Raw genomic sequence first — 56,522 nt, 5'->3', positions numbered from 1 at the left:
GTCCGAAGACATGCTAGCCGTGCTCAAGGAGCGCATACCGCAAGTGCATACGGTATGTGCCTCCGGAGAAGCGACCGGGATGCCGGAGAATAGTGCGGATTTGATCACCTATGCCCAAGCCTGGCACTGGGTTGATCCGCCTCTTGCTAGCGCCGAAGCCGCCAGGTTGTTGCGCAACGATGGTTCGCTTGTTTTGCTTTGGAACCAACTGGACGTAGAAGTGCCTTGGGTTCATCGACTGGCTCGCATCATGCATGCCGGGGACGTGCACCGTCCGGAAATTGCGCCACCGCTAGGCAAAGAATTCGACACCCCGGAATCGGGGATCTGGCATTGGCCGATGGAACTGGACCTTCAAGGCATCTTGGAACTGACTCGTTCGCGCAGCTACTACCGGCGCTCCAAGGAAGAAACCAGAGCCAAAGTTGAGCAGAATCTGATCTGGTATTGGTGCGAGCATCTGGGCTTTGAAGCGGCACAAATCGTCGAGGTGCCCTATCTCACCCATGCTTGGAGGGCGCGCCGACGGGTCCGTCGGTGATATGATTGTCGATGGTTCTCGCTGCAGTCCGCGGTTGCGAGACGCCGTCGTGAGTGTCTGACGCTCACACCGAATGAAACGCGGTCCAACTCCAGGAGTTTGTTATGGCATTAGATGCCGCAGTAAAGAACGAAATCATCAAGGCTTACGCCACCCACGAGGGTGACACCGGTTCGCCTGAGGTTCAGATTGCCGTTATGTCCCGTCGTATCAAGGACCTGACCGAGCACCTGAAGATGCACAAGCACGATCACCACACCCGCCGCGGCCTGATGGCTCTGGTTGGTCGCCGTCGTCGTATGCTCGGCTACCTCAAGAACACCAACATCGAGCGCTACCGTGCGCTGATCGAGCGTTTGGGCCTGCGCAAGTAGTCTCACGCTTCGGTGTGAACATCCCCGCTTCCCTTCATGGGGGGGCGGGGATTTTCCTTTTGGCGCCTTTGAAGCTGAGATGTGGTGTTCCAAAACCGATTCCCTGTTTAGCGGCTGTGGATATTTGGTGAAGTCCTATGGATTCCACACCGACTCACATTGCCGATGGAACAATTGAATGGTCAAGTAAATTGTCGTCGAAGGACGGCGTGATCAATCGAGAGTTGCAATGACAGAGCAGACAGATTCAGTCCAGTCCGTCGAGAAGAAATCCAAAAAGATACGGCGAGTATGGATTATTGCTTTGGCAGCAGTAGCCATTATTGCGGGCGTCTTTATTGGCAGTCGTATCTATGCCTCCACCGTCTCGGCTCAGGCCGAAGACGTGCCAACACTTTCCCAGACCCCTGCGGCTGAACAGTCCAACGGTGCGCCGGAAACTGGCAGTGATTCGAGTGCCGGGGACACCTCTGGAACTTGGTCCGTCGGTTCGGGTTCCTTCGCCGGATACCGTCTCGATGAAGTTCTCAACGGTGCCGACGTGACAGTCACTGGGCGTACCGAAGACATTACCGGGTCTCTCACAGTTCAAGAAGATCAGCTCATCGCAGCGGATCTCACCCTGCAAGTGGATACCATCTCAACTGACTCCGACCGACGCGACCAGTACTTCCGGACTACTGCCATCGATACCGAGCAGTTCCCTGAAGCAACCTTCAGCCTTGTCGAACCAGTTGACGTGTCTGCGTCACATGTCGGCGGCGCTCAATCTTTCAACATGACTGGTGAACTGACTCTCAATGGACAGACCGTTGCGGTGACCACTGACGTGGAGGCCGTCTTTAATGACGGACAGGCCCAGCTGGTCGGCCAGATACCTGTGAACTGGGCCGACTTCGGTGTTGAAGCCCCGGACTTGGGATTCGTTGCAGTAGAAGATGACGGATTCATCGAGTTCTCATTAAACGTCATGCAGCACTGAGCTGCGAAAGCTCAATAAACTCGTATTGTGCAGAGGGCTTAGCGGCGGCACACACCTCTTGCAGGTTCCTGCCGCTGCCTTGCCTTTGGTATTAACCGAACCGTTGCTACTGGCACAAGAAATTACCGACCGGTACGGAAAATATGTGGCGGTTATGCCGACAACCTTTTCAAGAAGCAATGCTCCATTTAGGTTCTAGCAGTTCTGCTCATTGCTGTCGCCGAGCACTGAGGAATCGGCTGAGAATTGGTGGCGCGAGTAGATCATTGAAAGCAAAAGATCGCCCAGCTCCTGCGGGAGCCGGACAATCTTAGCGAACAGTTGGTTGGATCCTCCGAGCGGAAAACCCGCGAGGCGTCCTAGACTGCCAGCCTGCGGCGGATAAACCCTGAGGCCTGGTCCACCACGATAATAAGCAACAGAACGATGATGATGTGGGTGAGCATGGTGTCGAACTGGAAAGACTTGATCGCCTGATTGATGAGCAAGCCAATACCTCCGGCACCCACCAACCCCAACACGAGTGACGAGCGAACGTTCACGTCGAAGCGGTACAGCAACAAGCCAATAAACTGAGGGACAACCAGAGGCAGGGAACCATGCGCTATCTGTTGCAACCTTGATGCACCGGTCGTGGAGAGGGCCTCTTGCGGACCATGGTCAGTTTCTTCCATTGACTCCGCCCACAACTTTCCCATCACGCCAGTATTGTGGCAGATCAGTGCCAGCACCCCGGCAAATGGGCCAAGCCCAACCGCGGTGACGAAGATCAGCGCAAAGACGATATCTGGTACCGCCCGGAAGAACGACAAAATCGCACGGGAAATTTGGTAGGCCAGCGGATGTGGGGAAGTGCTACGCGCCGCCAAAACTGCCAAGAGCAATGCAGTAGGAATGGATAACGTGGTACCCAACAGGCCAATCCATAGCGTGACGAGGGTGGCCTCCAACCCTGGCTTCACGACGGTTTCCCAGTTCAGATCCGGCGGGAAGGCATCACCGAGAAAACGTGCCATGCCCCGCCAACCCTCAACGAGTACTGCCGGGTCAAAATCCGTGCCACGTATAGCCAAGAGATGCAGTATCACGATGAGGACAGTGGCCGCGCCCCAGAGCAGGCGTCTGCGTACTCGGTTCCGGTCGTGTGGCACGCTGAGCGTTGCCGGCCGGGAAGCTATGACTGAGCTGGACTCGTCCATGGGGTGACTTTCGATTCGAGGTTCAATCTGCAGGCTCATGCTGCGCTCCGTTCAGGGGAGTAGAGCGTATCCAGGACCGGTTCGTTCAACGAGCTAGCCGGACCGTCAAAAATAATGCGACCGTGCATCAGGCCAATAGCGCGATCCGCGTGGCGCAGTGCCAAATCTGGTTGATGCAATACCGCTGCGACAGCTAGGTTCTCCTGATGGGCGAGTTCGGACAGCAGCTCCATGATGTTCTCCGCAGCATGTGGGTCTAGGGCGGATACCGGTTCATCGGCTAACAACACTGAGGCCCGCTGGCAGAGTGCTCGGGCCACGGCTACACGTTGCTGCTGCCCTCCCGAAAGGCGTCCGACTTTATCCAAGGCACGGTCTGCCATCCCCACCCGATCAAGACAAGCCATGGCTTCTTCACGTAATTGACGAGAGAAGAAAACCGGAGTGATCGAAGCTAATCCGGAGACGCGTGCCAAACCTCCAGCGCAAACATTTTCCAGCGCCGTGCGGCGTGGCACCAGATGAATTTTCTGGAAAACCATGGCGGCCCTACTGCGCGACTCGATCAGGGCCCGGCCATGGAGCGTTGCCAGATCGGTTCCCTCAAGCTCAACGATTCCGGAATCCGGTGCGGATAATCCGGCAACACATTTAAGCGTGGTCGACTTACCAGATCCGTTGGCCCCGAGGAAGGCAACCAGCTCTCCGCGGTTCACATGGAAGTTCACTTGGTCTAGCACTTTGCGGTCATTGAATGACTTTGCCAGACCGGTAACTGTTAGCGCTCGAGCGGGAGTTGAGGGTGGGGCAGGAACTGAATCGCGCACTTAGAGGTCCTTCTCGGTTAGGCCCATTTCGGCGGCAAGATCAAATAATGGCTGATAGGTATCCTTGGTGACTTCGAGCAGCGGACCTGGAGGAGTGACATCAAGGAATGCACCTACCTGGGCGATGTCCGCCTCGGGCAATTCAAGCAATGCGGTCTTGACTGCTTCCTTCAGCGCCGGATCGGCATCGGCACGAATGGTGATGGGGTCATTGGGGATTGGTTCAGAGGTCCAGATCTCGCGGTAGTCCGCAGGGTCGAAGGTTCCCTCAGCCTTTGCCACGGCCAGGGTCTGCGAGTTAATCTGGGCGGCGTCAACAGTGCCGTTGGTCAGCGCGAGCAATGACTCGGGGTGGCCTCCGGCATAGTTCAGATTCAGCTCGGATTCGGCAACGCCCGCGGTCTTGAGCGCATAGCGGGGTAGCACATCCCCGGAGGTGGAACCCACACCGCCCAAGGCCAGATCAGCATCGCGAAGCTGCTCGATGGAGGTAATATCCGAGTCCTTGGGAACCCAGATGCCGGCCGTGTAGGTACTCAACTCGCCCTCAGCGGTGCCGAAGGATACCAGTGGCTCGGCACCTGCCTGCTCGCTTGCGAAGACATAGCCCACGGGACCGAACTGACCTAGATCCAGCTTGCCATTGCGCATGGCGAGCACTTCGGCCGAATAATCTTCGACTACCTGCATCTCAACTTTGCAACCCAACTCACGCTCAAGTGCATTTGCCAGGACCCCATAAGCGGGCTCGAGTTTCGCTGGGGCTTCGAACGGTTCTATGCCAAACATCAGCGGACCATCGGCGCAAAATGCCGGGACGTCAGTTACCGCCTCCGATTGGGTCTGCGGGCTACCGCAGGCCGACAACGCTACGAGCCCTATGGCAGATGCCGCCACTGCGACGGTGCGTGAAAGTTTCATGATTACTCCTGAAGAAAGAAATGGGTAACTTTGTGTCACTTCGATGGGGCGCTCAGCGAGGGCTCCTGAATGAGCGAGCGAACGTTGCGGTCGGCCAAGCCGAAGGACAGCGTCATACCGACACCGGCGGTGACGGACACTACGGTGATGGCCTCGGCGACGTTGTGAATCAAGAGCGGTCCAACGTCGCTGGAGGCATAGACTCCCTGCCAGCGTTCGAGAATGCTCAGCGGTTCGCGGTGAAGAACGGATTCGATGGAGCTCAGCAGGGTGTTTGAAATGTCTTCCTGGATAAAAGGCGGATGGGTCAATTCGTAGTCGTGAGAGTCGCCTAAGAGCAGCGTTCCATCCGGCCGCTGGGTAAACATCACATTTGCTTGAATATCCAATAGGTTTTGATGCTTGGAGCGCACCTCGGCGCGTAATTTCTGAGCCGAGGGGACCTCGGTGAACGCTTCATAGCGCAGCATTGACGTTGCGGTGAGCACCGCTGGTTCTAGTTTGAGATCTGCAGGGCTTTCGGAACTTGCCATCTGCAGTGCGCAGCGCTTGATACGGTGTTCTTCGGCCAGAGCGGGGAACAAATAATCAACGTCGTGGCCCACACAAACAAATATCTGATCCGCTTCGATAGGCCCCCGGCTGGTCTCGACTCGAGCGCGGCGCTGCTCTCCGATGCCGAAGCCGAGCGCCGAAGTGTTCCAACGTACCGAAGCCTGTGGCAGCGAATCGATCCACCCTGCCAATTTCGCAACTGTGGTTCGGGGATCCACACGAAGGTCATCACGCAACATGGCACCACCGAGGAGCCCCTGGGTTTCGGAACGCCCCAGTTCGTGAGCGACTTGGGAAGCCGTGAGCAAAGTGATCTGACCAGGGGCACGCCGATCTGACAGCTCGCGCAGGATCTGAAGCTCGGTCGGGGTGGTAGCCACCACGAGTGCTCCGGACTCGGCGGCCCAGAAACCTGCGCGATCTGCGTAGTCCAACCACAAGGGCCGTCCGGCTTGAGCTAGCTCGTAAAGTTCACCGCTTTGGGCAGTAATGCAGCAGTGGCCGAAATTGCGGACGGACGCGCCGACTGCTTGGTGGTCACGATCGATGACGAGGACAGAGAGCCCGGCATCGACCGAGCGGGCGGCGTGGGCCAAGCCTACGATCCCGGCGCCAATGACCACTACATCGGCATGCATGGCGTTGGGAGTTTCGTTGTGGAAGGTGTTTTCGTTGATCACAAAATTGATCATGCACTTCTTCGGAGAGCCTATTCAAGCTAAAACAGCACTTGTCTATACAAGTTTGATTAGTGTTCAACTTGCGGGCCATCCGTTTACCTAGGATTCGTTTCGATGTCCATGAAAACCGCGAATTTTCAGTAGTCGCACTTGTATGATCAAGTTGTGAGCCCGAACAAGAACTATCCAAAGCATCAGCAATTAGCCGCCGACCTGAGGCAGCGTATTGCGTCAGGACAATGGCGAGAAGGAGACAAGCTTCCAAGTGAATCTGAACTGTGTGCCTTAGTCGAGGCTTCACGAGGTACCGTTCGCCATGCCCTCGCCACCCTGCGCTCCGAGGGACTCATTGCCGGTGGGCAAGGGAAGCCGCCTACGGTGGCGCACACCGTGCCGTCCCAGTCCTTCAGCACTTTCATGTCCTTTACCGAATGGGCTCAATCGATTGGACGCTCTCCGGGACAGCGCACGGTGGAACTCGCCCGACGCGTTGCCGACTCGATCGTGGCAGAGCAGATGGGACTCAGGGCGGACGAGAAAGTGATTCAAGTGCTGCGACTGCGACTGCTGGACGAAACTCCGGCAATGGTTGAACGCTCCAATTTTGCGCTGGAAGCCGGGCGACTATTGTTCGATTTTGACAGCGACTCAGGATCCATTTTTGGGTACTTGCGTGAGCAGGGAGTCGATCTCTCGCGCGGACGGCACACAATTGACGCAGTCGCCGCGGATGAGACGGATGCCGAACTTCTAGGTGTTCAAGTGGGCACACCGCTACTGCGCGAACGACGGATCACCTCGTCGCGTGCGGGAGAAATACTTGAATATTCCGATGACAGGTACCTACCGCAGCTTGCAAACTTCAGCATCGAAAATACCAGCGAGCATCGTGCCGCACTAACTCGCGTCCCGAGCTCAGTTACCTAACAACACCTTGGAGTAAGAACATGATCGAACTGATCGCCTGCGACATGGCAGGAACAACCATCGATGAACATGCGGATGTATACAGGGCGCTGGAGAATGCAGTGCGCGAAACCGGAGTGGACGTATCGCCTGAAAACCTGCAGACCTGGATGGGGGCGGAGAAGCGTGAAGCCATTACCGCGCTCATCCGTTTGGGTGGTGGAAAAGCGGAAGAACAATTAGTAGCGGAAACTTTTAATCGCTTCCGCGAATTACTGTTTTCCTACTATGCTCAGAACCCTCCGGTCGCCCTTCCTGGTGTAGTAGAGGCTTTCGAGATTTTGGCGAAACAAGGCGTGAAAATCGCTTTGACGACGGGATTCTCAAGAGATGTGGCCACCGATTTGCTCAACGGCCTGGGCTGGCGAGTTGGAGAGGGCGGGTTGCTTGATGCCGTAGTCACCGCCGATGAGGTGGCAGCTGGCCGTCCTGCGCCGTACATGATCCACCGGGTGATGGAACAGACCGGAGTACTAGACGTGGCGAAGGTGATTGCTGTCGGCGATACGGTCAACGATCTGCAGGCGGCGACGAACGCTGGAGCCATTGCGGTGGGAGTGCTCACCGGGAAGCTTGGACGCGCAGACCTCGAACTGCACCCTCACGATGCGATCTTGGAAGGTGTGCGAGAGCTGCCCGATTTTATGGCGCAACTGGGCGCTGCCCGCGTACAGGCGTAGGTGATTCAGACTCGTTGACTCGGAGGAAGGACCAGCCCAGAGTGGTCCTTCCGCTGTTTCGTGCAGGGTAGCGGGAGTCGGCGCGAGTATCGTCATTGAGGTTCGAGCGCAACGGTGTCGATAGCGCAATGCAATTCGACATCCGACATACGAAATTTAGTTTTCGCTATCAAGCGTTTTTGGTTCTAAGGTGAAGGTAACGCACGCCCACCTTGAATGAAAGTGAGTAGTCATGAGCACGACTGTTCTGCAACGTCATTTGTTCGGCCCAGGTCCCTGCAACCCATATCCAGAAGCAACCGCCGCGCTGGGGCTTCCCTTGCTCGGTCACCTGGATCCAGCATTCATTGCCCGCATGGACCGTGTAGGCGATGGACTGCGCACCCTATGGGGGACCAAGAACACTCGTACCTTGCCGCTGAGTGCTACCGGCTCCGCTGGCATGGAAGCCGCTTTCGTGAATACCATCAATCCAGGGGATGTGGCAGTCATTGCCATCAACGGGCTGTTTGGTGAGCGCATGTGCGAGGTTGCCTCGCGCGTGGGCGCCGAAGTCGTACGTGTGGACCACGAGTACGGAACACCTATCGACGCCGAGCGAGTCGCCGCGGCACACCCGAATCCCACCGTAATTGCTGGCGTGCATGCTGAGACGAGCACCGGAGTAGTTTCCGATATTGCCGCACTCGGCGCCATCAAAGGTGATGCCTTGTTGATTGTGGATGCGGTGACTTCCATTGGCGGAATGCCGGTCTTGGCAGACGAGTGGGGAATCGACATCGGCTACGCTGGAACCCAGAAATGCATTGGTGTTGCGCCCGGTCTGGCACCCTTCACCATCTCTGACCGCGCGTTTGAACGCCGCGTTCAGAAGCCCCAGTCCTGGTACCTGGATCTCGGTCTGCTCGGTGGATATGCCACCGGCGCAAGCGGCGGTGGGCGCACCTACCACCACACGGCACCAGTTGCCATGGTCACTTCGTTGGAAGCCGGCATCGACCGGATCCTCGCCGAAGGCCTGGACGCAGTGACCACGCGCCATCAGGAAGCTGGCAAGCTGTTGCAAGATGGTCTCGAGGCCATGGGCTTGGAATTATTTGCAACCGAAGGCTACCGACTTCCGCAATTGACTACGGTCAAGGTTCCAGAAGGGACGGACTCGGCCAAGGTCCGCGGCTACCTGCTGGAGCGTTTCAACATTGAAATCGGTGGCGGCGTCGGACAGTACGCGAACACCGTGTGGCGTATCGGTCTGATGGGGCCGAACGCTAACCCAACCTCGGTAGCGCTGATTCTTGCTGCGCTGAAGGAAGCAATCGACAAGGCTTAACAGAACCATACTGCGGGTTTCTAGAGATGTGGCGCAGCCTAGTCAGTGGCTGCGATAGCTACCTTGCAGATGTTTGGTAAGTGACTCTGAACCTTGTTCTGGGTGGCGGATTCAGCCTCATGCGGGCGTTCCCGATGGGCAACCCGTTCTTGGCTAAGCATGCAAAAGGTTCGCCGCGGTCCCGGTTCCAAGGCCTATTGCTTGGAACCGGGACGAACCGCGTCTTGAGAACCTGTATTCGCTCGCGTGCCGGACCTTTTGCTAAACGTAGTCGTTGATTCGACTACGCAGCGCGAAGACCGACTCGTCTATTGATTCCACGCTGGTTTTTCCGACGAAACCCATGGCGCCTTTGAACTCGTCGTGCAGAATCTTGAAGGCCTTGCTCACCGCTGGCTCACCACCGGTCGCCAAGGCGTAGGCAAATGGGCGTCCCGCCATTACAGCGGTGGCACCCAGCCCGATTGCCTTGACGATGTCATGTCCGCGACGTATCCCGCCGTCAAGGTAGATCTCGGCCTTTCCATCCACAGCTGCGACGATCGAAGGCAAAACGTCGATGGTGGCTGGTTGCGCGTCGAACTGTCGACCTCCATGATTTGAGATGAAGACGCCATCGGCACCTTCGGCTACCGCTCGCGCGGCGTCTTCGGCATCCATGATGCCCTTGATCACCAGCTTCCCGTCCCACTGCTGGCGCAGCTTAGCGAAATCCGCCCAATCAGCACTCGAATTCTTGTTGCTGGCCATCCACTGATTCATTTGATCCATGCGGAGCGCTTTGCCATCGATGGAGTAGTTTCCATAGGTCATCTTGCGCCCGGTCAGCCACCGGTAAATCCATCGTGGTCGCATTGCGGTCGTGAAGTAGTCGAAGACTGGTGGTTTAGGCGGCATGGAAAGACCGTGGCGCATATCGCGTTCGCGCTTGCTCGACGATCCGACGTCACCGGCGACAACCAAGGTTTTGACCCCGGCATTCCGCGCTCGTTGGATGTAGTTTTCGGTTTCGGCTGGATCCTTCCAGAAAGCGACCTGGGCCCAGAGCTTGTCCCCGGCTATGGGAGCGACTTCCTCGAGGGCGCACCCCGCCCAGGCGCTGTGAATGAAAATGGAGCCCGCGATGACCGCGGCACGGGCTACCGCCAGGTCTGAGCCAGGATGGAAGATGGTCAGCATGCCCATGGGGGCCACCAGCAACGGAAAGTCCACGGGTTGCTCCAGGACCGTTGCTTCGGTGGATAATTCGCTCAAGTCCACCATTGAGCGTTGCCTGAGCATCAGGGCATCGAGGCTCTCGCGATTGGCGCGAGTGGTGATCTCATCCAACGCCCCACCGTCTAAATAGTCGGTGATCATTTTTGGAAGGTGCCAGCGCGAAGCTTTTCGGTAGTCATCGATGCTGACGATCCATTTGTTACGCATGGTGTGAATACTCCAATTTGGGGCTGGCGCTAGAGGACTTTTGAGAGAAACTGTTGTGTGCGTTCGTGCTGCGGATTGCTGAGAACTTCGCGAGGGTGACCCTGCTCGACCACGTAACCGCCGTCCATAAATACGAGATTGTCACCGACCTCTCGGGCGAAACCAATTTCGTGTGTCACCACGATCATGGTCATGCCGGCTTTGGCGAGGTCGCGCATGACATCAAGGACTTCGCCAACGAGCTCAGGGTCCAACGCCGAGGTCGGTTCGTCGAAAAGCATGAGTTGGGGTTCCATGGCTAGGGCGCGGGCGATTGCAACACGTTGTTGTTGTCCACCAGAGAGCGCAACCGGGTAAACGTTGGCTTTTTCTGACAAGCCGACTCGTGCCAAGAGTTCGTTGGCCCGGGCAGTCACTGCCTTGCGACTCTCTTTTCTGACGCGGAGCGGCGCTTCACAGATATTTTCGAGAACGGTCATGTGCGGGAAGAGATTGAAACTCTGAAAAACCATGCCGATGTGTTCGCGTGACGTGGCAATTTCGGTTTCGTTTTGCTTGTGCAAGCTGCCGTTCTTGATTTTCACCCCGATGGGCCGACCATTAACTTTGATGTATCCTCCAGTCAGGGTCTCCAGCTGATTGATGCAACGTAAAAAGGTCGATTTGCCCGATCCTGAGGGGCCAAGGATGCATGTCACTTCACCACGATTCACGGTGAGATTGATCCCCTTGAGGACCTCTAGCTGTCCGAAATGTTTCTGGACTTCATAGGCCTCGGCAATAACGTCATTCATGGCTGAACTTTCTGGACTATTGGTTGCGATCGTTTCAGCGGATTGAACCGGGCAGATAATTTCTGTGGTGCCCGATTGCCCGAGCCGCGGTTGAAATGCCGCTCAATATAGAACTGACCCAGACTAAGGATGCTGGTCACCGCTAAGTACCAGAGACTGGCCGCAATGAGCAGCGGGATAGTTTTGAAATTCGAGCTGTAGACCATTTGCGCAGAATATAGTAGTTCGGGGAAAGCTAAAACGCTGACCAGAGAGGTTGTTTTGAGCATGGAGATTGTCTGGTTTCCCGTGGGCGGAATGATGATTTTCATGGCTTGAGGCAATACAACACGCCATAGAATAAGGCCGCGCTTCATGCCTAGTGCCTTGGCTGCCTCTGTCTGGCCCTTATGCACACTGAGCAATCCAGCACGAACGATTTCGGACATGTAGGCGCCCTCGTTGAGGCCTAGCCCGAGAATTGCCGCGAGGAAAGGCGTGATCAAGGTGTTGGCATCAATTGAGAAGAACTCGGGGCCGAAGGGAATTCCCATCTCGATCCGGGGATAGATCGCTGCGATGAATCCCCAAAACAATAGCTGGACGAACACCGGAACGCCGCGGAAGAACCAAATCATGAATGCAGCGACCGAGGCTACAACATAATTCGGCGCCAATCGCGCGAGTGCCAACAATACGCCGGCCACGATTCCGACGACCATGGAGATGACCGTCAGGATCAGTGTGTTGACTAGACCCGAAAACAATCGTTCGGAGAGGAACCAGCTGAAGACCACGTCCCACTCATAACGTGGGTTAGTGATGAGGGAGTAGGCCACGAGTGCTACCGCGCCAAGTACGACCGCAGCGGTTAACCACATCATTCTGTGGCTTTCGCGCGGTCTGGTCATCAGCAGCTCGTGGTGTTTAGCATCCACTGGTTGCCCTGTGGACTCGGGAGTTTTAGATACGCTGGTCATGAAAACCTACTGCGCCTTATTGAACGCAAAGTCACTTATTGCACCGTTGCCTACGCCCCAACCGTCCAGGATTTGCTGGTATCGACCGCTTTTCTCCAACGATTCAAGACCTAGCTGTACCGCTTCTTCAAGGCCGGCATCCTTGGCAAATGCGATGCTGACAGGTGATACGTTCTTTTCGCCCAGGAGCTCTACCTCGCCGCCCTGTTTGATGGCGTAACCAAGTGTTGGCCCGTCTACGTAGACGGCATCGATTCGTCCGGAAGTTAGCGCGAGAATTGGTGCCTGCATGTCTGGGTAGGTCATCACGTCGATGGCCGGTTGGGAATCCGCGACGCATTTTGCGGACGCTTCAGGTACACGCTTGAGATCTTGGAAGGATCCCTTGAGCACCCCTACCTTGACGCCGCACAGTTCATCAACATTGAGTTTCTTTGGATTTCCTGGAGTTACCCCGATGCCACTACCGGACTGGTAATAATCCACGAAATCCAACACCTTCATGCGTTCCTCTGAAGGAGACATTTGTGAAACCACGAGATCAAATTTTCCGGCAGATACCCCGGGAATGATTGCATCAAAGGTGCCGCTTTCAATGGTCAGATCAATTCCCATGGCGTCACCGAGCGATTGCGCCAGGTCGGCATCGACGCCGACTATCGTGCTTCCATCATCCGCGATGAAGTGCAACGGCGGTGAACTCTCGCTCATCGTCACGGTGAGTTTGCCACTGTCCTTGAACTTCGCGGGAAGTGCATCATGCGCAGCTTGGTCTACCTCGACTTGGATCGCTTCGTTGGCGGCGGGCGATTCGGCTGACTGTCCAGAAGGTACTTCTGGATTTGAACAGCTTGCCAATGAGAGCGCGAGCAGGCCAGTGAGGGCCAATGAAGGGAGCTTGAATTGCGAGCGCATGTTCGTGCCTTATCTGTCGTGAAGTGATGGACGGGTGGGAACTGGGCCAAGCGGATCGTGAAAAACACCTGCGAAACACGCTAGTGATGCATGTCACCCCGATTCCCGATATCATGTACCGTACATCGTGCACGATTCTGAAGCAATAGCAGATCCTCAGCGGTCTCGATGATGAATTGGCAATAAAGGATGAAGAGAAAACATACGTTGGATAGGATTTCGTCATGAACGCATTGCCGTCGGAAGATACGACCCCGCTAATCGCCGCGCGTCCGATGCTGGCAGACCAGGTCTTTGACGCGATTTTGGTTCTCCTTCTGGACGATAAACTGCCCACCGGTTCGCAGCTGAGCATTGACGGATTGGCCAAAAAATTCCAAGTTTCCTCCACGCCGGTACGTGAAGCGCTTGCGCGTCTGGAAACCACTGGCATGGTTCGACGGGAAGCATTGCGCGGATATCGAGTGGCGCCGGAACCGACGGTCGATGATGTACAAAAAATAAATGCGGCCCGTGCAATGCTAGAGCCGGGTATGGCACGGCTCGCCTGCGAGAACCAAAGCGAGACGCTGGTGAGCGAACTCCTAGCTTGCAATAGCGAGTTGAATGAAGCGCGGGGCGGTGAAGCCTTCGCGGACTACCGTGCCTATTGGAAAGCCGATGAAAAGTTCCACCGAAGTCTCGCCGAGGCCGCAGGTAACGAGTTCCTTTTCAGGGCCTATTCCGCCATCGAGGGGCATATCCAGAGGTTCAGGCTGGTTGTGCAAAATTCGATGAGTGGTGAACACACCATCGAAGAGCATGAACGGATTATCGAAGCTCTCATTACAAAGGACTCCTCGGCTGTGCACGCGGCGATGGAAGCGCATATTTCAGGTATTGCGCAGCGAGCCACGCAAAGCTATTCCTAGTGCACAGTGGGTGCACTATCCAAGGCGGGCTGGATGCCGCCGGCGATTGTCGCCGAGCTGGTCAAGCACTGCGATCTAGCCGTGTCGACTTCGAAGGCGTCAAGTTGAAGCGGGAAAACAACATGCACTCCGTGACTCGAATCCGCGACTGCGTGACCGGCCTCAAGCTCATTCGAAAGTACAAAGGCAAACTCATCCCCACCAAACTGGGCAGTTCATTGGCTCAGGACCCGCAGGCCATGGCGGAATACATGATCGAAACTCTCCGTGCGGTAGCCAATATGGATGTTTACGTTGATTCGGGGTTCTCCGAATGGGCAATTCGTGCAGGAGGCTATCGACCCGACAAGTTTGGCTACGGTGGTGAGCCGGTGAAGAACTATGTGGACGTGAGCGAGACTCTCGCGAACTTTGGTACTACGATCCCGATGCGCAGGGCCCGGTTTCGCAAGCCACCTATATCCCATGTGTCGAGCCGTGGTTCAATATTGGTTGCCTCATCGATTTCCGGTATCCACGGCGTGAAGAAGGCGAAGAAAGCGATCTCAAACTACAGCAGATCTCGCGATTCATTCTCGAGGCGTAGGCAACAAGACTAATCTTCAGATCGACTTGAATGGTGGATCGTAAAACGCCGTCTTGAGCAGCTCGTCTAAAACTGCACGTCTAGTAGAAACTATTGGACGCCGCTGAAACTCAAGATGAACATTGTCGATGACTTTCTGTTTATCCAACCCAGTAGAAAATAGTTTGTCATGCGTCAGGGCAATCCCTTTGGTTTGCGGTAGCCTCTTACAAGTCAGTTGAGTCCATGAAAGAAAGTTGGCTGCACAGTGAAAGCATTATTTGATTTCGGGTTCCGTAAATTTGTCACGCCGTCAATTATCAAGATCGTATACATCTTGATCATGATCATGCTGGTCGTGTCCTACCTCGGGTTCACCATCGCCGCCTTCAACGAAGACGCCATCTTTGGCCTCCTGGTGCTGTTAGTTCTCGGCCCGCTCTTCGTTTTGATCTACCTCGTGTTTGCTCGCGCATGCTTGGAATCGCTGATCGCGCAGATTCGTACCGCTGAAAATACGTCTGAACTTGTGCGCCTGGCCGGTGGAACGCCACCAAACGAACTATCGACGGGAATAGTTCCACCAAATCCTGCCGGACCATCGACTACTAACATCCGCCCGGCAAATCAAGCCGACCCGACTCGTCCGGTCAACCGACAGGACCCTGAAGACGGATCAACCCCTCCAACCAATCCATACAAGTCCTAACTGCTTGTAGGCCATGCCGGGCACGGAAGTATACGTGCCCGGCTCTGCTATTCGCACGGGGCCAGTTCGGCGTCCAGAGAGTAGCCAGAAAAGCCGGAGCCGGGTGCGCAAAGACAATTGTCTTTGCGCACCCGGCTTCAACGTTCTAGATCCTCTACCAGGCGTTGCCAGCCTTTACCGAGAGGACCGGGCACCCGGACTGCATCAGGATGCGTTGCGCGGTGCTACCCATAATAAACTTGCCCACTGTGCTGCGCTTGCGCAGCCCGATGACTATGAGCTGTGCTCGTTGCGCTTGTGCAACTCGCAAAATCTCGTCCGCTGCATCACGTCCCTGGGTGGAGCGTTCGATCCAGAAGTCGAGGCCCGCTGAGGTGAGCTGCACTTCCAGTAAATGAAACTCCCTAGCGTCGATTAGACGATCATCTACTAATGCATCTCCCTTTGACGAATTGACCACTACAAGTCGTGCTTGCGCACGTTGTGCCTCGATGATTGCCTGATCTAGAGCTGCCTCGCCCTGTGGCGAGGGGAGATAGCCCACAACAATTGTCATGATTTGTCCTTTCCGTCCTGCTCGTCATCGGCCGAATGACGTGCTCCGGTTGGCAGACGAAGTTCTGTCTTTTCCAACTCGTCTTCGCTGATGGCTCCGCCGGCGGCTAGACCTGCGGTGAGCTCGGAGGCGCCGCCTCGTGCCTTGCCAATCATCTTGAGGACCGTTGGGATGAGTAGCAAGATGGCAATGATGATGTAGATCGTCACCGCTACCGGCTCACTCCAAAGCCCGGAGATTTCACCGGCGCTGAGCTGGAATGACTTACGCAGTTGCTCTTCGGCCATGGGGCCAATGATCACGCCGAGGACTAACGGGAGGATTGGCAGCCCAAAGCGACGCAAGGCAAAGCCCAGCAGGCCGAGCAGCAGCAGAAGCCACAAGTCCGCGGTTTGCATGTTCACCGAGAACGCGCCCAAAGTGGCGAAAAACAGAATGCCTGCGTATAAGAACGGACGCGGGATCTTCAGCAGCTTCGCCCACAACGGGGCAAGCGGAAGGTTGAGCAACAGCAAAAGGGTATTGCCAATGAACAGGCTGGCAATCAGCGCCCAAACCAAGGCCGGCTCATTTTCAAAGAGCAAGGGGCCTGGTTGAATACCCTTCATGGTCAGGAAAGCGAGCATGACGGCTGCGGTCGCGTTAGTGGGCAAGCCCAAGGCGAGCATCGGCGTCAGCGTGCCAGCGGCCGAAGCGTTGTTCGCTGCCTCCGGGCCGGCGACACCTTCGATTGCACCGTGCCCGAATTCCTCCGGGTGCTTTGAAAGCTTCTTTTCCGTGACGTAGGAGAGGAAGGTGGGCACTTCGGCGCCTCCTGCGGGCAGTGCGCCGAACGGGAACCCGAAAGCGGTGCCGCGAAGCCATGGCTTCCATGAGCGTTTCCAATCTTCCTTGCCCATCCAAGGACGTCCAACAGGTATCGTGCGTGCAGGATTGCGCCGGAGGTGAGCTGCGATCCATAGCGCCTCGCCAATGGCGAAGATCGCCACAGCAACCACTACGATATCCATGCCATCGATCAACGGGGCAAAGCCAAAGGTCAAACGGCTCTGTCCGGATACCGGGTCCATGCCGACCAAGCCAATGGCGAGGCCAAGGCCAAGGGCCGCGAAACCTCGGATCTTTGAGGAACCGAGAACCGCGGTAACCGTAACCAGGGCGAGGACCATGATGGCGAAATAACTCGGAGCGCCAAGGCTTACCGCAAACTTCACCACAAACGGTGCCACGGTCACCAGCAAGGCGGTGCCGATGGTGCCTGCAACGAACGAGCCGATAGCAGCTGTAGCCAACGCCTGGGAAGCACGCCCGGCCTTGGCCATCTTGTGGCCCTCGATAGCCGTGATAACCGTGGAGGACTCGCCCGGTGTATTGAGCAGAATCGAGGTGGTCGAGCCGCCGTACATGCCGCCATAGTAGATACCAGCGAACATGATCAGTGAGCTAGAAGTTTCCATGCCATAAGTGACCGGCAGCAACAGCGCTACGGCCATGGCTGGGCCAATCCCGGGCAGGACACCTACGGCCGTACCTAGGATCACGCCAACTAAAGCGAAGAGCAGATTGATGGGAGTGAGCGCCGAAGCGAAACCCTCCATCAGCAGATTCAGTGTTTCCACTTACAGCACCCCCGAGAGAATTCCGGCCGGCAGCTTGATGCCCAGACCCAAGTAGAAGCCGTAAAAGGTACCAAGCGACATGGCGATTGAGATTAGCAACGTCAGCAAGTAGCGGCGGCTTCCTAGGGCAACGGCTGCTCCGAAGAACAGTATGGTTCCCGAGATGACCCAGCCGGCTGTGTTGATCAACAAGATGTTGACCACAAATACTGCCAGCAGCGGAAGGACGACCTTCCAGTCCGAAGGCTGGCTAAGGTCAACGTCTTCGCCTTCCTCGCCCTCGGCGAGGTTTCCGCGGAGCACGGTGATCGCCAGAGCGATAGAAGAAAGTACCAGGATTCCCGCAACCCCGTACGGCAGGGCCTTTGGGCCCACCACGTCGGACTGGGAGTACGTCACATGCAGCTGCGACGCATCAACGAACACGATGATTCCCACCAGAAAAAGAAACGCGGCGAACAGGAGTTCGACGCGCTTCTTTTTCGCTGTGGTTACTTGGCTCACGCCAGACCCAGGGTCTTGAGCACGTTGGCTACGCGCTCGTCCTGTTCGCTGAGGAAGGTCGAGAACTCGTCGCCGGTCATGAACGCGTCGGTCCAACCGTTGGTATCCAGGGCTTCCTGCCATTCATCGGACTCGTGCATCTTGGTGACCGCTTCGGTCCACTTGGTCTTGTCCTCGTCCGAGATCTCCGGTGGAGCGACCAGGCCGCGCCAGTTGGAGAAGACCAAGTCAATATCGGATTCCTGCAAGGTTGGTGAATCAACGCCTTCCAAGCGTTCTTCGCCACTGGTCGCCAGCACACGAACCGACCCCTCTTCAATCTGCTGCATGTATTCGCCTGCACCGGAAGCTGCAAAGTCGAGCTTGTTGCCCAGGATGGCCGGCAGCAGATCGCCACCACCGTCATAGGAAACGAAGTTCACGTCCTTGGGATCAATGCCCACGGCTTCGGCCAGCTGCATCGGCAGCAGGTGGTCGGGTCCGCCCGGAGACGAGCCGCCACCGACCGAGAGTTTCCCTGGATCCTTCTTCCACGCAGCTACAAGATCGTCAATGGTCTTGTATGGGGAATCCTTGGACACCATGATTGCGCCCGGCTCTTCGATGAGCTTTGCAATCGGGGTGGTCTCGGTCAGCTTGGCTTCAGATTCATTGGTGTAGCTTGCGCCCACCACGCCCAAGCCCATGAGCATCCCTAGGTCTCCGTTGCCTTTTTCGTTGACGATTCGAGCAAGGCCAACGGTGCCGCCAGCACCGGCAAGGTTGAAGACTTCGAGGTTGGAAGCGATTGCTGCGTCATCCATGACTTTGGCTGCCACACGGGCGGTGGTGTCATAACCGCCTCCAGGAGTGTTTGGAACCATAATGCGCAGGCCCTCCAGCGGGCCGCTTGCGGCGGAGCCGGAGGCGCTTGGATCGCTGCCAGAGCTAGTGACGCCGCAACCTGTTGCGGTCAGTGCGAGCGTTGCAGCGGCGGCTACCGCTGTCAGCATGCGGAGTGACTTGAAATTCTTCATGGATTCAGCCTTTGTCTTCATTGGGGTGCGAATAGTTCAACACTAAGCAGGTGAGTGGGGTAGGTCACGCTTGCGTACGCAAAGAAAATACTGTTCATTGTGTAACTAAAAATTGTGAGCTGGCTCATGCCAAACTTCGGTAAAGTTGCCAGGTGCACCGCAAGGGCGGTGCCGGACGGGAAGCAACTGCAAAGGCAGCAGATGATGGGGAAGGAGGAACAGTGAAGACTACAAGGGCCTGGCCCAGCGAACTATTCGCCAACAGAATGTCCCTAGCCGGGCAGTACCTCATATTGCAGTTGCTGATCATTGGCGTAGTGGTCACCGGATTTGTGGTGGTCTCAATTACCCAGGCAACGAATACCTTTGAAAAAGAAGAAGGCCGGCGCAGCCTTTCCGCAGCAGAATCGCTAGCGGCCAACCCGCTCTTGCGGGTCCTCCTCCCGGGGGCCGAACCGGAAATGGGGTCCGCGTTGCCAGCCATGGCCGAAGCCGTACGCAGTACCTCGGGCCTGCAATTTGTCACGATTGCGGATCCTAGCGGTGAGGCGATCACGTCCAGTTTTCCCGACGAAGTAGGCACCACAATTCTTCAGCCCGAGTCTCAGGTCACCGAAGGACGAGGTTGGACCGGAGATATCTGGCGCCAAGGGAAGCACGTACTGATCGCTCAGGTGCCGGTCTTGGACGATGATGGGTCGATGGTGGGCATTGTGAGCACAGGGCAAAAATATCCCTCAACGCAGGCTGTCATTCGTGAAATCGCGCCCAGCGCACTATTCACCCTCCTCATCTCACTACTCTTGGGGGCCACCGGCTCGGTGCTCCTGTCCAGACGCGTCAAGCGCCAAACCCGCGGTATGGAGCCAAGAGAAATTTCTGAACTCTTTGAACACCGCGAAGCCTTGCTGCACGGAGTGAAAGAGGGGATCGTCTCCGTCTCTCCGGAACACCGGGTCATGCTCGCCAACGACATCGCCATAGAGCTGTTGCAACTACCCAACAACTGCGTAGGACAAACACTCGACCAACTCAAGGTGGCACCGCAGGTTACTCGCGCTCTAACCACGCAACAGCAGCAGGCAGACCGGCAATTCCTCATCGGCGAACGTGTGCTGGTCTTCAACCGCATGCCAGTGATGACTTCCGGCAGGGACCTCGGCTCGGTGACCACTTTCCGCGATCGAACCGAGCTGACTCTCTTGGAGCAAGAGCTCGGAGACAGCAAAGCGACATCGGACATGCTCCGAGCCCAAACCCACGAGTTCGCCAATCAGCTCCACGCCATCTCCGGGCTCATCCAATTAGGAGAGTACGACGAAGTCGTAGGATTCATTGATGGAGTGAGCTTCAGCCGCAGCAAACTCTTTGAAGATGTCGCAGCGCGAATCACCGAACCAACCATAGCTGCCTTGGTCATTGCCAAGGCAAGTGTCGCGACCGAACGCGGAATCCAACTCACCGTCGCCGAGGATTCCAACCTGGGCCGCAGTGATGACCAACTGGCTCGGGACTTGACCACCGTTATCGGAAACCTCGTAGACAACGCAATAGACGCGGTATCGGCGGTGAGCCAACCACGCATCGAACTACGCATTGCAGAAAGCGATACGCAAATTACCGTTGTGGTGGGCGACAATGGTTCGGGGGTAGATGACGCGGCAATCGATGAAATCTTTACCCAGGGATTCTCCACCAAAGACACGACCGTTTCCGGCGGAAGGGGATTCGGGCTGGCTTTAACCAGACTGGTCTGCCGTCGCCGCGCAGGGGACGTCCAAGCGGTTAACGACCACGGTGCGCGGTTCACCGCTACACTCAGGAAGTAGGGAACAACTCGTGATCAAAGTACTGGTGATCGATGATGATTTCATGGTCGCCAAGGTGCACTCAGGGTTCGTCAATAACGAGCCGGGGTTCTCGGTTGTGGGAGTAGCTCACTCGGCCAACGAGGCGATCAAAGCCGCAACCGCGCTTTCGCCGGATCTCGCGTTGCTAGATATCCACTTACCCGATATGAACGGGCTCGACCTGCTCCAACGGCTACGCGAGGTACAGCCGGACTTAGATGTCATCGTCATTAGCGCGGCCCGAGAAATGGACACCGTCCGCCGTGCTTTGAGGGGCGGAATCGTCCACTACCTGATGAAGCCGTTCTCCCGCGAAGATCTTCGCGAACGGCTGGAGCACTATTCGAAAACTTACCAGCCGCTGCAAGAGGCAGATCAAGAGCTGGAACAGGCAGACGTGAACCGGCTCTTCGGACTGAGCGGGCAGAACCGACGCCCCCTGCCCAAAGGCTGCAGCGCTGAAACGCTGGCACTCGTGGAAAACATCGTCAAGGAAGCCACTAATCCCATCTCCGCCACCGAAACCGCCGAGAAACTCGGCACCTCGCGGGTGAGCGCTCGCCGGTATCTGGAATATTTGGCCGAAGAGAACCTGGCTCAGGTGAATCTGCGGTACGGGGGAGTGGGCAGACCAGAGCGAAGGTATTCGTGGAACAGTTAGGTGCTTGCCGTCCATGCGACGCGTCTATTGCAGTCCGACTGTACTTAAACGGACCTTAAGTCGAATAACGAGGTTCTCCACATCTCAAGGTGCAAATGAGGTTTTATCCACCCGACTTCAGTTGGGAACTGCCTCGCCGGACATTACTGAAACTAAATCCTCCGGTCTCCCGATTCCACAGGAACATTGCGGAATCTCGATGCAGCTTTCGCAACTTCGCAATAGGAGCCTTCAAACGTTCAGCCAATCATCCCGGATGCCTATCGGCAGCGGCTATGAAATGACGGAAGGATTTAAACGTATTGCCCTGTGGCAAGAAATCGGCACAGGGCAATACGAACTTTATCAACTGAACTATCAAGCCAGATTCTGACTAGAATTTATGGACTTTGGCCTTCTCAATTGCCGTAAGGTCTTCGAGCTTTTCTTCCTGAGGGGATGACATGTAGCGCTGATAGCTATCGTCGAGCTCGCTCAGCCAGGGCGAGTGGTGTTCTGCTGCCATGGTGCCAGTCATGACTGAACGGTAGACCTTGTCGCGGTAGGTCAAGATATTTTTCTTCTTATCCATCTTCCACGCCATGAAAGTCCGGGTGACTTCATCCAAATCAAACATCGGGTAGTCCGTCTGCTCGATGAGATCGCGAATGTAGTCCGCCTGGAACTTCACTTCATCTTCCGCGGTCTCAATAGCGTTGAATCGCTCCAGCCACGCATCTATGCTTGCACGCTGTTCGGACGCTGAAGGGACCGCGGCTTCTCCCAAAACCAGATCACGGACATACCAAGCCTGCGCATCGAACATGTTGAAGGTGAACCATTGATCCTGGGCACCTAGGTAGTAAAGCTGGCTATTGTTCTCGGAAACCACACCACGGTACAGAGTGTCCGGGTAGACGTTGTTCGGTGAACTTAGGGCAAGGTCGGAGGGCAAGAAGGGGTAATGGTGCAGATACCCGGTGCACAAGACAACAGCATCAAATTTGCGGGATACGCCATTGCTGAAATGTGCAGTGGACCCTTCGAAGCGGTCAATGAGGGGGAGCTCTTCAATGCCTTCTGGCCAATCGAATCCCATTGGGGCCGTGCGGTAGCTGTACGTCACCGAGCGTGCACCCATCTTGAAGGACTGGACACCAATGTCCTCAGCCGAGTAGCTTGCGCCGATCAGCAGAACGTCTTTGCCTGCCAAGCGCTCGGCGCCACGGAAGTCATGGGCGTGCATGAGCTCGCCGGGAAAACCTTCGATTCCCTTGAAATCTGGAACATTCGGGAAGCTAAAGTGACCGGTGCCGACAATGACATGATCAAAATCGTTCTTTTCCGTCAGACCGGTCTTCAGGTCTTCGCTGGTGACGGTGAATAGTTTGGTGCTCTCGTCGTAATCGACCCAGCGCACTACGGTCGCAAAGCGGACGTATTTCTTGACGTCAGACTTCTCTGCGCGGCCATTGATGTAATCCCACAGCACGGCACGTGGTGGGTAGGAAGAAATGGGGCGGCCGAAATGTTCGTCGAAGGTATATTCGGCGAATTCCAAGGCTTCCTTGGGGCCGTTGGACCACAAGTTGCGGTACATGCTCGAATGTACAGGTTCGCCGTGCTTGTCGATGCCGGTGCGCCAGTTGTAGTTCCACTGGCCTCCCCAATCATCTTGCTTCTCAAAGCAGATGATCTCGGGGATTTCACGCCCTGACTTCTTGGCAGAATCGAATGCCCGCAGCTGGGCGATGCCGCTGGGTCCTGCTCCAATGATGGCGACGCGTTGAGTCAAACATACCTCTCCGGCTTGTTAAGCCTTATTCAAGTTTCGCGCGCAGCTCCGGATCCCGATTGTGGGTTCGAGCGTGCTACGCGAATCAACAAAAAATGCTCTAAACCAGTCGACCAGTCGCGCATAAAAAGCGTTCACATGTCGAGGCAAAACTGCCCTGTTCCAAAGGGCATCGTTATCGAGTTTACCAGTAACCGATTCTATTGACCGGGAAACCGACGGACAGGGAACAATCGCCACGGAGATATGGGTGCTGATTTGAGGCTGGGTAAGGGTTAAGCTGCGCCTACGAACCCAGCACCGAAAGCGCCTGAAAGCAGGTTAAAGTGATTTGCCTGCAGTCACTATCTTGGCGCAAGCAGACTTGCGTTTTGGGGCCAGAAGAGACCAGCCCCCGCCCTGTCCATTGGACTGGGAAGGAGGCTGGTGACGTGCTGCTGAATTCGGTTCTAAGCGGCGGATCGCTGCTGCTGGTGGAAATCGCATTTGCGCTGTGGACCATGATCGCTGCGATTAGCGGTCCTAGATTATCTACCCAACCTAGGTTTCCATTGCATCGACAAGAAGCAATTAACCATTTTTCAATCCAAGAATCCAACCGAGCAGATGCTCATGAATAGCTCTGAATCTGTAGCAACGACCTGAGGCCAATCCCTAGACGAAGTGCAACGGATCAGATGGGAAGGGCTGAATTGACGCGCGGCATATCGGTGAGCTCAAGGGCGGCGTCGCGGGCTGCCGCAATGCCGGACTCGATGGCGCCGTCGATGAAGCCTCCCCATCCCTTGGCCAGGTCCGAGCCTGCGATGCGGATGCGGCTCTCGGAGCGCTGCAGCTCGGCTAGGGAATCGGTGAGATATCCCGTGTAGTGCATCGACCAGGTGCAGCGTGCATGCTCGTCGTCGACCCAGTTATGGCCGGCAACTTCCAAGACCTCCAATCCGGGGACGAGAGCATCGAGGCTGCGCTGGGCCGCGGACGTATCGGTGACGTTGACAGCTGCGGCGTCGGGTCCGAAGCAGACCAAGGTGGTGGTGTCCGCATCGATGTACTCGGCTTGGGCGAAGTTCAGGGCGGCGTTTTCGGGGCCCATGGCAACGAAGCGTTCCTGCCGTCCCTTGACCTTGATCCAGAGCTTTGCGCCGCGGCCGGCATGGCTGCGGCTTGCGGCTTTGCGTTTAATGGCTGAAAGTTCAGGATGAATGTCGATGTCGTTCAGGGTGCCCAGGGGGACGGCAAGGATGAGTTGGCGGGCGGTGAGTTGCTGTCCGTCGATGGTGCTGGCGACGACTCCGTTCTCGTCCTGATGGATGGAAGCCACCGGCTGGTTCAGCCGCAACTCGGCGTCAGAGTCCGCCAGGATGGCCTCGGCCAGGCGCCGGGTTCCTCCCTCGATCTTGAAGGTTGCGCAGGTTTCGAACATAAGTTGCCAGGACCCGCTGGCCGCAGCACACCAGCGCAGTGCCTGCGTGTAGGCGGCTTGGTCTAGGGCGCCGTTGAAGTTTAAGGTCCAGAAGGAGCGCAGCAGCTGGCGTTGGTTCTCCGGAAGGTCCAGGCGGTCGATGGCCTCCGAGAGCGTGGTGCCGTCGATGCTGGCGAGCTCGGGGTTGGCCAGCGGGGACCAGGGTAAGGGGAAATACTTGCGAGCATCGGCTAGTAGGGCTTGGTTGGGGGCGTCGAGCAAGTCCATCAGCTCGTCTGGATGCCCCGTATGTTGCTGGCCCTCGGTGCTCCAATAGGCCTTGGTGAAGTCGGGGCCGGCGACCGGGGCGATCCCGTAGCGGCCCATTTCGGCCCAGACGTAGGGCTGGGTCCAGTGCACCCACGTTCCGCCGAGTTCCAGGTTCCGGCCCAGATGCTCCTCGAGGTGGGTGCGCCCGGCGATGCGGTCGCGGGCCTCCAGGATGGTGGTCTTGAATCCGCGGCGGGACAGTTCGCGGGCGGCGGTCAGGCCGGCGAAGCCCGCGCCGACGATGATGACGTCAGTGGTTTTCATGGTGGCAGTGCCTTAGCTGTAGACGAAGAATTCGATGGTGGGTTCGAGGATGGTCCAGCGCGTCATGGCGCCCTTGGACAGGGAGGCCATGGATCCGGCGGTGAGCTCGAGCATGTCTCCGCCCTGGACCTCGATGCGGATGTGCCCGGAGACGATGTAGATGGTTTCGTCTTCCCCGATGGGCAGGTCGAAGGGCACGGGCGCCTCCTCAGGGGAGATGCTCCAGATGCCGGAGGCGAGCGCCTGATTGCCGTTGTCGCCATTGCGGCGGAGCCACTGGACGGTGCCGAGTTCGAACGGTTCGAATGCGGTGGTGGTGTGATGGGCGTGGAATACCTGTGGCATGAGGTTGTTCTTCCTTTGTTGGGGTGAATAAAGAGAGTTCTAGGCTTGGGTTTCGTGGAGGTCTGAAGGGGCCTGCGGCTCGCGCATCAATGGCAGTCGATCCTGGAATCGGCGCCGGATCACAAACAGGACCAGGGAGAGCAGGAGGATGCCGACGCCGATAGTCAACTCGAAGGGCCCTCCATATCCAGATATCTGGGACGAAGCGGCCCCGACGATCAAGACTGCCGCTCCATAGATGGTGAGAACTATGGCCAGTGGAATTGACCAACGCCCGAGCTTGAAACTGCGTGGATCGTCGGGCCGATCCCAGCGAAGAAGCAGAAAACCGGAGACGGCCAGCAGGATGGCTAAGAGGTAGCCGATATTTGCCGCCACGAGGATGGAAATCGGGTTGGAGACGAAGAGGACCAGCAGGATGTTCATGACCACGGCGGCAGCGATAGCCCTGGCTGGGACCTGATGACGGTTGAGCTTCTCGAACTCGCGGGGGACCAACCCATCGACTGCGGCTCCGAAGAGCGCGCGTGACCCGTCCGCCATGCTGGCGTTCACGCCCATGAGCAGCGCTCCAATGGTAATAAGCAGCGCCGCATCCCCGGCGAAGCCAGCGGGCAATACGGCCGCGAAGCCACTGACAAACACTGCCGCGGGATCTGCTGCGGCGTCGGCCTGGCTGAGCAGTCCGCCGATGCCAATGGGGACCAGTGCGAACATCATGAACGTGTAGGCCCCGGAGCTGGAGAGCGCGCGGCGGGCGTCCTTCTTGCTACGGTATTCGGGCGTGAACGCTGCGCACATTTCGGTGCCGTACGCGGTCCAGCCGATGAGGTAGAGCCATACTGCGGCGTCTTGCCAGCCTCCCCAGTGGTCGGCTCCGGCCTGTCCTAGACCCCAAGACAGGTTGCTCACGTCCCACTGGCCGCTAACCAGCGGGGCAACCACGAAGGTAAGTAGGGGGATCAGCAGCAAGGCTCCGAAGATTTTGTTTACCCAAGCCGCTGGCTGTGCACCGAAGAGGTTCGGCACCATGAGTGCAAGAATTAGCACAATACCGATCAACTGCGCCGGCCCTACCTGCAGGATTCCCAAGTCCAGGACCCAAGTCGCTACCGGGAACCAGCGGACCTGGATGATGGCACCGGCGGTCAGACTGACGATTGAAATAACGGCGGACCAGCCGAACCAATATCCGAAAGTCGCCAGCGCACCTGCTGGAGCAAATCGTCCTTTCCAAGCCTCATGCGCGTAGATCGGGACCCCTCCGGGCTTGTCGGGGAACATGGATGCCATCTCCGCGAAGAGGTGATTCTGCGCCCAGCCGATGCCTGCGGCAAGGGCCCAAATGAACATGGCCGACAGCGCACCGATGGCGGCCATGGTTGCACCGAAGGATACGAAGAGACCTCCGGAGACGGCCATCGCCAAGGCGAATGCATCCTGCCACCGCAAGGTGCGGTGAAGCGTCGGAGGGGATTTGCTGGGGTCTATCGAGGCAGACATGAGGGGCCTTTCGATCACGAGTTGGAGGCTGCGCGGGAATTGTGTTTCGCGGGTTTCGAGGCGTGGTCTGCCTCACATGGTTAAAGCTATGCATCCGCTTAGTTCGTTGTGTCAAGGGCCACGTTGAGGAGTTAGACTCAGTATGTGAAAGCGATGCGGAACAATAAATATGGCGACGGCAAGGAAGCACTGCTTGCCGCCACCGTGGCGGTCGTGGCCGAACGCGGACTCCACGGCCTTACTTTTCGTGCGGTCAGCGAGGTAGCGCAGGTCAACAACACCCTGATTAGCCACCACTTCGGGACCAAGGACACGTTGCTCCATGAGGCGGTGGCCTGGGCAATATCTAGGGCTATACGACTAAGTGACTTGTCTGCCGCGGAAACCATAGACGGGGGGTTCGCGCGTACGCTGGTCGAACTGGTCGAGCGAGAGCCGCAGCTTCAGCTGTTTCAGTATGAATTCGTGCTGGAGTCGCGCCGCCGCCCCGACCTTCGCGATGAGGCCAAAGCGCTCTATGAGGGATATATCGACGCTTTGCAGCGTGCCTTGGGTAGGCAAGGGCACGTCAACTCACGACCGCTGGCCCGAGCGGTCTTTGCCGCTTTGGACGGTTTAGTGTTTCAGCAACTGACTGTTGCCGATCCGGATGCCGTACGGGAGGCAATCGAAACCGTCGGAGCTCTGCTTGAAGCTAATTTGGCTGCTATTCGCCAATAGCTGGCATAACGCCGCAACGGGAAATACGCCGTTGGTGATCTGCGACGTCTACGGGGTACGTTCCGGATACGGTCGATTCTCCAGCAGCCATGGTGCAGAACTGCTTGGTCGCAGGCTATGAAAGTCCCTCAGACTGATTCCCCTGCGGCCTAGAACATTTGCGTCCAATGGATACGAAGCGTGTCAGAGCGACGGAGCAACATCAGATGAAAGAAGCTGATCCGGCCTGCCGGTGCTCGCTGGCCGCGTAGGTTCCGAGGGTTTTGATTTCCCATGTGAAGAAATCCAGTTCTTCTAGGGCGAGCCGTACGGGAAGATCTTCCGGGTGCCCTTCAATGTCAACCATGAACGTGGTCGCGGCGAATGTGGAGCCGACCATGTAGCTTTCCATACGCGTGAGGTTCACGCCATTTGTCGCGAATCCGCCAAGTGCCTTGTACAGCGCACTGGGCACGTTGCGTACCTGGAAGACCAAGCTCGTGATGACTTCATCGGGCAGTTGCGCCCGGGTAGGCAAAGCTTGTTTGCGGGCCAGCACAACGAATCTGGTCATATTCGTTGGGTCGTCTTCGACCCCGCTGGACAGGACCTCGAGTCCGTAAAGTTCGGCGGCCATCGGCGGGGCCAACGACAATTTTCGGGGGTCATCCCAATCCCGGATCTCGCGGGCGGACCCTGCAGTATCCCCGGCTATGACCGGGGTCAGCTGATGTTCGCGGATCAAACGTCGGCACTGGCCTAGCGCGTGGATGTGGCTATGGACCTCGGTGGCGGCTTCAATGCTGCTTCCGGGAATTCCGAGCAGGTCGAAACGGATTCTGAGGTAATGTTCCCCAACGATTTGAAGGTCAGATTCAGGGAGCAATACGTGGATATCGGCAACACGGCCGGCAATGGAATTCTCTATCGGGATCATGGCGAGGTCTGCCGCGCCACTTTCGACCATCGCAAACGCATCCTCGAAGCTGGCGCACGGGACGGCTTCCATATCGGGGAACCTCTCGGTGCAAGCGATGTTTGAGTTCGATCCGGCTTCGCCCTGATAAGAAATCTTATTGCTCATTGAATCAACTTAGCGCAGAGTACTCGTGCTGCAAGAAAGAGTGAATCAAGGTTTCCTGATGCGCGCCAATTTTCGAATTCTGCGCGGTTGCCGCTGGAGCAGTTGCCAAGTAGTCGACCGCTTGGTAGCACTTATCCGTGGGAGAACGGATCCTAGCGACCGAGTACAGTCTCTGCGGCCTTCCGCTGGTGAGCGAGAATTAAGGATGGACACGTGATGTGGAGATTCCCCGCTGACAAGCTGTAAGCGCTCGTGGATAATCCGAGGCGTCTGCCGAGCCCAGCGGTATCTGATGCACGCCAATTCGGGTTTGGGGAACACCTCGAAGTAATCCGTCAGGTCCGGGGCTCAGAAGCTGTAGAACGCTGCGAGCCATCCAGATGTACCCTCCCGGGCAGAGGCGACTATTCTGCGGCTAATTTCCTATGCAATCTATCGATCCAGCTCAACGTAGTGCGAAGCGAGTCTTTGCAATCCCTCAGCGATGGTTACTTCAGGTTTCCAATCCAAGATTTCGTGCGTTTCGCGCTGATCAAACCAGTGTGCGGTCGACAGCTGCTCCGCAAGGAACCGCGTCATCGGCGGTTCGTCGTGTACAAGATCCTTGGCGCCAGCCGCAAGCCAGACGCGTTCGATGACTGATCCCGCACCGCGTGCAAGCCAGCCCGGAACGTTTAGCCGGGGGGCCGGTGCGCCGCCCGCTTGGCAGATCCCTGAAATGAGTTCGCCCACCGGGCGCGGCTCACCATTAGTGACTACCAGGGCACGACCGTGAGCAAACTCCATGCGCTCGAGGCCGCGAACTATCGCCGAGGCTGCATTGTCGATGTAGGTGGTGTCAATGAGCGCGGCTCCATGATCCAGCAGCGGAAGTCGTCCGGCTTTTGCTCGGTGAATGACACGTTCAACCAGCTGCGTGTCACCGGGACCCCAGACCACATGGGGTCTGATCGCGGTTACCCGGAAGTCAGACGAATCTTGGGCAAGGGCATTGAGCTCCGCCGCCGCTTTGGAACGCGCATAGTTTCCGCGGGCACGCTCAGGATCTGCCACACCGGCGGTTGCGCCGGCCAACGGTTCGCCGAAGTGCGCCACCGAAGGGGAAGAAACAAAGACGAAGTCTTTGACTCCGGCCTCTTTGGAAGCCCTGAGCAGATTATTAGTTCCGTTGATATTCGTGTCGACAAATTCTTGCCATGCACCGGTGAATGAAACTTTGGCTGCCAGATGGATGACAGCATCCATGCCCTTGGTCGCTTGCCTTACTGCCTCAGAATCCGTAAGCGAACCCAAGACGTCGTCCGTGGCTCCCTGCGATGGTCTGCGTTGGAAGGTTCGGACAAGATGGCCTTGGGTGCGTAGCCGCTCTGCTACGGCGCCGCCAAGCATTCCGCTGGCGCCGGTGACTAAGACGCGACGGGTTGGCGCGGAACTTTGGTTTTCACTCATGGCTTGCCGATCCTTCCGCCGGCCAGCGTGGTCGCCGCCCAGCCTGCCAGCGCCGCACGGTCAATCTTGGAATTGTGCCTAATATCGGTTGGCAGATCCGGGACGAGGAGTACAGCCGAAATTTCCAGACCAGTTCGTTCCACCGCGGTGCGCACCGCGTGCGCAAATGCGGCCGGGGCGGGAGACGCGCGGCGGGCCGGTGGGACTGTTTCCATCACCACTACGGCGGCTTGAGTCCCTGCCGGTCCGACACCGACCACCGCAGCTCGTCCGGCGCCGGCTACAGATTCGGCTGCCTGCTCCGCTGCCACAGGTGTTTTCGAGCCCGTGGCGGTGTGCAGCACATGGCCGAGGCGGCCTTCGACCCATAACCGTCCATGGTCATCGAGATGACCCACGTCTCCGGTGCGGTGCCAGCCAGGAATTGAGGTGCTAACCTGCTCGGTGATCCAGAGCCTGTCGTAGCGATCCTTCACGTGGGGTGCGCGCACCAGGATTTCACCGGTGAGATTTGGTTCTTCCAATGGTTCGTTGCCTGCTTGGCCATCGGAATCAAGCGGCGCAATGGCTACTTGAGCCCCCGCGACCGCAGTGCCAACGCATACTCCGTTCCCTGATCCGGCGGCGCGAATACCTGCCAAATCTATATCGGTCACGGGAAGCGCCTCGGTCATCCCATACGGGGTGTGCACCCGGGCATTGGGTACCAGGCCCTGGACCCTGGCCAGCAAAGGCTCTGGAAGCGGTGCTCCGGCCGAGAGCATCAGGGAGACGTTTTCGAGGATCCTGCGTTGGCGTCCGTCTAGAGCCTCTTCAGTTTCCAGCACATTCGCTAAGGCGGCAGGAGAAGCGAACACGGTGGTTGCGTCAACGGCTAAAGCAGCATCCGCCAGCGCCGCGGCGGTCAGTGTACGCGGTGCCGTAACATCCATATCGGGGGTGACCGAGGTTGCGCCCAAAGCTGGGCCGAGAAGTGCGAATGGTGCAAATCCTGCTACCAGAGCCGCGCCGGCCTTGAGGTTGTACGTCTCGCGCAGCGTATCCCGCATGGCAGCCAATTGCCGGTGCGTGTAGACCACTCCCTTGGCTGGGCCGGTGGACCCGGAGGTGAAGAGTACCGCGGCATCGGCATCCGGGTCGGCTTCGCCAAATGTCGGCGCATCGTGGGCAGCGGAATTACCGGACTCGAGCAGCTCGGGGACGGTATGTGCCACCCCGAGGAGTTTGCGCTTGGTGGCCGGCAAGTTTTCCACGGCAATTCGGGTGCCGGGCCAGCCAAAGAACCTGGCTCCCACGAGTGCACGATCGATCCCGATAAGGAAACTAGGGCCCGCCCCCTTGATGGCACGTCCCAAGCCCTTGGTGCCCAGGCCTGCATCTGCCACCACAATGACCGCGCCCAGACGCAGGCAAGCATAAATCAGCGAAGTCAATTCGATGCCGGGAGGCACCAAAAGATTGACTCTGGATCCGGCGGTGACACCAATCTGCGAGAGGCCAGCTGCGAGAGCATTGACCCGTTCGCCGAGCTCAGACCAGGACAGGGAGCGCGGGGGATTGATATCCACTACCGCAATGCTGTGGTCATCTGTGCGTGAATCCAGCTCGGCGAGCATCGGACGGTAGTCGCTCAGGGCGGTGGCGCGTGAGGAGTTCTTAGAATCCCGTTCGGCGTCCAACCAATTAAAAATGGGGGAGGCGATATCGCGGTCTTCAGGCAACAGGTGGCTGGCGCCTTCGAAACGGTGCACCTGAGCGTGGGGCAGACGGCCCATCAGATCTCTTAGGTAGCGATCGGAGAACACCGGGTCCTTAGGGCCCCACAGCATGAGCGCCGGAACGGAGAGCGAGCGAATTGCGTCGGAGATCTCCTCCAATGCAGGACGGCTCGGGTGATCTTCGCTAAAAGGAATATCCGCTACGAAGTTTGCGACGCCTGTGCGCTTGTCCGCGCTGGTGTAGGGAGCCATGAATGCCTTGCGGACGTCTGCCTCCAAGGCCGGCTGAGCCAGCGAATGAGTCACTCGAAGGAATGCGTCAGTGCTCTTGGTGCCCCACCCATGGACTGCAGGGTTCGAAGCCAAACGCAGGGCGGCTGGTAGCTCGAAGCCCGCAGGGTGTACGGCGGTGTTGGTAAGGATTGCGTTCGCCAGCTGCTCTTGGTGGGCTACGGCCCAGCCCAGGGAAATGATTCCTCCCCAGTCGTGGCCAACCGTGGTGACTTTGCCGTTGAGTCCGAGGCCTTCGATCAAATCGCCTAGGTCGTTGACTCGATCGGCCAGCCGACGGAACTTCCCGGTGCGGGCAGAGAATCCCATATCAAGCTGGTCTACGGCGATGACACGCCATGGCAAGGCGTTGTCCGAAACGTGGCTCAGCAGGCTGCGCCACAGGTAGGACCATGTGGGATTGCCGTGCACGCACACCAGGGTGCCGACTGGGTGGATACCACGCGCGATGAGTTCTTCTTCGTTGTCCAGCAAATGCCACAGGTGGGTGGTTCCTGGATCGTCTACCTCCGAAGTAGAAGGGACGTCTAGGTAGCCCGAGTATTTTGCATCTACGCCGGGAAAGATCTCGGTCACCAGGCGATCTCCATCATCGCGGTGTTCAGTCCTGAACCGACGCCCATGCAGAGCACGCGGTCACCAGGCTTTAACGAGTCGGCCTCCTGCGACAAGGTCATTGGCAGGGAAGCAGGCCCCACGTTGCCCCATTTGGAGAAGGTGATCGGCACTCGGTCCTTTACTAGGCCCACGGCTTTGATAATGGCGCTGGTGTAGGACTTCGAGACCTGGTGGGTGACGTAGCGGTCCATGGACTTCCAGTCCCAGCCGGAATGATGTGCTTCATCCCAAGCATCAACTACCAGCTCCAAGCCGTTGTCCAGCAGGCCTTTGGTGTCGGTGTACATGCCGGTCGGACCGCCGACACAAAGCTCGTGGTGCTCGGTTCCTGCGCGGGAAACCCCGCCGAGAATGCGGTGTCCGTCAGGGTGAACATCCGCCGGTCCAATGACGGCGGCGGCCGCGCCGGAGCCCAGAGTCAGAGTTGCAAATTCGCGCATGTAGTCTTCACGGGTGGAGTTCTCGGCGTTGAGGCGCTGGAACGTCGTCTCCTGGGTGGGCCGGGAATCTTCGCCGGCCACGATCAGCGCGTACTTGATCTGTCCGGAATCAATCATGTTTGCAGCCAGGCTCATACCGTTGACGAACCCCAGGCAGGCGTTGGCCACATCGAAGTTCATGGCGGAGGACGGCAGGCCCAATCCGTTGTGAACCTTTGAGGCTACCGAAGGCTCTAGGTTGCGTCGGGTCACCGAAGTGTTGATCAGGAGGCCAATTTGGCCTGGTTCAACGCCGGCCTGAGCCAGCGCTTTCTTGCCAGCGAGAATCGCCGCATCATCAAATTCCATGCCTTCGGACCACCAGCGGCGTTCTTTGACACCCGACACGCGTTCAAGCAGCTTTTTGGAGAGGCGCAGACGCTTGAGGCTAGGAGCCAGACGCTCGTCGAATTCTGCCGAACTCATGACCTCAGGTGCAAGTACGCTGTTTACCGCCAAGAGGGCCACATTGTGGTGTTTAAAAGTGGCATTGCCGTTCAAAATTTAGCCTTTGTGTCGGGGCTGTCGCGCCGTTCACGGACGCGACGAAGTAACAATCGTTTGATGCGTTAGAGTCATCAACGAAAAAACGTCTACCTCTACCGTATTCCTTGTTGGAGCGCACTGCGTACACGGGCGCGCTATTTTCAGCGGTTAGCAAGAAACTCTCAGGGTTTTCAGCTAAATTCCAGTGGTTTTTCGCTCGGTGAGTTACTGCACAGTAACTTGTTTCTTGCATTTCAGCTAAATGAGGTATCGAATTCCTGAGGTTCTGCTGGGGTTATTGCTAATTTCCTTGAGCAAGATTTTCCGAACAAGCTAAATTGCGTGATGGGCTCTGGTCTTCGTAGCTGAGCTCAATGCAGGCTACATCTGAAAACTCCAAATGATCGAGTGTGGAAGTTGAACGCCAGGTCATTCGAAAGTACTTATTTTGTCGATGCGACCAGAAGCGGTTGGACCCTGCAGATAGCAGGAATGCCGCTGGTATTTGTCGCGGTAATGAGGTGCGCCGCCGCTAGCGATGCTAGAAAGTAGTCGGTTTATACCGAGCCACCCTCTACCAACGCAAAATTGATTTCGGACAGCTCAAAGGACAAATTGCGGCGGGAATGCGCTAAAAGCTAATCGACCGCTGTCCGCGTTCGGGTCAGGAACGAGCCTTGACGACAGCTAATCTGTTCTGGAGGACCGGGGTGTTGAACGAGTTGGCCGCGGTTCCGGAAAAAGTCGGGGCTGTGGTCTCGTGGCCTTAGGTAACGGAGTTGCGGAGTTTTGCTCCTGGGCCGGGGGAGACTTGCGATTCTCGTGGTGAATCAAGAACATGCGCACCGGCGCACTGGATAATTGCTGACACCGGTTCGCCGCACTCCCGATGCGTGACGAGTAGCGGTGGGCCAGCCGTATCTGCTTCGTATTTGTCGCCCCACTGGAGCAACGAGATAAGTACGGGATAGAGATCCAAGCCCTTTTGCGTCAGGCGATACTCGTTTCGAGTACGGTGGCCTGGCTCCTTGTACGGTGTGGCCGAGAGAATTCCAGCTGCCACTAGGGTGCGCAGTCTGGCAGCGATGACCGCCTCGGAAGCCCCTAGATGATTGCGGATCTCGTCAAATCGGCGCACACCGTTAAAAGCTTCACGAAGCACCATGAGGCTCCACTTTTCACCAATGATGTCCAGTGTGCGCTGAATCGAACAATTCTCGGTGTCATAGTCGAGCCATTGCATGATGAAGAGCGCTCCTTACCGTTGACATGTCCCGTCGATCTAGCTAGCTTCAAATATAACAGTTAGCTTTTGAGAGGCCAATCAATGAAAACAAGCAACGACGTACTTCCTGACATGGGGCTCGATGCGGCTAGCGACTTTGTCGCCGCTTCCGGCTTTATCGTTGAAGAGGTCGGCAAGACGTTCCTCCGTGGGCACGTGGAGCTAGGGGCAAACCACCACACCCCATGGGGAGTGGTGCACGGCGGGCTGTTCACCACGATCGTTGAAAGCGCCGCCAGCATCGCGGCGAGCTATGCGGTGAAGGAACGTGGCCAATTTGCCGTCGGTGTACATAACGCCACAGATTTCTTGCGGCCAGGCAGTGCGGGACTGGCAAGCGTGGAAGCCACCGCGCTACACCAAGGACTTACTCAGCAATTGTGGGAAGTCATCATCACAGATGTTGCCAGCTCCAAGGTGCTTGCCCGCGGACAGTTGCGGTTGCAAAACGTGCCGTTGCCTTCGCAAGTTACTGAAGCCCGGAACGAAGAGGGAAAAACAGATGGAAGCTAGACAGGGCGAACACGAAAAGGTCGTGAGGTGGCGAGATCCTGCTAGCGCGCTGCAGCAGCTACCGTTGTTTTCCGGGCTCGAGTATTTGAAACTGATGGCCTCCGGCGAAATTCCGGGGGCGCCCATCGCAGGGCATCTCAATATGGATGTAGCCGAAGTATCTGAGGGGTCGGTGGCCTTCACCTGCACTCCGGAGGAGTCGCACTACAATCCGATTGGTGCGGTGCACGGAGGGCTGGTGTGTGCACTGCTCGATTCGGCGCTCGGCTGCGCAGCGCACTCGACGCTTCCTGCAGGAATGGGCTATACCTCTATCGAGATCAAAGTGAACTACCTGCGTCCAGTGCTTGCCGACAGTGGGCCGTTGCGATGCACCGGGAGGGTTACCAAGCCGGGCCGGCGAGTGATCTTCGCTGAAGGGGAAGTCGTAGATAAGAACGGCAAGGTCGTTGCGACCGCATCAAGCTCGCTTCTCGTATTCCCTCTTGATTCGAACAAGTAGTAGCTTCCGGCCATCTTGTCGGGCGCGCACGGTAATTTAGACACACAGCAGTAGCTGAGTATGAGTCAAATTTTCTGGTGGAGGGACCGCATGGAGTTTTCGTCTGGCATGAAGAGCCGTATCTGTGGAGCACTCGTGGGCATGGCTGCAGGGGACGCACTTGGCGCTGGCTATGAATTCGATGCCCCGATGCCTCAGGACGCCCCGGTTGCCATGATCGGCGGAGGGCTCGGAGACTTTGCGCCGGGGGAATGGACGGACGATACCTCGATGGCAATCGTGATTGCACGGGCACTCGTAAACTCCCAAAGAACACTCAATAGTGACGCAGCGGATTACATGGTGCGGCAGTGGGCCATTTGGGCTCAGAGCGCACCGGATGTTGGCAGCCAGACGCGTGCCGTCCTCGGCGAGGCCGAAAAAAGCGCGCGTGAAAGTAACCGCCACGAGCCCAGCGCAGAAGACGCACTGAAGGCTGCCGAATCCGTTCACCTGCGAACCGGCCGCTCGGCTGGCAACGGAAGCCTCATGCGAACGGCACCCGTCGCCTTGGCCTATCTAGAGCGCACGCCGGCCGAGGCCTATCAAGCGGCAACTGCCATCAGCAGGCTGACTCACTTCGACGAGGAGGCAGCAGAGGCTTGCGGCTTGTGGACTCTTGCCGTGCGTCACGCTGTGCTCACCGGTGAACTGGATATCCGAATTGGGCTGCAGCTTTTGGAACCCGCTCGCGCAGTAGTTTGGGAACAGCGCATTCAACAGGCCGAAGACAAGCGGCCGCGCGACTTCTCGCATAACGGGTGGGTCGTGGAAGCTTTCCAAGGAGCATGGAGCTCCATTGCCGTTTCCACGGATACCGTAGGGGAGAAGTCAACGCATTTAGTTGCTTCCCTGGAAGCAGCGGTACGTGGCGGAGTTGACACGGATACCGTAGCGGCGATTGCTGGATCGTTGGTAGGTGCTGCCTATGGGCTGCCGGCTATCCCAGAGGATTGGCTAGACAAGCTCCATGGCTGGCCGGGGCTCGACGCTAAGAGCCTAGTAGATCTCTCACTTAAACTTGCAGGTTAGAGATCGCAGCAATCTGCGCGCAACCCTTTGATTCGGACCAACGGGCCACCTGCCTTTTGGCACACCCGAGCGCTTTTGATTAGGACCGTCGCTCGACGAGTTTCTGCGGTGGTTCCACGCTCACCGCGTGGCGTGCTCCGCGGACGCTCAGTCCCGTCAGATCAATCGCCAAGAACCATGGACCGGACTGAGGGACTTTGAGCCTGTAGGGTGCCTTGCGCGCCATTCCGCCATGGAAGTCATATTCGGCACCGTCTTGGAAGGCCGCGAAATTTTCTGGATCCATGAGCCTGAGGTTGGCAGGTCCACTGAGCGTTACCAATAGCACGCTGCCGCGTTCAAGGAAATCCCACTGATATTCGGTGAAATCGGGAGCGGTCACCGTACTTCCCCTAATTTCTCGGCAAGCAGTGGCGGGGCGTTCAGATGTAGATGCAAGTGTTTCCTCCAAAAACGGCGTTCGAACCACTCACTCTTCGGTCAATAGTTCGAACGCCGTGTGCACCTCAGTCGATCAAGTTTTGTTCGCCTAGACGAGCGTCGCTGTATCGATCACGAAGCGGTAGCGGACATCGGACTTCATCACGCGTTCGTATGCTTCGTTGATCTGCTCGGCGGCAATGACCTCAATTTCTGCGCCAATTCCGTGCTCGGCGCAGAAGTTCAGCATCTCTTGGGTTTCCTCGATGCCGCCAATCTGCGAGCCGGCGAATGAGCGGCGACCGCCAATAAGCGCGAAGGCGTTGACCGGCAGTGGCTCTGCCGGCGCGCCAACGTTGACCATGGTGCCATTGACGCGCAGCAATCCAAGGTAGTCGCTGACATTGATCGAGGCGCTAACCGTGTTGATGATCAGATCGAAGCTCTTTTGCAGCTCCTTGAAGGTGTTCTCGTCGCTGGTGGCGCGGTAATCGCTTGCCCCCATGTGCAGCCCGTCTTCCTTTTTCTTCAAGGACTGGGACAGCACGGTTACTTCGGCACCCAAGGCACTGGCGATCTTCACCGCCATGTGGCCCAGACCGCCAAGGCCCACCACTGCAACTTTCTTGCCCGGTCCGGCACCCCAGTGCTTCAGCGGAGAGAAAGTTGTGATGCCTGCGCAAAGCAGAGGAGCGGCGACATCGAGTTCTATACCTTCAGGAATGCTCAGCACGAAGTTCTCGGTGACGACCACGTGGGTGGAGTAGCCGCCCTGGGTGATGGTGCCGTCGCGGTCCGTGGCACCGTAGGTTCCCACCGACTTGTCGCAGAATTGCTGGTCTCCCGCGAGGCAGTTCTCGCATTCCATACAGGAGTTGACCATGCAACCCACACCCACGCGGTCACCGACCTTGTGCTTGGTGACAGCTGAGCCGACCTCCGCAATGATGCCGGCGATTTCGTGGCCAGGAGCCAGCGGATAAGTCTGCGGGCCCCATTCGCCACGTACGGTGTGGATGTCGGAATGGCAGATGCCCGAGTACTTGATGTCGATTAGTACATCGTGAGGCCCGACATCGCGGCGTTCGATCTGTGTGGGAATGAGTCCCTCGGTGGCCGAAGGGGAAGCATATGCGTTGACCATGGTTGTCATAGGAGTTCTTTCCCTAGTCTTGATGTAAGCCTGTCTCCGCGCGCCGGATGGCGGCACGCGGATACCAAACGTCTTTAAGTCGTCCATGGGTAGAACATGCGTAATCCAGAGAATAGTCCCGTTCTGGGGAACAAATTTGGGAGAATGCGAAACGGCCGTTGGATCCATACTTTGTCGTATCGATCCAACGGCCGTCCGGTTCGCTTCAATTGCACGGCTCTAGCAGTGCTTTCGAAGTTTGCTGTTCTGCCTAGCCGTGGCGCCCGCGTCGACGCAGGCCCAGTGCGACTGCGCCCAAGATGACGAGTCCTAGCGCTAGGCTGCCCGCAATGAGCAAACCGTCGCTCGCGCCGGTGTCGGCGAGCTCGTCTTTATTGGAATTATCGTCCTTTGGGCTGTTGTCCTGTTCTGGCGCTTCTTGTGTAGGAGGTGCCGTAGCGGTAGGGGCCTCGTCGTCCGTTGGCTCCGTGGTTGGATCGCCCGTAGGTTCGTCCGTTGGATCGTCGGTAGGATCCGCCGTTGGTTCCGCCGTTGGGTCTTCGGTAGGGGTTGGTGTTACCTCAGCCGCTGGGGCGAACAGTCCGAACCAGGTAGACACGCTGACAACTGGATCAGCTGCAGGCTGGGCAAACGCTGCTGCGCTGCGGTTTGCGTCATCGGCCTGCTGTTCACCATAGAGGAAGTAGGTACCGGCCGTGAGTTCTGCGACTCGTGGATCGTTGACGATCAGGGTTTCACCCTCGACGGTAAAAGCCACGTCCGAAACGGAAACTGGCTGTCCCTGGGTGTCGACGAACTTCACATCAAATCTGAAGTTGTCTTCAGCCACAGTTGGGAACCCTGCGGGTACATCGAAGCCCAGCTCAACTGCTCCAGCTTCAACCAGTGGTAGCCCCAAACGGTTATCAACGATATCGGACTGCAAAGCTAGAACGCTGGCGCCGGAGAGGACGGAAGAGATGGTTTTGCCCTCAGCGTCTTGCACAGTGATGAGCAGCTGGTTGAAGTCCTTTACGGTGTCGGTGAAGGCATCGTCGCCTTGCAAAGTGAGTTTGCCGTCGCTGACATTGCCGGTGGTGGTCTGAGGTTCGGCATCAGGTGAAGTGCGGTAGTTGACGGTAATCGCGCCGTTTTCAACATCGGTACCGGTGTTGAAAACGAACTTACCCTCGTCAGGTGCAGAGGATTCACTGTCATACGACAAGTTTTCCTCGCCTGGGGCTACCTGATCGCCGGACTCTGGTTCTTGAGCTTTGGGGACCTCTGGGGAATCAGTTGGTTCTGCCGTCGGATCGGCGGTCGGTTCCTCTGTTGGCTCTGCCGTTGGCTCAACTGTTGGTTCCTCAGTAGGGTCCACGGTCGGTTCCGCTGTTGGTTCCTCGGTAGGTTCTACAGTTGGTTCCTCGGTAGGTTCTACGGTCGGTTCCGCTGTTGGTTCCTCGGTAGGTTCTACGGTCGGTTCCGCTGTTGGTTCCTCGGTAGGTTCTACGGTCGGTTCCGCTGTTGGTTCCTCGGTAGGTTCTACGGTCGGTTCCGCTGTTGGTTCCTCGGTAGGTTCTACGGTCGGTTCCGCTGTTGGTTCCTCGGTAGGTTCTACGGTCGGTTCCGCTGTTGGTTCCTCGGTAGGTTCTACAGTCGGTTCCTCTGTTGGTTCTTCAGTAGGGTCTACGGTCGGTTCTACGGTCGGTTCTTCTGTTGGTTCAACCGTAGGTTCTGTTGTCGGGTCTTCCGTTGGTTCTACGGTCGGTTCTTCTGTTGGTTCCGCCGTTGGCTCCTCGGTTGGTTCGGGAGTCGGTTCAGGAAGCTCGCCGTACAGACCCATGTAGGCGGTGGCAAGCTGATCCTCGCCCGCTCCTCTAAACGTGACGAAGTAAAAATCACCTTCGGAGAGTTTCGGTAGTACTTCATCGGAGACCGTAAGCTGACCGTTTGCAAAGGTCTTGTCGCTTAGCTCGTAGTTCATGAACCCTTGATTAGGTGCATCCGGAGCGTCGCTCCAGTATGCGACTTCGACCGTGGCATCTGCGATCCATGACGGCGACGTAGGAATGTTAAAAGTCCAAGACTCAGTACCTACCGGCAGTAGTGGAGTGTCGCTGGTCTGCTCTATTTTGTCGGCCTCCAACGAGGGAGCGCCAGCGGGCACGAAGTGAGTGCCGCCTTGGTGGATCCCGTGGTCAGGGCCTACAGAAGCCCCGAAACTCACCTGCTTGGTATCCGATGGCCACGTTTGGTAACCATTAGGGGTATCGCGTGGGCCGTTGTACACAACTTGCCCATTTTCGTATTTTGCCGGGGTCGAACTTCCGGTCTGCGGTAGGGATGACGAACTCAACCACACTTCGTCGCCCTCGTTGATGAGCCCAGTTTTGTCGTTGAGGATCACAAGTCCCTTGGCGGGGTCGCTGTTTTCATAATCGAAAGAGAACAGTTCCTCGCCTGGGTTGACGACCTTAAGTTCCTCATCGTTCTTGATAGGTGGCACATCCGCGGAGGGATTCGCAGCATTGATCGTGGCTTGTTGGACTGCCATGGCCGGAGAAATGACTGCTGCTCCGCCAACAACGCCGCCTAAGGCGAGCGAGCCGGCCGTGATGACGGCAAGTGGCAATCGAGCTCTACGCGCGTTGGATTTCGGGGACTGGTTCATAGAGAAAAGCTTTCGTCTTCAAGAAGATGCGGGCAAGTGTGAACCCAGTACCGTCGAGGTACCCGGAACTCCGGCCAGTAGATCACGAATAGATAACGAGTTCAACCAGTTGATGTACAAGAAGTGCGACAGACTGTTTTGACTAGGTGTTTTATAGGAGAGATTAATGTGAAGTAATTTTAATGGCCATTCGAATGAATGATCCGCTTGCGCGCTGCAGGCGTCCTTAGGGCGCGACTCCGAAGGTAAATGGATACGTTGACCTAGGAGCTTGATGAGGCACTAATCGGTGCATCTCGATCTGAGTATTGCGTTTCAGTGCGGCAAGTTTCGGCCATTGCTTATCGAGCGCGTGGCCTCTCCTTGATTTAGAAGGGTATTAAGAAGCAGGTGAAGGTCGCGACAATACAAGGTGCGGAATAGTCGGTGTCCGCCTAGCGTCTCATCGCTAGATCGGGACCAATTATTCGTGGCGTGCATTTAGCCTGAGCGCCGCGAAAGTTTTCTAACAATGGATCCTAGCCCGGTCCGTGGGCCAGTTCCTTTGCCTCTGGGTGCACTGTTTTCGGGGGAGGAGGGCAGGCGAACTTCGACGGCATCGCCGTTGGGCGCGCGCCAGCTAGCAGGCATTTGGCCCATGCGTTTCGACTTTGGAGTCGGGCGCTAGCCTTCCATCGGCGGCCACTGCGCGCGAGTGGCAACGTAGCTGTGTTTCCCGTCTTGCGTGAGGACCGTGATCCTTTCTAGATTGGGCTCGCGTTCTCCAATGCGCAGCATGGTGTTGCTTCCTACATACGCGAGGTCGTCGGTCGGGCTCGATTCCCATTTGTAGGGTTCTAGCGTGATGACCAGTTCGCCGTATGCGGGCGCCGCGACCGAGACAATATGACCGTGCGGGTCCGTCGGATACCACTTGAGGAAATCAGATGGTTGATGGATGTCCATTGCAACGTCTTCCCAGCCCTCGTTGGTGTCGTCCATCCACTGCTGCAACTTCTCATCTGCCCAAACAGCGAGTTCTTCCTCAGTCATTTCCTCCGCTGCTGCGGGAGTCGGGGATGCCTCGGGGGAGTCGGGTTCTGCAGTTGGGCTAACGGCTATATCGAATGCCTCCTCGGTCGACGCAGGTCCTTCGGTAGAGCCGGCGGCGTCTGTGCGATCTGCTGCTGGCGTCGAACATGCCGTCAATGCGAACAGGCAGGCGGTCGCTAGTGCCGCCGCAAGGCGATGGATGGACAATTTAATACGACTCCTTCATTCCTGGTTTGGGTTTGGGCGGGAGTCCGCTGCAACGCGTCAGAGAACCCTCGATATTTGGGTTTGAGCACCAAGACACCCGCCCGATCCGACAAAAACTGCACCTTTGACTAATTCCCGGTAGGCTTAGAGTCAGGTCTTGGCCTTTGGTCAAGCCCTCAACGATAAAAACACTCCCTTGACTGCGTCACCGTGAGTCCTGACCGCCAGTATCGCGGTCCTCGGTAGTGGCTTTCGCTCTAGTCTATTGCGGCTAAAGTGCGAGTCTCGATCGAAGACCAGATCTGGGTAGGCCTGCACGGATCGCTTGTCACTTTGGGAGCGATCGAAAGGAGAACCCCCTTAATGGAGGGTCCAGAAATTCAGTTCGCCGAAGCACAGATCGACAACGGTCGCTACGGTACCCGCACCATTCGTTTCGAGACCGGCCGCCTGGCCAAGCAGGCCGCGGGCGCTGCAATGGTCTACATCGACGAAGAGACCGCACTGCTCTCGGCCACCTCGGCCGGCAAGCACCCACGCGAAGGCTTCGACTTCTTCCCACTGACCGTGGACGTCGAAGAGCGCATGTACGCAGCTGGCCGTATTCCGGGCAGCTTCTTCCGTCGCGAAGGCCGCCCATCGACCGAAGCCATCTTGGCTTGCCGCCTGATGGACCGCCCGCTGCGCCCAGCCTTCGTCAAGGGCCTGCGCAACGAGGTTCAGGTTGTTGTCACCGTTCTGGCCATCGATCCAGACGAGCTGTACGACGTGGTCGCGATCAACGCTTCCTCGATGTCCACCCAGCTTTCGGGCCTGCCATTCTCCGGCCCAATCGGCGGCGTCCGCGTTGCACTGGTTGACGACGGAGAAGGCGCCCAGTGGGTTGCCTTCCCGAAGCACAGCCAGCTGAAGAACGCCGTGTTCAACATGGTTGTTGCCGGCCGTGTGGCAGGCGACGACGTGGCGATCATGATGGTCGAGGCCGACGCTACCGACAACGCTTGGGAACTGATCCAGGGCGGCGCCACCGCGCCGACCGAAGAGGTCGTTGCCCAGGGTCTTGAAGCCGCTAAGCCATTCATCAAGGTTCTTTGCGAGGCGCAGGCCGATCTGGCTTCGCGTGCCGCAAAGGAAACCGTCGAGTTCCCTGTGTTCCGCGACTACGAAGATGACGCCTACGCAGCGGTCGAGGCAGCAGCCTCCACCCGCCTGGCCGAAATCTACGCCATCGCTGACAAGCAGGACCGCGACAACGCCGCAGGCGAGTTCAAGAACGAGATCGTCGCACAGCTGACCGGTGAAGGCGCAGCCTTCGCCGAGCGTGCAGGGGAAATCTCCAAGGCCTTCGGTGCGGTCACCAAGCACATCGTGCGCCAGCGCATCCTGACCGAGCAGATCCGTATCGACGGCCGTGGCCTGGCTGACATCCGTCAGCTCTCCGCCGAGGTCGAGGTCCTGCCTCGCGTACACGGTTCGGCAATCTTCGAGCGTGGCGAAACCCAGATCATGGGCGTCACCACCTTGAACATGCTGAAGATGGAACAGCAGATCGACTCGCTGAGCCCGGTCACCCGCAAGCGCTACATGCACAACTACAACTTCCCGCCATACTCGACCGGTGAAACCGGCCGCGTAGGTTCGCCGAAGCGCCGCGAAATCGGCCACGGTGCCCTGGCAGAACGCGCTATCATGCCTGTTCTTCCTTCGCGTGAAGAATTCCCATACGCAATCCGCCAGGTCTCCGAGGCATTGAGCTCCAACGGCTCGACCTCCATGGGCTCGGTCTGCGCCTCCACCCTGTCGCTGCTGAACGCCGGCGTGCCACTGCGCGCACCGGTTGCCGGTATCGCCATGGGTCTGGTTTCGGACACCGTCGACGGCGAAACCCGTTACGCTGCCCTGACCGATATCCTCGGCGCCGAAGATGCCATGGGCGACATGGACTTCAAGGTGGCTGGTACTCCTGAGTTCATCACCGCGATCCAGCTGGACACCAAGCTAGACGGCATCCCGGCCTCGGTGCTCGCCGCAGCGCTGACCCAGGCCCGCGAGGCTCGCCTGCACATCCTGAACGTGGTCAACCAGGCCATCGACACCCCGGATGAGCTGTCCACCTACGCGCCACGCATCATCTCGGTGAAGATCCCAGTGGATAAGATCGGCGAGGTCATCGGCCCGAAGGGCAAGATGATCAACACGATCCAGGAAGACACCGGAGCTGACATCTCGATCGAAGATGACGGCACCGTGCTGATCGGCGCCACCAATGGTGAGTCCGCCGAAGCCGCACGTTCGGCCATCAACGCGATTGCCAACCCTCAGGTTCCTGAGATCGGCGAGCGTTACCTGGGTACCGTCGTGAAGCTGACCACCTTCGGTGCGTTCATCTCGCTGACTCCAGGCAAGGACGGATTGCTGCACATCTCCGAGCTGCGCAAGATCAACGACGGAAAGCGCGTCGAGGATGTTGAGGACGTCGTCTCGGTAGGCCAGAAGCTCCAGGTCGAGATCACCAAGATCGATGACCGCGGAAAGCTCTCGCTGTCTCCAGTTGTTGAGGAAGACGACGAAGCAGAAGCAGAAGCCGTAGCGGCCGAGTAATTCTCGTTTTCTAGTTCGGTTTGATAGGTCCCGGCCCGCACACTGTGCGAGCCGGGACCTTTCGGCTTAAACCGGTTGCAGTCCGTGGTTGCAGGCGAAACCAGCAGCTGCGTGTGCGGGCTACAGGGCAAGAAAACGCGTTGCTGCGATTCCTTCAGGCCAGCGCGGCCGGTCGGTGTGGACAACGGCGGTTGCTTTGGGAATTGATAGAGGATACGGCGAAGGCCGGACACCATTTGGTGCCCGGCCATTCAAGCATGCCAGCTCGAGACTAGTGCTTATGGTCCTGCCGGCGATCTCTAGAAGCGCAAGGTGCGCAGGTAGTTGTAGCCCACCTCGGCGGTCTGCAGCGGGGTGACGTCCGGGCGGTCGTTCTCCACGATGAACTCCTTCGGGCGGTGGGCCGCGAAAATGCGTGAGAAATCGATGGCACCGGTGCCGAGATCCGCGAAGTCGCCCGCGGTATCTCGATCCTTGACGTGGTACTGCAGTGTCTTCTGCGGTGCCTGGGCGATCGTGTCAATCGCGAACTGTATCGGATCTTCTGCGCCGACGCCCACGCCGCCGGTGACGGCCCAGTAGAGGTCGACTTCCAAGTGGACGTTGCACGGGTCGAGGCGGCTGGTGAAGATGTCCCACGGGGTTTCGCCGTTGCCGAGGTCGGTCGTGAACTCGTGTGCATGGTTGTGGTATCCGTATTTAAGGCCCACTGCGTTCGCGGCCGCGGCCTCTTCGTTCATCTGGTCAGCCCAGCGGCGCCAGTCGTCGGCGTTGTCGGAGACGAGGTAGGGCACATTGATATAGGTCTGGCCTAGCGTGAGCGCATCGGTGAGCTTTGCCTCCAGATCCGCGGCTGAATTGCTGATGCCATTGTGGCTGGAGGATGGAGTGAGGCCCAACGAGTCAAGCATGGCACGCATTTGCCCTGCGGTGCGGCCGTAGAGGCTAGCTAGCTCTATCTTGGTGTAGCCGTAGTCGGCCAGGGATGCCAGTGCGCTGTCGACGCCCTCGCCTTGCATGATCGAGCGGAGCGTGTAGAGCTGGATGCTGATCTGTCCTGGAGGCACCGGTCGGCGGCCAGTGGGTGCCGCCAGCGCGGTGGTTCCGCCGAGAGCGACGAGTCCGGCGCCGGCGCCGAGGGCTACCGCGCCACGGAGGAAGCCGCGCCGCCCCACGTCGTTCTGCTCGAGGGAGCGTTTGAGGGCGGCGGGGGCATTGAATCCGAAGCACATAGTGATGCCTTTCTGGCGTGCGATAAACGCCAGCGGCAATCAGCACCAGCGCTTGGAGTATGTGACGCATGCAACACTATTTCCAGACTTTGTTGCCTGTCAAGCAAAAATCGTCGAGAATCGACAAAAGGCCGTTTCTTCGCTTGGCCTAGTCTCCCTTGAGCCCATTCACGAGGGCATCGATATGCTTCGGCGACATGGCGTGGTGGATGGCCAGCATGCTGGCGCCGAGCACACCGGCGTCCTGTCCGGCTCCGGACTGGACGATCCGCAGGTGCTGGGTTGCGACCGGGATGGCCCGCGAGTAGACCACTTCGCGTATCCCGGCGATGAAGTGCTCGCCGGTGAGTGTCATCGAGCCCCCGATGACGATGACGGATGGGTTGATGAGGCTGACGCAGGCGGAGAGGACCTCGCCCACATCGCGGCCGGCTTGGCGGACGGCGTGCACGGCCTCGGCGTTGCCCGATTTGACGAGCGCGACCACGTCTTCACTGGAATTTGCGTCCAGGCCGAGGGCGTTGAGCTTCTTGGCCACGGCGGGTCCCGAGGCGACCGCTTCGAGGCAGTCCAGGTTTCCGCAGTGGCAGGTGATGCCCGAGCCGTTATGCACGCGGATGTGCCCGATATCGCCGGCGACGCCGTCGGCTCCCCGCTGCAGTCTCCCGCTCGAGATAAGGCCCGAACCGATGCCCGTGGCGATCTTCACGAAGAGCATGTTGTCCACCTCCGGCCACGAGACATTGCGCTCGCCCAGGGCCATGATGTTCACGTCGTTGTCGACGAGCACCGGGACATGGAAGTGGTCCTGCAGCAGCCCCGGAACGTCGAATCCGTTCCAGCCGGGCATGATGGGCGGGTTGAACGGGCGGCCGGTGCGGTGTTCTACCGGACCGGGGATCCCGACGCCCACCGCCAGCAGGTCGGTCAGCGCGTGATCGCTCGCCTCCAGCAGCTCCTTGCCCAGCTCGACGGCGGCTTCGAGGACGACATTTGGACCCTGGGATACCTCGATATTCCGCCCGTCCTCACGCAACCGATGCCCGAGCAGGTCGGTGAGTGCCACGCGCACGTGGGATGCGCCGATGTCGATGCCGAGAACCACCTTGCTGCCTGCGTTCAGTGCAATGCGTGAGGAAGGGCGCCCGCCGGTGGAGGTGGCGTCGTCCACGAACCCCACGAGCCCGAGGGTCATAAGCGCTTCGATGCGCAGGGTGATCGTGGAGCGGGCCAAGCCCATCATCTCCGAGAGCTCCGTGCGCGTGCGCGCTCGTCCGTCGCGGAGGATCTGGAATAGTTCGCTGGCACCTGAGCCGCTGAGGCCGCTGAAGTTGCTTATGTCATTCATCGACTAATTACAGCATACTAATCGACGGAACGCGCTCTGCGCTCCATGGGCACGGCTCACCAAGGGGTTTGTGGTGTGAAGCGACATATGGAAACGGCCCTGCGCCTCGCGCGCAGGCATGGGCAAATTGGCGCTAAGCCACAAATCACGTCTTACAGTGATAGGAGGTGGTCGTTTGAAGGCGAAGACGCATCGTCAAACTAGATAGATTCGTTACTTATCCTCATTAGTCGTGCTAGTTTCATGTGACCGGGATCTCATATGGCCGGTAGGTGCGTTTTTGCACGCTCTGCCGGCGGCGTCGCACCGTGCCACTACATCACGAGAAGCGCATGACGAAGGGCAATTATGATCGGCCGGGCAATGCGCAGGCAAGGGCGTGCCCGCCAGCAAGATCTCCACCAGATTTTCAGCTATTTGACGTGGGGAAACGAGGTTGGGACCGAGTCGGTGCTCGCCGAGTTGGCCGACATCGGATACCGAAACATCGAGCCCTTCGGCGATACCATCGAGTTCGCCAAGACCGTTGGCCAGAAATACGTGGGTTCGGGCGGTGCCGCCTCCCCGGGCATTGGAAACCTTGAGGACACCCTTGCCACCGTCCAAACCCTCAACCGGCTCGGCGAGCGGTCCAAGAAATCCGATACGGGCAAGATCTTCGTGCACAACCACCAGGGTGAATTCACCAGCCAATACCCCACCCGAAGACCGGCGAGCTCATGAGCGCCTGGGAGCTGCTGGCCGAATACACCGATTCGCGGTATGTCAGCTTCGAACTGGACGTGCTCTGGGCGACTGACGCCGGCGTGGATGTCGTGCAGATGCTCCAGGAGCGCGCCATACCGACCGATGATGTGGGGGGAGTGGCAGATCGACTGGTCGCCCATCCTGGATGCGGCGCGCCGCCGCGAAACAGCACTTTCGCACGAGCATCACCGCTCGCACCACAGTATGTGAAAGGACAATGAGGTGGGAACACCAGCCAACCTGGACATTAACGAGGACGAAATCGCGGACGGGGAATCCCTGGCGCTTCCACGGTGGGGTGGGTGGGCCTCTGGCTCGTCGGCGCCCGCGGTTCGGTGGCGGCCACGACGGCCATCGGTTGCGCAACCGATCAGGAGGGCTTCGCCTTCGGAGATACCGTCAGCTACGAGGTCCAGGTCTCCTGCGACCAGCCGGTTGACTGCGTGCGCGTGGAAGTGAGCTGCATCTTGGGCCACCACCCGCAGGCGACCACCAGCGGCTGCACCGGCTCCTTCATCACCACGGTGCCTGCTAGCTGTTTAAACCCGGACGCAACCTACCGATTAATTTCCCGGTCCGCGGATGCCGCGCGCAGCACGCCGGCGGGATCAGCCAACAGCGGGGCGAAGGCCAGCTCGGCGGCACCCACCAGGATGAGGCTCTCGCCGAGCGGGGCAAGCTCGATGCGCACCTGCTCACGAGCGCCGCGCGCGGCACCGAGGGACACGGCCCCCTCCACGATATCGGGCATCGCCTCGGCCAGGATGCGCAGGAATCCGCCGAGCACGATCAGCGACGGGTTCACCTGGTGCACCACGCCGCGCAGTCCCACCGCGAGCAGGCGGGCCTGCCGGGAGAGAACCTCGCGCAGCTGCGCGGAGGCCTCGCCGGATGCGAATAATCCGAGCACGCTTTGTTCCAGGTCCTCGGCCCGGTCCACCGGCAGCTGCACAGCCCGAAGCAGTTCTTCCCGGGTGACTTCGGCTTCGAGGCAGCCCGAGGAACCGCAGGAACAGGCTGCTCCGTCCGTGCGCACCAGCATGTGCCCCAGTTGCCCGGCGAACCCGGTCGCCCCGTGCATCAGCTTGCCTCCGCTGACGATCCCGCCGCCGATGCCGCTGGCTCCGCCGAAGAGGTAGACGAAGTCCGCGACTTCCCGGCCCGCGCCGAAGGCCGCCTGCGCCCGGGCTCCGACAACGGCGTCGTTCGCGCAGGCCACCGGCAATTGCAGGGCCTTGGCCAGCTGCGCGGCGAGCGGCTGCTCGCGCCAGCCGAGCTGCGGTGCCTCGATCACCGTCCCATCGGCGGGGTCGACGAGCCCGGGGACGGCCACACCGATGCCGACCACACGGAAATGCGCGGGCAGGGCCGCGGCCATGCCCGCGTAGACGGCGGAGACGATATTCACGACCTCCGGCATGGAGGGGGCGCGGACGGTATGGAAACGCACGGGGTTGACGATATTCCCGCCGAGGGCCACCAGTGCGACGCCGACGGCGTCTACATCGGGGTTGACGGCCAGGGCGAGCACCGACGGGCCGGGATTGATCATGATGCTGGGGCGGCCGTGCTGCTGGCTCTGGTCCAGATCGCTCTCCACGACGAGGCCGAGCTGCACGAGTTCGCCGACAAGAGCGGCGATGGTGGAGCGGTTCAGCCCCGTGGTGCGGGTGAGCTGGGCGCGGGAGAGACCCGCGGAGCTGTGCACGAGGCCCAGTACGGTGGAGAGGTTGTGCTGCCGCGTCGAGTCGCGGTTGTTGCCCAGCCCGGCGCCGGCCGGACGCACGCCAGCGGGTTTCGACGAATTGCTATCCACTTCCGGACCGTCACTTTCTGGCAGGCTGCCGTGCCTGCTTCCGCTTACATGCTATCTGCAGCGACGCGCCAAACAGTGACCTTCGATCGGCGATTCAAGTGATGATTCCGGCCGGATAGACGCGGTCAACGGCGCAAAGCAGAGGTTCGCGCAGCGCCCTGGGAAGGGTCTCCGGGACGCCGCCGTGCTCCAGCTGCGCCAGGGCGAAGCCGGCGTGCTGTGCGGCGAGGTCGATCGCTAAGTCCTTGGCACCGCAGCCGACCAGGACTGAACGGACGCGCTCGGCGCCGTCCGCGGTCAGCTCCGGGGACCCGATGAGATCGGCGATGCCCGCGTAGCGGCCGACTGACTTCACGCGGCGCACACCGGCTCGGGAGCCTGGGCGAGTTTCGCCCCGGCTTGCAACGGGGCCTCGAAGGAGTACACAGAGGTCTCTGCCGTGCGGTCTTGACGATGTCTTCCAGCTCGGGCATCGTCTGGGAGCTGCTGATCTCGATGTCGAAGATCTCGCCGCCGACCGAGGCAAATTCCGCCTAGTCGAGCACCTCGTGCAGCTTCCGGTGGATGGGCTCGGGCACCTCGATCGACCTCAGCAGCCGGGCGCCGCCGGCCGCGGCACGCTCCAGGGCCTCCCAGAGCTCCAGATAGGCCGGCCCTGCGCATTCCGCGCGGAGTTTCGCATCCGCGAAGAATCGCCGAAGCCGCTGTTCGACCAGTTCGCCGCTCGCGGCCAGATCCACGATATGCCCCTAGGCCTTCAGGGGTTGCTTCTTGGCCTTGCGCTCCTTGCGGACGGCGAAGCGCTGCTGCAGCAGGACGGCGAGCACGATGATGGCGCCCTTGGCCAGGGCCTGGACGGAGGTGTCCATGTTGTTCTGCGTGAACACGTTGGTGAGCGTGCTGAAGATGAGCACGCCGAAGACGGTGCCCATGACGGTGCCGCGGCCGCCTGCGAGCAGGGTGCCGCCGACCACGACCGCGGCGATCGCGTCGAGCTCGTAGAGGTAGCCATGGGTGGAGGTGCCCGAGGTGGTGCGCCCCATCATCATCAGGCCGGCGATGCCAGCGGCGATGCCGGCCAGCACGTAGAGCGAGACGATGTGGCGCTTGACCTTGATGCCGGCCAGGCGGGAGGCTTCGAGGTTGCCGCCGATGGCCACCGTGCGGCGTCCGAACGTGGTGCGGTTGAGCAGGAACCAGCCGGCCGCGGAGACCAGGGCGAAGATCCATACGAGCACCGGCACGCCGAGGAAGTCGGCGCGCATGAAGCCGGTGAAGTCGGTGTTGGTCACCAGCAGGGTGCGGCGCTCGGAGATGATCTCGGCGAGCCCGCGGGCGGCCACCAGCATGGCCAGCGTGGCGATGAACGCCACCACATTGCCGTAGGCGATGATCACCCCGTTGATCAGGCCCGCGAACGCGCCGACCAGCAGGGCCACCACGACCATCACCAGCCACGTCGATTCCGCCGCGGCCGTTTGGACGACGGCGAGGCTGCCGACCACCGAGGTCAAGCCCAGCACGGAGCCGACCGACAGGTCGATGCCGCCGGCGGTGATGACAAAGGTGACGCCGATGCTGAGCACCCCGATGATGGAGGCATGGCGCAGGATCACCAGCATGTTGTCCGAGGACATGAAGCGGTCCCCGCTGGTGATCAGGCCGATGGCCACCAGCACGGCCAGCGCGAGAACCAGGCCGATGCTGCGCGCGGCGGGGCCGTGCAGGAGATTGCCGAGGAGTCCGCTGGCGCCGCCGGAAGTGGCGCCGGGGTCCGGGGTCTGGGCCGAAGAGTGTTCGATGACCTGGGTCTTTTGCTTGCTCACGCGGCACTTCCCTTCATGACGAGGTCGAGCACGCCGTGCTCGTCGATATCGGTTGCGGTTCTCTGGGCGAGGACGTGCCCGTCGTCGACGACGAGCACATTGTCGGCGAGGCCGAGGACTTCCTCGATCTCGCTGGAGATGACGATGATGGCGGTGCCGGCGTCGGCCAACCGCCGGATGAGCGTGTAGATCTCGGCGCGGGCGCCGACGTCCACGCCGCGGGTCGGCTCGTCCAGCAGCAGGACCTTGGTCCCGTGGACCAGCCAGCGGGCCAGGAGGATCTTCTGCTGGTTGCCGCCGGAGAGCGTCCGGGCGGGCCGCTCCGGATCCGCAGGGCGCAGCTCCAGGGCCTCGATCTGCTCCCGCGCGGCTCGCCGCTCGGCGTTTTCGTCGAGCAGCCCGGTGCGCGCGAAGCGTTCGAAGGTGGACAGCGTGACGTTCTTGTAGATCGGCTCGTCAAGGATCAGGCCCTGGCTTTTGCGTTCTTCGGGGGATAAGCCGATCCCGGCCTCGACGGCGGAGCTGACCGATCCCGGAACCAGCTTCTTGCCGTTCACCGTGACCTGGCCTGCGGTTGCCTTGCGGGCGCCGTAGATGGTCTCGACGATCTCCGAGCGCTGCGAACCAACCAGCCCGGCGATGCCGAGGATCTCGCCGGCGCGGACCGTGAAGCTGAGTTTGGCGAAGTGCCCCTCCAGCTCCAGGGCCGCTACGTCGAGCACCACGGGCGCATCAAGCGGGAGGGGCCGGCGCTCCGGGAACACGTTTGCGACATCGCGGCCGGTCATCCGGCGGATGAGTTCCGCCTTGGGGGTCTGGGCGACGTGCAGGTTGTTCGCCGTGCTTTGCCCGTCCTTGATGACCGAGATCCGGTCCCCGATCTCGCGGATCTCCTCCAGCCGGTGGGAGATGTATACGACGGCGATGCCCTGGGCGGTGAGCTCGCGGACCACGCGGAAGAGGTTCGCGACCTCGCCGGCATCGAGGATGGCGCTGGGCTCGTCCATGATGATCAGCTTGGTGTCCCGGGAGAGGGCGCGGGCCATGCTGACGATCTGCTTGTTGGCGGTGGAGAGCGTGCCAACCTCGCGCGCTGGCGACAGGTTGCCGTGTCCCAGGCGCTGCAGCAGCGACCGGGCGGTCGCGTGGGCCCTTTTCACGTGCAGCACGCCCCGGGTCGCATGCTCGTGGCCCAGGAAAATGTTCTCGGCGATGCTCAGCCCGTCGACGACGTCGAGTTCCTGGTACATCGTGGCGATGCCCAGATCCAAGGCCGCGGTAGGGCCGGGCAGGCTGACCTGCTGGCCTTCCCAGAAAATTTTGCCCTCGTCGGGTTGGTGGACCCCGGACAGGGTTTTGATCAGGGTGGACTTGCCGGCGCCGTTCTGGCCCATGACGCAGTGGACCTCGCCCGGGAGCACGGAAAGGTCGACGCCCTTGAGTGCTTGGACGGCTCCGAATCGCTTGGTGAGCCCGTGCACCTCGAGCAGAGGACGGGGCTTTTCATCTTGCAGCATGTGATGAACCTAACACATTATGTCGGCAATCGGTAGAAGTTCGTCGATTTTCTCCGATCTTCTGTTATTGTGATTGTAATCACGCTGGCTGGTGCCCGAATAATTCGGGCTGCACACGGCGGCGTTGTACCTAACTCATTGAGGAGATAGACATGTTTGCTGTTCATTCCGGACGGAAGATGCTCATCACCACCGGTGCCCTCTTGGCAGTTGGCGCGCTCGTCACCGGCTGCTCGTCGGGCTCCGATGGCGGCAGCGCGCAGCCTTCCAACGCCTCGATCGAAGGCAATTCGGCCGCGGGCGAGGAGGTCGTCATCGGCTTCTCGGGCCCGGCGGCCGACCACGGCTGGCTCGGCGCCATCAACTCGGCCGCTATCGCGCAGGGCGAGGCATTGGAAGACGTGGACCTGCGCGTCGCCGAAGGCACCAACGATGCGAACCTGCAGATCAGCCAGGTTGAGCAGTTCATCAACGACGGCGTCGACGTGATTGTGCTGCTGCCCACCGATGGCACGGCGCTGACCGCCGTCGCAACCAAGGCCATGGACGCCGGTATTCCGGTGGTCAACGTGGACCGTGAGTTCTCCAACCCCGCCGCCGCCCGCACCACGATCCTTGGTGACAACTACGGCATGGGCCGCAGCGCCGGAAACTATATCTGCGAGCGCCTGGGGGACAAGCCGGACGCGGTGGTCGCCGAGATCCCGGGCATTGATTCCCTGCCGCTGACCCAGGACCGCAGCAAGGGCTTCGAAGACGCCTTGAAGGACTGCGGCCTCAACGTGGATAACCGCGTCCCGGCCGACTTCACGGTAGCCGGCGGCGAACAGGCGGCCTCGCAGCTGCTCTCCGCCGCCCCCAAGATCGACGCGCTCTGGAACCACGACGACGATCAGGGCCACGGCGTGCTGGCCGCGATCGACAGCGCCGGGCGCGACGAGTTCTTCATGGTCGGCGGCGCCGGCTCCGCCAACGCGATGGAGCTGATCAAGGGCGGGGAGTCCGTACTCGAAGCCACGGTCCTCTATCCCTCCACGCAGGCCGCAGACGGCGTTCGCCTAGCCCGACTGATCGCCCAGAACAAGGCCATGAGCGATCTGGTCGAGGTCGAGGTCCCGAAGCGCATCGTCTTGAACGCCCCGGTGGTCACGGTGGACAACGTCGATCAGTACCTGCCGACGGCGTTCAGCTCTTAACCGGCCCAGGCAACGGATCGGGGCGGTTCTCCGTTCACCGGCGGACCGCCCCGGCCAGCGCCCCCACGTCTACCCCTCGCAGGAGGAAACACATGCCCAACCAAAAATCAGCCCTGAGAATCGCCCTGATCGGGCACGGCTTCATGGGCGCCGCGCATTCGCAGGGGTGGCGCGTCGCGCCGCGATTCTACGATCTGCCGATGCAACCGGAGATGACGCTGCTGGTCGGCCGCAATGCCGCCGGCGTCGAGGCCGCCGCCGCGAAGTGGGGCTGGGCGGAGACGTCGACCGACTGGCGCGAGGCTATCGAGCGCGAGGACATCGACGTGGTGGACATCGTCACCCCGGGCAACTCGCACGCCGAGATCGCGATCGCCGCGCTCGCCGCCGGAAAGCACGTCTTGTGCGAGAAACCGCTGGCCAACACGCTCGAAGAGGCCGAGGCGATGGCCGCGGCCGCCGAAAGCGCAGGCAAGAGTGTCCAGGCGATGCTTGGATTCACCTACCGCCGCGTGCCCGCGGCGGCGTTTGCGCGGCAACTGGTCGGCTCGGGCACCATCGGCCAGGTCCGCCAGGTCCGCGCCTCCTATCTGCAGGACTGGCTCCACGACGCCGACGCCCCGCTGACCTGGCGGCTGCAGAAGGAGCACGCCGGCAGCGGCGCGCTCGGGGACCTCGGGGCCCACGCCGTGGACCTCTCCCAGTTCATCACCGGGCAGAAGCTCACCGGCGTCAGCGGCATTCTCGAAACCTTCGTCCACGAGCGGCCGCTGCCCGGAGCGGAGTCGCAGCGCGGGGAGGTCAGCGTGGATGACGCCGCGATGTTCACCGGCCGGTTCGACGGCGGAGCGATCGGCATCTTCGAGGCCACCCGCATGGCCACCGGACGCAAGAACTCGCTGCGGATCGAGGTCTCCGGCTCCAAGGGGGCGATCACCTTCGATTTGGAGAACTACAACTCGCTGGGCTTCTACGATGCCACCGCGCCGAATACCCTCCAGGGCTTCACGAATATCATGGTCACCGAGCCGGAGCACCCCTACATGTCCGCGTGGTGGCCCACCGGGCACGCGCTCGGCTACGAGCACGGTTTTGTGCACCAGGCCAAGGACTTCGTCGAGGCGGTCGCCGAGGGCCGGCAACCCGAGCCCTCATTCGCGGACGGCCACCAGGTCCAGCGCGTGCTCGACGGCGTCCAGCGCAGCGCGCAGAACGCCAGCGCCTGGGCCCAGACGCTCTAGGCCCAGCGCACCGCACCGCACCGCATCTCAGCACGAAGGAACCGAGCAAAGGAGTACAAGGATGGCACGCGATTTCACCCTGTTCACCGGCCAGTGGGCCGACCTGCCGCTGGAAGAGGTGGCCCGCCTCGCCGCGGGCTGGGGCTACGACGGCCTGGAGATCGCCGTCTCCGGAGAGCACCTC

Annotated in this window: 54 protein-coding genes (2 of these 54 running past the window's edge); 22 read left to right on the top strand and 32 right to left on the bottom strand. The window is 59.2% G+C overall.

Going from position 1 to position 56,522, the window contains the following annotated elements; genetic code table 11:
• From CQ015_RS02780 to CQ015_RS02770, 3 genes are all read left to right on the top strand, one after another.
• Positions 1-541 carry the 3' portion of a class I SAM-dependent methyltransferase gene (locus CQ015_RS02780; RefSeq protein WP_096288279.1) on the top strand. The gene continues 248 nt to the left of window position 1, outside the view, so only the last 541 of its 789 coding nucleotides appear in the window; its start codon lies beyond the left edge, outside the window; its stop codon occupies positions 539-541.
• Between the two features lie 104 nt (positions 542-645).
• On the top strand, positions 646-915 hold the full coding sequence (gene rpsO, locus CQ015_RS02775; RefSeq protein WP_096288277.1) for a 30S ribosomal protein S15: 270 nt from the start codon (positions 646-648) through the stop codon (positions 913-915).
• Between the two features lie 229 nt (positions 916-1,144).
• Complete coding sequence (locus CQ015_RS02770) at positions 1,145-1,897, top strand: YceI family protein (RefSeq protein ID WP_096288275.1); 753 nt, start codon at positions 1,145-1,147, stop codon at positions 1,895-1,897.
• A 359-nt stretch (positions 1,898-2,256) separates the two neighbouring features.
• Here CQ015_RS02770 and phnE read toward each other — a convergent pair whose 3' ends face one another.
• The 4 genes from phnE to CQ015_RS02750 all read right to left on the bottom strand — a co-directional run bounded on the left by phnE (position 2,257) and on the right by CQ015_RS02750 (position 6,091).
• Positions 2,257-3,135: a phosphonate ABC transporter, permease protein PhnE gene (gene phnE, locus CQ015_RS02765; protein WP_255248513.1), complete on the bottom strand. Its 879-nt coding sequence runs from the start codon at positions 3,133-3,135 to the stop codon at positions 2,257-2,259.
• Complete coding sequence (locus CQ015_RS02760; RefSeq protein WP_255248512.1) at positions 3,132-3,836, bottom strand: phosphonate ABC transporter ATP-binding protein; 705 nt, start codon at positions 3,834-3,836, stop codon at positions 3,132-3,134. Before CQ015_RS02760 ends, phnE begins: the two co-directional genes overlap by 4 nt.
• Positions 3,837-3,923: 87 nt before the next feature.
• Positions 3,924-4,844, bottom strand: a complete 921-nt coding sequence (locus CQ015_RS02755; protein ID WP_105554764.1) for a phosphate/phosphite/phosphonate ABC transporter substrate-binding protein — start codon at positions 4,842-4,844, stop codon at positions 3,924-3,926.
• Positions 4,845-4,879: 35 nt separating this feature from the next.
• A complete protein-coding gene (locus CQ015_RS02750) occupies positions 4,880-6,091 on the bottom strand; it encodes a TIGR03364 family FAD-dependent oxidoreductase (RefSeq protein ID WP_096288269.1) in 1,212 nt (403 codons plus the stop codon).
• 153 nt (positions 6,092-6,244) lie between these two features.
• On the opposite strand from CQ015_RS02750, the gene CQ015_RS02745 reads away from it, so the two are divergent.
• The 3 genes from CQ015_RS02745 (at position 6,245) to CQ015_RS02735 (ending at position 9,055) form a co-directional block, all read left to right on the top strand.
• Positions 6,245-7,006, top strand: a complete 762-nt coding sequence (locus CQ015_RS02745; protein WP_096288326.1) for a GntR family transcriptional regulator — start codon at positions 6,245-6,247, stop codon at positions 7,004-7,006.
• A gap of 20 nt (positions 7,007-7,026) precedes the next feature.
• Positions 7,027-7,725 (top strand): phosphonatase-like hydrolase, encoded by a 699-nt coding sequence (locus CQ015_RS02740; RefSeq protein WP_096288267.1) that lies wholly within the window; start codon positions 7,027-7,029, stop codon positions 7,723-7,725.
• A 232-nt stretch (positions 7,726-7,957) separates the two neighbouring features.
• Complete coding sequence (locus tag CQ015_RS02735; protein ID WP_096288265.1) at positions 7,958-9,055, top strand: alanine--glyoxylate aminotransferase family protein; 1,098 nt, start codon at positions 7,958-7,960, stop codon at positions 9,053-9,055.
• Between the two features lie 261 nt (positions 9,056-9,316).
• Here the strand turns inward: CQ015_RS02735 and CQ015_RS02730 are convergent, their stop codons facing one another.
• The 4 genes from CQ015_RS02730 to CQ015_RS02715 are packed head-to-tail and all read right to left on the bottom strand — an operon-like array spanning position 9,317 to position 13,148.
• Complete coding sequence (locus CQ015_RS02730; protein WP_096288263.1) at positions 9,317-10,480, bottom strand: alpha-hydroxy acid oxidase; 1,164 nt, start codon at positions 10,478-10,480, stop codon at positions 9,317-9,319.
• A gap of 29 nt (positions 10,481-10,509) precedes the next feature.
• Entirely contained in the window at positions 10,510-11,274 is a 765-nt protein-coding gene (locus CQ015_RS02725) for an amino acid ABC transporter ATP-binding protein (protein ID WP_096288261.1), read from the bottom strand.
• On the bottom strand, positions 11,271-12,233 hold the full coding sequence (locus CQ015_RS02720) for an amino acid ABC transporter permease (RefSeq protein WP_217990417.1): 963 nt from the start codon (positions 12,231-12,233) through the stop codon (positions 11,271-11,273). Before CQ015_RS02720 ends, CQ015_RS02725 begins: the two co-directional genes overlap by 4 nt.
• A gap of 6 nt (positions 12,234-12,239) precedes the next feature.
• Positions 12,240-13,148: an ABC transporter substrate-binding protein gene (locus CQ015_RS02715; RefSeq protein WP_096288259.1), complete on the bottom strand. Its 909-nt coding sequence runs from the start codon at positions 13,146-13,148 to the stop codon at positions 12,240-12,242.
• 224 nt (positions 13,149-13,372) lie between these two features.
• On the opposite strand from CQ015_RS02715, the gene CQ015_RS02710 reads away from it, so the two are divergent.
• From CQ015_RS02710 to CQ015_RS02700, 3 genes are all read left to right on the top strand, one after another.
• Entirely contained in the window at positions 13,373-14,059 is a 687-nt protein-coding gene (locus tag CQ015_RS02710; RefSeq protein ID WP_096288257.1) for a GntR family transcriptional regulator, read from the top strand.
• Between the two features lie 104 nt (positions 14,060-14,163).
• On the top strand, positions 14,164-14,658 hold the full coding sequence (locus tag CQ015_RS02705; RefSeq protein WP_146112528.1) for a hypothetical protein: 495 nt from the start codon (positions 14,164-14,166) through the stop codon (positions 14,656-14,658).
• Positions 14,659-14,892: 234 nt separating this feature from the next.
• On the top strand, positions 14,893-15,333 hold the full coding sequence (locus CQ015_RS02700) for a DUF4282 domain-containing protein (protein WP_096288253.1): 441 nt from the start codon (positions 14,893-14,895) through the stop codon (positions 15,331-15,333).
• Positions 15,334-15,487: 154 nt separating this feature from the next.
• Here the strand turns inward: CQ015_RS02700 and CQ015_RS02695 are convergent, their stop codons facing one another.
• From CQ015_RS02695 to CQ015_RS02680, 4 genes are read right to left on the bottom strand one after another with little or no spacing between them, the layout of a single operon-like run.
• The gene (locus CQ015_RS02695; RefSeq protein ID WP_096288251.1) at positions 15,488-15,889 is read right to left on the bottom strand and encodes a universal stress protein; all 402 of its coding nucleotides are present in this window, start codon (positions 15,887-15,889) and stop codon (positions 15,488-15,490) included.
• Positions 15,886-17,487: a tripartite tricarboxylate transporter permease gene (locus tag CQ015_RS02690; protein WP_374955678.1), complete on the bottom strand. Its 1,602-nt coding sequence runs from the start codon at positions 17,485-17,487 to the stop codon at positions 15,886-15,888. The genes CQ015_RS02695 and CQ015_RS02690 overlap by 4 nt, the downstream gene beginning before the upstream one ends.
• 21 nt (positions 17,488-17,508) lie before the next feature.
• A complete protein-coding gene (locus CQ015_RS02685) occupies positions 17,509-18,012 on the bottom strand; it encodes a tripartite tricarboxylate transporter TctB family protein (protein WP_096288249.1) in 504 nt (167 codons plus the stop codon).
• A complete protein-coding gene (locus CQ015_RS02680; protein ID WP_176484262.1) occupies positions 18,009-19,028 on the bottom strand; it encodes a tripartite tricarboxylate transporter substrate binding protein in 1,020 nt (339 codons plus the stop codon). Before CQ015_RS02680 ends, CQ015_RS02685 begins: the two co-directional genes overlap by 4 nt.
• Before the next feature lie 221 nt (positions 19,029-19,249).
• Between CQ015_RS02680 and CQ015_RS02675 the strand changes: the two genes are divergently transcribed.
• Positions 19,250-20,857: an ATP-binding protein gene (locus CQ015_RS02675; protein ID WP_308727263.1), complete on the top strand. Its 1,608-nt coding sequence runs from the start codon at positions 19,250-19,252 to the stop codon at positions 20,855-20,857.
• Between the two features lie 10 nt (positions 20,858-20,867).
• A complete protein-coding gene (locus CQ015_RS02670; protein WP_096288247.1) occupies positions 20,868-21,539 on the top strand; it encodes a response regulator in 672 nt (223 codons plus the stop codon).
• A gap of 373 nt (positions 21,540-21,912) precedes the next feature.
• On the opposite strand, the gene CQ015_RS02665 is transcribed toward CQ015_RS02670, so the two are convergent.
• Positions 21,913-23,313 (bottom strand): NAD(P)-binding domain-containing protein, encoded by a 1,401-nt coding sequence (locus CQ015_RS02665; RefSeq protein WP_096288245.1) that lies wholly within the window; start codon positions 23,311-23,313, stop codon positions 21,913-21,915.
• A 431-nt stretch (positions 23,314-23,744) separates the two neighbouring features.
• On the opposite strand from CQ015_RS02665, the gene CQ015_RS18670 reads away from it, so the two are divergent.
• On the top strand, positions 23,745-23,933 hold the full coding sequence (locus CQ015_RS18670; RefSeq protein ID WP_141393591.1) for a hypothetical protein: 189 nt from the start codon (positions 23,745-23,747) through the stop codon (positions 23,931-23,933).
• 53 nt (positions 23,934-23,986) lie between these two features.
• Here the strand turns inward: CQ015_RS18670 and CQ015_RS02660 are convergent, their stop codons facing one another.
• From CQ015_RS02660 to CQ015_RS02650, 3 genes are read right to left on the bottom strand one after another with little or no spacing between them, the layout of a single operon-like run.
• Positions 23,987-25,309, bottom strand: coding sequence for an NAD(P)/FAD-dependent oxidoreductase (locus tag CQ015_RS02660; protein ID WP_105649301.1), 1,323 nt, complete (start codon positions 25,307-25,309; stop codon positions 23,987-23,989).
• Positions 25,310-25,321: 12 nt separating this feature from the next.
• Positions 25,322-25,654 carry a cupin domain-containing protein gene (locus CQ015_RS02655; protein ID WP_096288241.1) on the bottom strand — a complete coding sequence of 111 codons (333 nt, stop codon included), beginning with the start codon at positions 25,652-25,654 and terminating at the stop codon, positions 25,322-25,324.
• A 39-nt stretch (positions 25,655-25,693) separates the two neighbouring features.
• Entirely contained in the window at positions 25,694-27,157 is a 1,464-nt protein-coding gene (locus CQ015_RS02650; protein ID WP_096288239.1) for an APC family permease, read from the bottom strand.
• Positions 27,158-27,310: 153 nt separating this feature from the next.
• Between CQ015_RS02650 and CQ015_RS02645 the strand changes: the two genes are divergently transcribed.
• On the top strand, positions 27,311-27,877 hold the full coding sequence (locus tag CQ015_RS02645; protein WP_096288318.1) for a TetR/AcrR family transcriptional regulator: 567 nt from the start codon (positions 27,311-27,313) through the stop codon (positions 27,875-27,877).
• 202 nt (positions 27,878-28,079) lie between these two features.
• Here CQ015_RS02645 and CQ015_RS02640 read toward each other — a convergent pair whose 3' ends face one another.
• The 5 genes from CQ015_RS02640 to CQ015_RS02620 form a co-directional block, all read right to left on the bottom strand.
• Entirely contained in the window at positions 28,080-28,940 is an 861-nt protein-coding gene (locus CQ015_RS02640) for a prephenate dehydratase (RefSeq protein WP_096288237.1), read from the bottom strand.
• Between the two features lie 432 nt (positions 28,941-29,372).
• A complete protein-coding gene (locus CQ015_RS02635) occupies positions 29,373-30,389 on the bottom strand; it encodes an NAD(P)-dependent oxidoreductase (RefSeq protein ID WP_105570007.1) in 1,017 nt (338 codons plus the stop codon).
• The gene (locus CQ015_RS02630) at positions 30,386-32,977 is read right to left on the bottom strand and encodes an alpha/beta fold hydrolase (RefSeq protein ID WP_181148527.1); all 2,592 of its coding nucleotides are present in this window, start codon (positions 32,975-32,977) and stop codon (positions 30,386-30,388) included. Before CQ015_RS02630 ends, CQ015_RS02635 begins: the two co-directional genes overlap by 4 nt.
• Positions 32,971-33,996, bottom strand: coding sequence for a 3-oxoacyl-ACP synthase III (locus CQ015_RS02625; protein ID WP_176484261.1), 1,026 nt, complete (start codon positions 33,994-33,996; stop codon positions 32,971-32,973). Before CQ015_RS02625 ends, CQ015_RS02630 begins: the two co-directional genes overlap by 7 nt.
• A 751-nt stretch (positions 33,997-34,747) precedes the next feature.
• Entirely contained in the window at positions 34,748-35,224 is a 477-nt protein-coding gene (locus CQ015_RS02620) for a helix-turn-helix domain-containing protein (protein ID WP_096288229.1), read from the bottom strand.
• Positions 35,225-35,308: 84 nt separating this feature from the next.
• Between CQ015_RS02620 and CQ015_RS02615 the strand changes: the two genes are divergently transcribed.
• From CQ015_RS02615 to CQ015_RS02605, 3 genes are all read left to right on the top strand, one after another.
• The gene (locus CQ015_RS02615; RefSeq protein ID WP_096288227.1) at positions 35,309-35,779 is read left to right on the top strand and encodes a PaaI family thioesterase; all 471 of its coding nucleotides are present in this window, start codon (positions 35,309-35,311) and stop codon (positions 35,777-35,779) included.
• On the top strand, positions 35,769-36,281 hold the full coding sequence (locus CQ015_RS02610; protein ID WP_096288225.1) for a PaaI family thioesterase: 513 nt from the start codon (positions 35,769-35,771) through the stop codon (positions 36,279-36,281). Before CQ015_RS02615 ends, CQ015_RS02610 begins: the two co-directional genes overlap by 11 nt.
• 90 nt (positions 36,282-36,371) lie before the next feature.
• Entirely contained in the window at positions 36,372-37,352 is a 981-nt protein-coding gene (locus CQ015_RS02605) for an ADP-ribosylglycohydrolase family protein (protein WP_217990416.1), read from the top strand.
• 79 nt (positions 37,353-37,431) lie between these two features.
• On the opposite strand, the gene CQ015_RS02600 is transcribed toward CQ015_RS02605, so the two are convergent.
• The 4 genes from CQ015_RS02600 to CQ015_RS02585 all read right to left on the bottom strand — a co-directional run bounded on the left by CQ015_RS02600 (position 37,432) and on the right by CQ015_RS02585 (position 42,607).
• Positions 37,432-37,734 (bottom strand): DUF1883 domain-containing protein, encoded by a 303-nt coding sequence (locus tag CQ015_RS02600; RefSeq protein ID WP_181150337.1) that lies wholly within the window; start codon positions 37,732-37,734, stop codon positions 37,432-37,434.
• A gap of 147 nt (positions 37,735-37,881) precedes the next feature.
• On the bottom strand, positions 37,882-38,925 hold the full coding sequence (locus tag CQ015_RS02595; protein WP_105554746.1) for an NAD(P)-dependent alcohol dehydrogenase: 1,044 nt from the start codon (positions 38,923-38,925) through the stop codon (positions 37,882-37,884).
• 250 nt (positions 38,926-39,175) lie between these two features.
• The gene (locus tag CQ015_RS19225; protein ID WP_105649299.1) at positions 39,176-41,575 is read right to left on the bottom strand and encodes a PT domain-containing protein; all 2,400 of its coding nucleotides are present in this window, start codon (positions 41,573-41,575) and stop codon (positions 39,176-39,178) included.
• A gap of 663 nt (positions 41,576-42,238) precedes the next feature.
• Complete coding sequence (locus tag CQ015_RS02585; RefSeq protein ID WP_105649298.1) at positions 42,239-42,607, bottom strand: hypothetical protein; 369 nt, start codon at positions 42,605-42,607, stop codon at positions 42,239-42,241.
• Positions 42,608-43,177: 570 nt separating this feature from the next.
• Between CQ015_RS02585 and CQ015_RS02580 the strand changes: the two genes are divergently transcribed.
• Complete coding sequence (locus CQ015_RS02580; protein ID WP_105649297.1) at positions 43,178-45,415, top strand: polyribonucleotide nucleotidyltransferase; 2,238 nt, start codon at positions 43,178-43,180, stop codon at positions 45,413-45,415.
• Positions 45,416-45,714: 299 nt separating this feature from the next.
• Here CQ015_RS02580 and CQ015_RS02575 read toward each other — a convergent pair whose 3' ends face one another.
• Together CQ015_RS02575 and CQ015_RS02570 are read right to left on the bottom strand one after the other, a co-directional pair.
• The gene (locus CQ015_RS02575; protein WP_105649296.1) at positions 45,715-46,647 is read right to left on the bottom strand and encodes a sugar phosphate isomerase/epimerase; all 933 of its coding nucleotides are present in this window, start codon (positions 46,645-46,647) and stop codon (positions 45,715-45,717) included.
• A 148-nt stretch (positions 46,648-46,795) separates the two neighbouring features.
• Positions 46,796-47,995 carry an ROK family transcriptional regulator gene (locus tag CQ015_RS02570; protein WP_105649295.1) on the bottom strand — a complete coding sequence of 400 codons (1,200 nt, stop codon included), beginning with the start codon at positions 47,993-47,995 and terminating at the stop codon, positions 46,796-46,798.
• 363 nt (positions 47,996-48,358) lie between these two features.
• Between CQ015_RS02570 and CQ015_RS02565 the strand changes: the two genes are divergently transcribed.
• Both CQ015_RS02565 and CQ015_RS02560 read left to right on the top strand, forming a co-directional pair.
• Positions 48,359-48,718, top strand: coding sequence for a hypothetical protein (locus tag CQ015_RS02565; RefSeq protein WP_146112527.1), 360 nt, complete (start codon positions 48,359-48,361; stop codon positions 48,716-48,718).
• Positions 48,715-48,963, top strand: coding sequence for a hypothetical protein (locus CQ015_RS02560; RefSeq protein WP_105554740.1), 249 nt, complete (start codon positions 48,715-48,717; stop codon positions 48,961-48,963). The genes CQ015_RS02565 and CQ015_RS02560 overlap by 4 nt, the downstream gene beginning before the upstream one ends.
• A 335-nt stretch (positions 48,964-49,298) precedes the next feature.
• Here the strand turns inward: CQ015_RS02560 and CQ015_RS02555 are convergent, their stop codons facing one another.
• From CQ015_RS02555 to CQ015_RS02535, 5 genes are all read right to left on the bottom strand, one after another.
• Complete coding sequence (locus CQ015_RS02555; RefSeq protein WP_258137639.1) at positions 49,299-50,558, bottom strand: ROK family transcriptional regulator; 1,260 nt, start codon at positions 50,556-50,558, stop codon at positions 49,299-49,301.
• Between the two features lie 94 nt (positions 50,559-50,652).
• Positions 50,653-50,913 (bottom strand): hypothetical protein, encoded by a 261-nt coding sequence (locus CQ015_RS02550; protein ID WP_146114006.1) that lies wholly within the window; start codon positions 50,911-50,913, stop codon positions 50,653-50,655.
• Positions 50,914-51,091: 178 nt separating this feature from the next.
• Entirely contained in the window at positions 51,092-51,298 is a 207-nt protein-coding gene (locus CQ015_RS02545) for a hypothetical protein (RefSeq protein ID WP_105649292.1), read from the bottom strand.
• A 9-nt stretch (positions 51,299-51,307) separates the two neighbouring features.
• Positions 51,308-52,384, bottom strand: coding sequence for an ABC transporter permease (locus CQ015_RS02540; RefSeq protein WP_374955674.1), 1,077 nt, complete (start codon positions 52,382-52,384; stop codon positions 51,308-51,310).
• Complete coding sequence (locus CQ015_RS02535; protein WP_105569998.1) at positions 52,381-53,901, bottom strand: sugar ABC transporter ATP-binding protein; 1,521 nt, start codon at positions 53,899-53,901, stop codon at positions 52,381-52,383. The genes CQ015_RS02540 and CQ015_RS02535 overlap by 4 nt, the downstream gene beginning before the upstream one ends.
• A gap of 152 nt (positions 53,902-54,053) precedes the next feature.
• On the opposite strand from CQ015_RS02535, the gene CQ015_RS02530 reads away from it, so the two are divergent.
• The 3 genes from CQ015_RS02530 to CQ015_RS02520 form a co-directional block, all read left to right on the top strand.
• The gene (locus tag CQ015_RS02530) at positions 54,054-55,097 is read left to right on the top strand and encodes a substrate-binding domain-containing protein (RefSeq protein ID WP_105554735.1); all 1,044 of its coding nucleotides are present in this window, start codon (positions 54,054-54,056) and stop codon (positions 55,095-55,097) included.
• A gap of 92 nt (positions 55,098-55,189) precedes the next feature.
• On the top strand, positions 55,190-56,338 hold the full coding sequence (locus CQ015_RS02525; protein ID WP_105554734.1) for a Gfo/Idh/MocA family protein: 1,149 nt from the start codon (positions 55,190-55,192) through the stop codon (positions 56,336-56,338).
• A gap of 61 nt (positions 56,339-56,399) precedes the next feature.
• On the top strand, positions 56,400-56,522 hold the 5' end (the start) of the coding sequence (locus tag CQ015_RS02520) for a sugar phosphate isomerase/epimerase (RefSeq protein WP_105649291.1). 879 nt of this gene lie beyond the right edge of the window; 123 of the gene's 1,002 nt are visible here — the first part of the coding sequence; the start codon lies at positions 56,400-56,402; the stop codon falls past the right edge of the window.

This window comes from Arthrobacter sp. MYb221 (assembly GCF_002979835.1).
Taxonomy (GTDB): domain Bacteria; phylum Actinomycetota; class Actinomycetes; order Actinomycetales; family Micrococcaceae; genus Glutamicibacter.
This window is presented reverse-complemented; position numbering and strand designations above follow the sequence as displayed.

What these genes read in the sequence shown, in the direction of transcription:
- rpsO (WP_096288277.1), top strand. Translation starts at nt 646, where the DNA reads ATGGCATTAGATGCCGCAGTAAAGAACGAAATCATCAAGGCTTACGCC.
- CQ015_RS02770 (WP_096288275.1), top strand. Translation starts at nt 1,145, where the DNA reads ATGACAGAGCAGACAGATTCAGTCCAGTCCGTCGAGAAGAAATCCAAA.
- phnE (WP_255248513.1), bottom strand. Translation starts at nt 3,135, where the DNA reads ATGAGCCTGCAGATTGAACCTCGAATCGAAAGTCACCCCATGGACGAG.
- CQ015_RS02755 (WP_105554764.1), bottom strand. Translation starts at nt 4,844, where the DNA reads ATGAAACTTTCACGCACCGTCGCAGTGGCGGCATCTGCCATAGGGCTC.
- CQ015_RS02750 (WP_096288269.1), bottom strand. Translation starts at nt 6,091, where the DNA reads ATGATCAATTTTGTGATCAACGAAAACACCTTCCACAACGAAACTCCC.
- CQ015_RS02740 (WP_096288267.1), top strand. Translation starts at nt 7,027, where the DNA reads ATGATCGAACTGATCGCCTGCGACATGGCAGGAACAACCATCGATGAA.
- CQ015_RS02735 (WP_096288265.1), top strand. Translation starts at nt 7,958, where the DNA reads ATGAGCACGACTGTTCTGCAACGTCATTTGTTCGGCCCAGGTCCCTGC.
- CQ015_RS02730 (WP_096288263.1), bottom strand. Translation starts at nt 10,480, where the DNA reads ATGCGTAACAAATGGATCGTCAGCATCGATGACTACCGAAAAGCTTCG.
- CQ015_RS02725 (WP_096288261.1), bottom strand. Translation starts at nt 11,274, where the DNA reads ATGAATGACGTTATTGCCGAGGCCTATGAAGTCCAGAAACATTTCGGA.
- CQ015_RS02720 (WP_217990417.1), bottom strand. Translation starts at nt 12,233, where the DNA reads ATGACCAGCGTATCTAAAACTCCCGAGTCCACAGGGCAACCAGTGGAT.
- CQ015_RS02715 (WP_096288259.1), bottom strand. Translation starts at nt 13,148, where the DNA reads ATGCGCTCGCAATTCAAGCTCCCTTCATTGGCCCTCACTGGCCTGCTC.
- CQ015_RS02710 (WP_096288257.1), top strand. Translation starts at nt 13,373, where the DNA reads ATGAACGCATTGCCGTCGGAAGATACGACCCCGCTAATCGCCGCGCGT.
- CQ015_RS02695 (WP_096288251.1), bottom strand. Translation starts at nt 15,889, where the DNA reads ATGACAATTGTTGTGGGCTATCTCCCCTCGCCACAGGGCGAGGCAGCT.
- CQ015_RS02690 (WP_374955678.1), bottom strand. Translation starts at nt 17,487, where the DNA reads ATGGAGGGTTTCGCTTCGGCGCTCACTCCCATCAATCTGCTCTTCGCT.
- CQ015_RS02680 (WP_176484262.1), bottom strand. Translation starts at nt 19,028, where the DNA reads ATGAAGAATTTCAAGTCACTCCGCATGCTGACAGCGGTAGCCGCCGCT.
- CQ015_RS02660 (WP_105649301.1), bottom strand. Translation starts at nt 25,309, where the DNA reads ATGAAAACCACTGACGTCATCATCGTCGGCGCGGGCTTCGCCGGCCTG.
- CQ015_RS02655 (WP_096288241.1), bottom strand. Translation starts at nt 25,654, where the DNA reads ATGCCACAGGTATTCCACGCCCATCACACCACCACCGCATTCGAACCG.
- CQ015_RS02650 (WP_096288239.1), bottom strand. Translation starts at nt 27,157, where the DNA reads ATGTCTGCCTCGATAGACCCCAGCAAATCCCCTCCGACGCTTCACCGC.
- CQ015_RS02645 (WP_096288318.1), top strand. Translation starts at nt 27,311, where the DNA reads ATGCGGAACAATAAATATGGCGACGGCAAGGAAGCACTGCTTGCCGCC.
- CQ015_RS02640 (WP_096288237.1), bottom strand. Translation starts at nt 28,940, where the DNA reads ATGAGCAATAAGATTTCTTATCAGGGCGAAGCCGGATCGAACTCAAAC.
- CQ015_RS02635 (WP_105570007.1), bottom strand. Translation starts at nt 30,389, where the DNA reads ATGAGTGAAAACCAAAGTTCCGCGCCAACCCGTCGCGTCTTAGTCACC.
- CQ015_RS02620 (WP_096288229.1), bottom strand. Translation starts at nt 35,224, where the DNA reads ATGCAATGGCTCGACTATGACACCGAGAATTGTTCGATTCAGCGCACA.
- CQ015_RS02615 (WP_096288227.1), top strand. Translation starts at nt 35,309, where the DNA reads ATGAAAACAAGCAACGACGTACTTCCTGACATGGGGCTCGATGCGGCT.
- CQ015_RS02610 (WP_096288225.1), top strand. Translation starts at nt 35,769, where the DNA reads ATGGAAGCTAGACAGGGCGAACACGAAAAGGTCGTGAGGTGGCGAGAT.
- CQ015_RS02605 (WP_217990416.1), top strand. Translation starts at nt 36,372, where the DNA reads ATGGAGTTTTCGTCTGGCATGAAGAGCCGTATCTGTGGAGCACTCGTG.
- CQ015_RS02595 (WP_105554746.1), bottom strand. Translation starts at nt 38,925, where the DNA reads ATGACAACCATGGTCAACGCATATGCTTCCCCTTCGGCCACCGAGGGA.
- CQ015_RS19225 (WP_105649299.1), bottom strand. Translation starts at nt 41,575, where the DNA reads ATGAACCAGTCCCCGAAATCCAACGCGCGTAGAGCTCGATTGCCACTT.
- CQ015_RS02585 (WP_105649298.1), bottom strand. Translation starts at nt 42,607, where the DNA reads ATGACTGAGGAAGAACTCGCTGTTTGGGCAGATGAGAAGTTGCAGCAG.
- CQ015_RS02580 (WP_105649297.1), top strand. Translation starts at nt 43,178, where the DNA reads ATGGAGGGTCCAGAAATTCAGTTCGCCGAAGCACAGATCGACAACGGT.
- CQ015_RS02575 (WP_105649296.1), bottom strand. Translation starts at nt 46,647, where the DNA reads ATGTGCTTCGGATTCAATGCCCCCGCCGCCCTCAAACGCTCCCTCGAG.
- CQ015_RS02570 (WP_105649295.1), bottom strand. Translation starts at nt 47,995, where the DNA reads ATGAATGACATAAGCAACTTCAGCGGCCTCAGCGGCTCAGGTGCCAGC.
- CQ015_RS02565 (WP_146112527.1), top strand. Translation starts at nt 48,359, where the DNA reads ATGCGCAGGCAAGGGCGTGCCCGCCAGCAAGATCTCCACCAGATTTTC.
- CQ015_RS02560 (WP_105554740.1), top strand. Translation starts at nt 48,715, where the DNA reads ATGAGCGCCTGGGAGCTGCTGGCCGAATACACCGATTCGCGGTATGTC.
- CQ015_RS02535 (WP_105569998.1), bottom strand. Translation starts at nt 53,901, where the DNA reads ATGCTGCAAGATGAAAAGCCCCGTCCTCTGCTCGAGGTGCACGGGCTC.
- CQ015_RS02530 (WP_105554735.1), top strand. Translation starts at nt 54,054, where the DNA reads ATGTTTGCTGTTCATTCCGGACGGAAGATGCTCATCACCACCGGTGCC.
- CQ015_RS02525 (WP_105554734.1), top strand. Translation starts at nt 55,190, where the DNA reads ATGCCCAACCAAAAATCAGCCCTGAGAATCGCCCTGATCGGGCACGGC.